The organism is Microbacterium sp. USTB-Y (assembly GCF_023703415.1).
GTDB lineage: Bacteria > Actinomycetota > Actinomycetes > Actinomycetales > Microbacteriaceae > Microbacterium.
The window spans coordinates 677685-732578 of record NZ_JAGMTU010000003.1; the positions used below are offsets into that span (position 1 = coordinate 677685).

Annotated in this window: 57 protein-coding genes (2 of these 57 running past the window's edge); 37 read left to right on the forward strand and 20 right to left on the reverse strand. The window is 72.0% G+C overall.

Annotation, left to right across the window (positions count from 1 at the left end):
- The 3 genes from J8G10_RS19395 to J8G10_RS10430 form a co-directional block, all read right to left on the reverse strand.
- Window positions 1-106: the start of a hypothetical protein gene (locus tag J8G10_RS19395; RefSeq protein WP_285814179.1), read on the reverse strand. The gene continues 800 nt to the left of window position 1, outside the view; the window shows 106 of its 906 coding nt (coding positions 1-106); the start codon lies at window positions 104-106; its stop codon lies off the left edge, out of view.
- A 284-nt stretch (window positions 107-390) separates the two neighbouring features.
- Window positions 391-735, reverse strand: a complete 345-nt coding sequence (locus tag J8G10_RS10425) for a HepT-like ribonuclease domain-containing protein (RefSeq protein WP_251444125.1) — start codon at window positions 733-735, stop codon at window positions 391-393.
- A complete protein-coding gene (locus J8G10_RS10430; RefSeq protein ID WP_251444127.1) occupies window positions 732-1190 on the reverse strand; it encodes a nucleotidyltransferase domain-containing protein in 459 nt (152 codons plus the stop codon). Before J8G10_RS10430 ends, J8G10_RS10425 begins: the two co-directional genes overlap by 4 nt.
- Window positions 1191-1379: 189 nt before the next feature.
- On the opposite strand from J8G10_RS10430, the gene J8G10_RS10435 reads away from it, so the two are divergent.
- The 14 genes from J8G10_RS10435 to J8G10_RS10500 all read left to right on the forward strand — a co-directional run bounded on the left by J8G10_RS10435 (window position 1380) and on the right by J8G10_RS10500 (window position 17146).
- Complete coding sequence (locus tag J8G10_RS10435; RefSeq protein WP_251444130.1) at window positions 1380-2666, forward strand: adenylosuccinate synthase; 1287 nt, start codon at window positions 1380-1382, stop codon at window positions 2664-2666.
- A 120-nt stretch (window positions 2667-2786) separates the two neighbouring features.
- Entirely contained in the window at window positions 2787-3914 is a 1128-nt protein-coding gene (locus J8G10_RS10440; protein WP_251444133.1) for a beta-propeller fold lactonase family protein, read from the forward strand.
- Window positions 3915-4018: 104 nt separating this feature from the next.
- Entirely contained in the window at window positions 4019-5521 is a 1503-nt protein-coding gene (locus J8G10_RS10445) for a 3' terminal RNA ribose 2'-O-methyltransferase Hen1 (protein WP_251444136.1), read from the forward strand.
- The gene (locus J8G10_RS10450; protein ID WP_251444139.1) at window positions 5518-8037 is read left to right on the forward strand and encodes a polynucleotide kinase-phosphatase; all 2520 of its coding nucleotides are present in this window, start codon (window positions 5518-5520) and stop codon (window positions 8035-8037) included. Before J8G10_RS10445 ends, J8G10_RS10450 begins: the two co-directional genes overlap by 4 nt.
- 119 nt (window positions 8038-8156) lie before the next feature.
- Window positions 8157-9449 carry a hypothetical protein gene (locus tag J8G10_RS10455; protein ID WP_251444142.1) on the forward strand — a complete coding sequence of 431 codons (1293 nt, stop codon included), beginning with the start codon at window positions 8157-8159 and terminating at the stop codon, window positions 9447-9449.
- Window positions 9450-9487: 38 nt separating this feature from the next.
- On the forward strand, window positions 9488-10105 hold the full coding sequence (locus tag J8G10_RS10460; RefSeq protein ID WP_251444145.1) for a hypothetical protein: 618 nt from the start codon (window positions 9488-9490) through the stop codon (window positions 10103-10105).
- Between the two features lie 89 nt (window positions 10106-10194).
- Window positions 10195-11613 carry an NAD(P)/FAD-dependent oxidoreductase gene (locus J8G10_RS10465; RefSeq protein ID WP_251444148.1) on the forward strand — a complete coding sequence of 473 codons (1419 nt, stop codon included), beginning with the start codon at window positions 10195-10197 and terminating at the stop codon, window positions 11611-11613.
- Window positions 11614-11751: 138 nt separating this feature from the next.
- Window positions 11752-12084, forward strand: coding sequence for a DUF427 domain-containing protein (locus J8G10_RS10470; RefSeq protein WP_251444151.1), 333 nt, complete (start codon window positions 11752-11754; stop codon window positions 12082-12084).
- 13 nt (window positions 12085-12097) lie between these two features.
- The gene (locus J8G10_RS10475) at window positions 12098-12964 is read left to right on the forward strand and encodes an ABC transporter ATP-binding protein (RefSeq protein ID WP_251444154.1); all 867 of its coding nucleotides are present in this window, start codon (window positions 12098-12100) and stop codon (window positions 12962-12964) included.
- A 1-nt stretch (window position 12965) separates the two neighbouring features.
- Complete coding sequence (locus J8G10_RS10480; RefSeq protein ID WP_251444157.1) at window positions 12966-13688, forward strand: ABC transporter permease; 723 nt, start codon at window positions 12966-12968, stop codon at window positions 13686-13688.
- Window positions 13685-14413, forward strand: coding sequence for an ABC transporter permease (locus J8G10_RS10485; RefSeq protein WP_251444160.1), 729 nt, complete (start codon window positions 13685-13687; stop codon window positions 14411-14413). The genes J8G10_RS10480 and J8G10_RS10485 overlap by 4 nt, the downstream gene beginning before the upstream one ends.
- A 52-nt stretch (window positions 14414-14465) precedes the next feature.
- Window positions 14466-15383: an ABC transporter substrate-binding protein gene (locus tag J8G10_RS10490; protein WP_251444163.1), complete on the forward strand. Its 918-nt coding sequence runs from the start codon at window positions 14466-14468 to the stop codon at window positions 15381-15383.
- A gap of 102 nt (window positions 15384-15485) precedes the next feature.
- Window positions 15486-16355 (forward strand): LysR family transcriptional regulator, encoded by an 870-nt coding sequence (locus tag J8G10_RS10495; RefSeq protein WP_251444166.1) that lies wholly within the window; start codon window positions 15486-15488, stop codon window positions 16353-16355.
- Between the two features lie 89 nt (window positions 16356-16444).
- Window positions 16445-17146 carry a type 1 glutamine amidotransferase domain-containing protein gene (locus tag J8G10_RS10500; protein WP_251444169.1) on the forward strand — a complete coding sequence of 234 codons (702 nt, stop codon included), beginning with the start codon at window positions 16445-16447 and terminating at the stop codon, window positions 17144-17146.
- Between the two features lie 97 nt (window positions 17147-17243).
- On the opposite strand, the gene J8G10_RS10505 is transcribed toward J8G10_RS10500, so the two are convergent.
- Window positions 17244-18014 (reverse strand): alpha/beta hydrolase, encoded by a 771-nt coding sequence (locus J8G10_RS10505; RefSeq protein WP_251444172.1) that lies wholly within the window; start codon window positions 18012-18014, stop codon window positions 17244-17246.
- A 244-nt stretch (window positions 18015-18258) separates the two neighbouring features.
- A complete protein-coding gene (locus tag J8G10_RS10510) occupies window positions 18259-19707 on the reverse strand; it encodes an aminobutyraldehyde dehydrogenase (RefSeq protein ID WP_251444175.1) in 1449 nt (482 codons plus the stop codon).
- Window positions 19708-19807: 100 nt separating this feature from the next.
- Between J8G10_RS10510 and J8G10_RS10515 the strand changes: the two genes are divergently transcribed.
- From J8G10_RS10515 to J8G10_RS10530, 4 genes are all read left to right on the forward strand, one after another.
- The gene (locus J8G10_RS10515; RefSeq protein WP_251444178.1) at window positions 19808-20275 is read left to right on the forward strand and encodes an Lrp/AsnC family transcriptional regulator; all 468 of its coding nucleotides are present in this window, start codon (window positions 19808-19810) and stop codon (window positions 20273-20275) included.
- Between the two features lie 108 nt (window positions 20276-20383).
- Window positions 20384-21778 carry an FAD-binding oxidoreductase gene (locus tag J8G10_RS10520; protein WP_251444181.1) on the forward strand — a complete coding sequence of 465 codons (1395 nt, stop codon included), beginning with the start codon at window positions 20384-20386 and terminating at the stop codon, window positions 21776-21778.
- Window positions 21775-22119 (forward strand): cupin domain-containing protein, encoded by a 345-nt coding sequence (locus tag J8G10_RS10525; protein ID WP_251444183.1) that lies wholly within the window; start codon window positions 21775-21777, stop codon window positions 22117-22119. Before J8G10_RS10520 ends, J8G10_RS10525 begins: the two co-directional genes overlap by 4 nt.
- Before the next feature lie 133 nt (window positions 22120-22252).
- Entirely contained in the window at window positions 22253-22678 is a 426-nt protein-coding gene (locus tag J8G10_RS10530; RefSeq protein WP_251444186.1) for a VOC family protein, read from the forward strand.
- Between the two features lie 157 nt (window positions 22679-22835).
- Here the strand turns inward: J8G10_RS10530 and J8G10_RS10535 are convergent, their stop codons facing one another.
- Window positions 22836-24599 carry a PucR family transcriptional regulator ligand-binding domain-containing protein gene (locus J8G10_RS10535; protein ID WP_251444189.1) on the reverse strand — a complete coding sequence of 588 codons (1764 nt, stop codon included), beginning with the start codon at window positions 24597-24599 and terminating at the stop codon, window positions 22836-22838.
- Window positions 24600-24689: 90 nt separating this feature from the next.
- Between J8G10_RS10535 and J8G10_RS10540 the strand changes: the two genes are divergently transcribed.
- Together J8G10_RS10540 and J8G10_RS10545 are read left to right on the forward strand one after the other, a co-directional pair.
- The gene (locus J8G10_RS10540; protein WP_251444192.1) at window positions 24690-26189 is read left to right on the forward strand and encodes a CoA-acylating methylmalonate-semialdehyde dehydrogenase; all 1500 of its coding nucleotides are present in this window, start codon (window positions 24690-24692) and stop codon (window positions 26187-26189) included.
- 18 nt (window positions 26190-26207) lie between these two features.
- A complete protein-coding gene (locus J8G10_RS10545; RefSeq protein ID WP_251444195.1) occupies window positions 26208-27611 on the forward strand; it encodes an aspartate aminotransferase family protein in 1404 nt (467 codons plus the stop codon).
- A gap of 157 nt (window positions 27612-27768) precedes the next feature.
- Here the strand turns inward: J8G10_RS10545 and J8G10_RS10550 are convergent, their stop codons facing one another.
- From J8G10_RS10550 to J8G10_RS10560, 3 genes are all read right to left on the reverse strand, one after another.
- Entirely contained in the window at window positions 27769-28392 is a 624-nt protein-coding gene (locus tag J8G10_RS10550) for a histidine phosphatase family protein (protein WP_251444199.1), read from the reverse strand.
- Window positions 28393-28578: 186 nt separating this feature from the next.
- Window positions 28579-28989, reverse strand: a complete 411-nt coding sequence (locus J8G10_RS10555) for an arsenate reductase ArsC (protein WP_251444201.1) — start codon at window positions 28987-28989, stop codon at window positions 28579-28581.
- 21 nt (window positions 28990-29010) lie between these two features.
- Window positions 29011-30309 (reverse strand): FAD-dependent oxidoreductase, encoded by a 1299-nt coding sequence (locus J8G10_RS10560; protein ID WP_251444204.1) that lies wholly within the window; start codon window positions 30307-30309, stop codon window positions 29011-29013.
- 97 nt (window positions 30310-30406) lie between these two features.
- Here J8G10_RS10560 and J8G10_RS10565 point away from each other — a divergent pair, with 97 nt between their 5' ends.
- Window positions 30407-30748, forward strand: a complete 342-nt coding sequence (locus J8G10_RS10565; protein WP_251444207.1) for a helix-turn-helix transcriptional regulator — start codon at window positions 30407-30409, stop codon at window positions 30746-30748.
- A 51-nt stretch (window positions 30749-30799) separates the two neighbouring features.
- Here J8G10_RS10565 and J8G10_RS10570 read toward each other — a convergent pair whose 3' ends face one another.
- On the reverse strand, window positions 30800-32032 hold the full coding sequence (locus tag J8G10_RS10570) for an AI-2E family transporter (RefSeq protein WP_251444211.1): 1233 nt from the start codon (window positions 32030-32032) through the stop codon (window positions 30800-30802).
- A 75-nt stretch (window positions 32033-32107) separates the two neighbouring features.
- Here J8G10_RS10570 and J8G10_RS10575 point away from each other — a divergent pair, with 75 nt between their 5' ends.
- The 6 genes from J8G10_RS10575 to J8G10_RS10600 all read left to right on the forward strand — a co-directional run bounded on the left by J8G10_RS10575 (window position 32108) and on the right by J8G10_RS10600 (window position 37222).
- The gene (locus tag J8G10_RS10575) at window positions 32108-32404 is read left to right on the forward strand and encodes a chorismate mutase (protein ID WP_251444214.1); all 297 of its coding nucleotides are present in this window, start codon (window positions 32108-32110) and stop codon (window positions 32402-32404) included.
- Between the two features lie 234 nt (window positions 32405-32638).
- Window positions 32639-33553 carry an SIS domain-containing protein gene (locus J8G10_RS10580; protein ID WP_251444217.1) on the forward strand — a complete coding sequence of 305 codons (915 nt, stop codon included), beginning with the start codon at window positions 32639-32641 and terminating at the stop codon, window positions 33551-33553.
- Between the two features lie 9 nt (window positions 33554-33562).
- Window positions 33563-34582 carry an ROK family protein gene (locus tag J8G10_RS10585; protein ID WP_251444220.1) on the forward strand — a complete coding sequence of 340 codons (1020 nt, stop codon included), beginning with the start codon at window positions 33563-33565 and terminating at the stop codon, window positions 34580-34582.
- Complete coding sequence (locus J8G10_RS10590; protein WP_251444223.1) at window positions 34579-35583, forward strand: 1-phosphofructokinase family hexose kinase; 1005 nt, start codon at window positions 34579-34581, stop codon at window positions 35581-35583. The genes J8G10_RS10585 and J8G10_RS10590 overlap by 4 nt, the downstream gene beginning before the upstream one ends.
- A complete protein-coding gene (locus tag J8G10_RS10595; protein WP_251444226.1) occupies window positions 35580-36449 on the forward strand; it encodes a class II fructose-bisphosphate aldolase in 870 nt (289 codons plus the stop codon). The genes J8G10_RS10590 and J8G10_RS10595 overlap by 4 nt, the downstream gene beginning before the upstream one ends.
- Window positions 36446-37222, forward strand: a complete 777-nt coding sequence (locus J8G10_RS10600) for a DeoR/GlpR family DNA-binding transcription regulator (protein WP_251444228.1) — start codon at window positions 36446-36448, stop codon at window positions 37220-37222. Before J8G10_RS10595 ends, J8G10_RS10600 begins: the two co-directional genes overlap by 4 nt.
- 48 nt (window positions 37223-37270) lie before the next feature.
- Here J8G10_RS10600 and J8G10_RS10605 read toward each other — a convergent pair whose 3' ends face one another.
- The gene (locus tag J8G10_RS10605; protein ID WP_251444243.1) at window positions 37271-38056 is read right to left on the reverse strand and encodes an alpha/beta fold hydrolase; all 786 of its coding nucleotides are present in this window, start codon (window positions 38054-38056) and stop codon (window positions 37271-37273) included.
- The gene (locus J8G10_RS10610) at window positions 38053-38331 is read right to left on the reverse strand and encodes a DUF1905 domain-containing protein (RefSeq protein ID WP_251444246.1); all 279 of its coding nucleotides are present in this window, start codon (window positions 38329-38331) and stop codon (window positions 38053-38055) included. The genes J8G10_RS10605 and J8G10_RS10610 overlap by 4 nt, the downstream gene beginning before the upstream one ends.
- Window positions 38332-38413: 82 nt before the next feature.
- Here J8G10_RS10610 and J8G10_RS10615 point away from each other — a divergent pair, with 82 nt between their 5' ends.
- Window positions 38414-39046 (forward strand): TetR/AcrR family transcriptional regulator, encoded by a 633-nt coding sequence (locus J8G10_RS10615; RefSeq protein ID WP_251444249.1) that lies wholly within the window; start codon window positions 38414-38416, stop codon window positions 39044-39046.
- A gap of 28 nt (window positions 39047-39074) precedes the next feature.
- Here the strand turns inward: J8G10_RS10615 and J8G10_RS10620 are convergent, their stop codons facing one another.
- The 4 genes from J8G10_RS10620 to J8G10_RS10635 form a co-directional block, all read right to left on the reverse strand.
- The gene (locus tag J8G10_RS10620; protein ID WP_251444252.1) at window positions 39075-39761 is read right to left on the reverse strand and encodes a hypothetical protein; all 687 of its coding nucleotides are present in this window, start codon (window positions 39759-39761) and stop codon (window positions 39075-39077) included.
- Window positions 39761-40717 (reverse strand): ABC transporter ATP-binding protein, encoded by a 957-nt coding sequence (locus tag J8G10_RS10625; RefSeq protein WP_251444255.1) that lies wholly within the window; start codon window positions 40715-40717, stop codon window positions 39761-39763. Before J8G10_RS10625 ends, J8G10_RS10620 begins: the two co-directional genes overlap by 1 nt.
- Complete coding sequence (locus tag J8G10_RS10630) at window positions 40714-41112, reverse strand: GntR family transcriptional regulator (protein ID WP_251444268.1); 399 nt, start codon at window positions 41110-41112, stop codon at window positions 40714-40716. The genes J8G10_RS10625 and J8G10_RS10630 overlap by 4 nt, the downstream gene beginning before the upstream one ends.
- Window positions 41113-41279: 167 nt before the next feature.
- The gene (locus J8G10_RS10635; protein ID WP_251444271.1) at window positions 41280-42041 is read right to left on the reverse strand and encodes an SDR family oxidoreductase; all 762 of its coding nucleotides are present in this window, start codon (window positions 42039-42041) and stop codon (window positions 41280-41282) included.
- Window positions 42042-42142: 101 nt separating this feature from the next.
- On the opposite strand from J8G10_RS10635, the gene J8G10_RS10640 reads away from it, so the two are divergent.
- Complete coding sequence (locus J8G10_RS10640) at window positions 42143-42997, forward strand: helix-turn-helix transcriptional regulator (protein WP_251444274.1); 855 nt, start codon at window positions 42143-42145, stop codon at window positions 42995-42997.
- Between the two features lie 9 nt (window positions 42998-43006).
- On the opposite strand, the gene J8G10_RS10645 is transcribed toward J8G10_RS10640, so the two are convergent.
- Together J8G10_RS10645 and J8G10_RS10650 are read right to left on the reverse strand one after the other, a co-directional pair.
- Window positions 43007-44140 carry a HAMP domain-containing sensor histidine kinase gene (locus J8G10_RS10645; RefSeq protein WP_251444277.1) on the reverse strand — a complete coding sequence of 378 codons (1134 nt, stop codon included), beginning with the start codon at window positions 44138-44140 and terminating at the stop codon, window positions 43007-43009.
- Entirely contained in the window at window positions 44133-44855 is a 723-nt protein-coding gene (locus tag J8G10_RS10650) for a response regulator transcription factor (protein ID WP_251444279.1), read from the reverse strand. Before J8G10_RS10650 ends, J8G10_RS10645 begins: the two co-directional genes overlap by 8 nt.
- Window positions 44856-45111: 256 nt before the next feature.
- On the opposite strand from J8G10_RS10650, the gene J8G10_RS10655 reads away from it, so the two are divergent.
- The gene (locus J8G10_RS10655) at window positions 45112-45849 is read left to right on the forward strand and encodes a M15 family metallopeptidase (RefSeq protein ID WP_251444282.1); all 738 of its coding nucleotides are present in this window, start codon (window positions 45112-45114) and stop codon (window positions 45847-45849) included.
- A gap of 64 nt (window positions 45850-45913) precedes the next feature.
- Here J8G10_RS10655 and J8G10_RS10660 read toward each other — a convergent pair whose 3' ends face one another.
- On the reverse strand, window positions 45914-46408 hold the full coding sequence (locus J8G10_RS10660; RefSeq protein WP_251444284.1) for an SRPBCC domain-containing protein: 495 nt from the start codon (window positions 46406-46408) through the stop codon (window positions 45914-45916).
- Window positions 46409-46424: 16 nt separating this feature from the next.
- On the opposite strand from J8G10_RS10660, the gene J8G10_RS10665 reads away from it, so the two are divergent.
- Window positions 46425-46748, forward strand: a complete 324-nt coding sequence (locus J8G10_RS10665; RefSeq protein ID WP_251444286.1) for a helix-turn-helix transcriptional regulator — start codon at window positions 46425-46427, stop codon at window positions 46746-46748.
- An 85-nt stretch (window positions 46749-46833) separates the two neighbouring features.
- Here J8G10_RS10665 and J8G10_RS10670 read toward each other — a convergent pair whose 3' ends face one another.
- Window positions 46834-48858 carry a DUF5107 domain-containing protein gene (locus tag J8G10_RS10670; protein ID WP_251444289.1) on the reverse strand — a complete coding sequence of 675 codons (2025 nt, stop codon included), beginning with the start codon at window positions 48856-48858 and terminating at the stop codon, window positions 46834-46836.
- A 143-nt stretch (window positions 48859-49001) separates the two neighbouring features.
- Here J8G10_RS10670 and J8G10_RS10675 point away from each other — a divergent pair, with 143 nt between their 5' ends.
- The 6 genes from J8G10_RS10675 to J8G10_RS10700 form a co-directional block, all read left to right on the forward strand.
- Window positions 49002-50153, forward strand: coding sequence for a methyltransferase (locus J8G10_RS10675; protein ID WP_251444291.1), 1152 nt, complete (start codon window positions 49002-49004; stop codon window positions 50151-50153).
- Between the two features lie 326 nt (window positions 50154-50479).
- Window positions 50480-51802 (forward strand): glycine betaine/L-proline ABC transporter ATP-binding protein, encoded by a 1323-nt coding sequence (locus J8G10_RS10680; protein ID WP_251444293.1) that lies wholly within the window; start codon window positions 50480-50482, stop codon window positions 51800-51802.
- On the forward strand, window positions 51799-52746 hold the full coding sequence (locus J8G10_RS10685) for a proline/glycine betaine ABC transporter permease (RefSeq protein WP_251444306.1): 948 nt from the start codon (window positions 51799-51801) through the stop codon (window positions 52744-52746). The genes J8G10_RS10680 and J8G10_RS10685 overlap by 4 nt, the downstream gene beginning before the upstream one ends.
- Entirely contained in the window at window positions 52739-53668 is a 930-nt protein-coding gene (locus tag J8G10_RS10690) for a glycine betaine ABC transporter substrate-binding protein (RefSeq protein WP_251444309.1), read from the forward strand. The genes J8G10_RS10685 and J8G10_RS10690 overlap by 8 nt, the downstream gene beginning before the upstream one ends.
- A gap of 119 nt (window positions 53669-53787) precedes the next feature.
- On the forward strand, window positions 53788-54276 hold the full coding sequence (locus tag J8G10_RS10695) for a hypothetical protein (RefSeq protein WP_251444312.1): 489 nt from the start codon (window positions 53788-53790) through the stop codon (window positions 54274-54276).
- 107 nt (window positions 54277-54383) lie between these two features.
- Window positions 54384-54894 carry the 5' portion of a DUF305 domain-containing protein gene (locus J8G10_RS10700; RefSeq protein ID WP_251444315.1) on the forward strand. The gene runs 98 nt beyond the window's last position, so the window shows 511 of its 609 coding nt (coding positions 1-511); its start codon is at window positions 54384-54386; the stop codon falls past the right edge of the window.

Here is a 54894-nt window from a genome sequence, read left to right on the forward strand (position 1 = left end):
ACGGCTGCGCCGTCTGCTCCTCGCGATGCAGGCGCGCTTCGCGCCGCGTGGCTGCGGCGGGCGCGGCCCGTGGGCCCGCGGGCGGCTGGTCCGTCGGCTCTGTCATCGGTGTCTCCGGCAGCGCTGCTCCCGATCGACACGGCGCGTCGCTGCGGATCTCACCCTATCGGCCGGCCGCCGTCGATGTTCCCCCGTCGCGAACTCGGTCGGATCCGCGCGCTTTGAGCGGGTTCGCCGACGAACAGGCCGAATCGACGGAGTTCGCAGCGGGATCCCGAAGCGAGGGCGAGCACTCAGCGTCAGGCGTTGCCCCGCGGTCATCCGGTGTACGCCTCGGCGAGGGAGGTGCGGCCGACGCGGCGGGCGGGCTGGTGCGTCAGAGGCGGCGCTTCAGCGAGCGGCGCGGCGCTCCTGATCGACCATCGCGGCGAGCTCGGGGAAGCCTCGGGTGACGGTCCGCCACAGCAGTGCCTCGTCGAGGCGGTCATAGTGGTGCACCACGAAGTCCCGATGCCGCGCCGCCGCTCGCCACTCCGATCGCCGGAAACGCTCCGGATCGGCGTGGATCAGCCGCTTCGCGAGATCGCCCACGCGGTTCGACAGCGCTTCGAACGCCAACGGCAACGCCGGATCCGCATGGAAGTCCTCTTCCCCGCGTTCGGCGAGGGCCGCGGCCCGGTCGAGGATCAGCGCCAGGTCTTCGAGCCAGCGGCCGATCCGCTCGTCGTCGTTCACAGCGGAACGGCCTCGGCGAGGATCCGGGCGTCGCGCGTCGCGTCGACCGAGGTGCTCGGCAGCGCGGTGACGGGCACGCCGAGCACCGTCTCCGCATCGAGCTCGAACTGCGCGATGTCGAACAGGGTGGCGTCGGCGTCGGGGGTGACGAGCAGGTCGACATCGCTCCCCGCCCGTTGCTCGCCGCGCGCGACCGAACCGAACACGCGCACCTCTCGAAGATGCGCGACGTGGGCCAACCGCTCGAGCACGGATCCGTACCGCCGCAGCTCTGCGAGGTCGATGCTGCGCGATTGCGGATCCAGATGCAGGAAGCGCTCGTAGGAAAGCAGCACCGCCTCCGGACGCCGGTGCGCGCCGATCACCACGGGATCGGCGTCGGGGTCGTCGCGGAAGGCCGCCAGGGCACGCGAGAGGCCGATGCGGGCGTCGGCCACCGAGCTGACATCCATCATTCCTCCTTGTACATCTCCCTGTACAAGTATTGGACTCCGAGGCGTTCGGATCAACAGCGGATCCGCCGCGCAACGCGGCCCGGACCCCCTCCGATAGACTGGCCCCGCCCGATCGGGCCAGCTCATCCGCCGGTGCAATCCCGGCGAAAAGCACGGCGGCCACCGGCCGCACCCAAGGGGGATGCACCCATGCCAGGAATCGTGATCGTCGGCGTCCAGTGGGGCGACGAGGGCAAGGGCAAGGCCACCGACCTGCTCGGCGAGCGCACCGACTGGGTCGTCAAGTTCAACGGCGGCAACAACGCCGGACACACGGTGGTCGTCGGCGACGAGAAGTACGCCCTGCACCTGCTGCCCTCGGGCATCCTCTCGCCCGGCGTCACCCCGGTCATCGGCAACGGCGTCGTGATCGACCTCGAGGTGCTGTTCCACGAGCTCGAGGCGCTCGGATCCCGCGGCATCGACACGTCCCGGCTGAAGGTGAGCGCCAACGCGCACATCATCACCCAGTACCACCGCACCCTCGACAAGGTCACCGAGCGCTTCCTCGGCAAGCGGATGATCGGCACCACCGGCCGCGGCATCGGCCCGGCCTACGCCGACAAGATCAACCGCGTCGGGATCCGCGTGCAGGACCTCTTCGACGAGAACATCCTGCGGCAGAAGGTCGAGGGGGCCCTCGACCAGAAGAACCACCTGCTGGTGAAGGTCTTCAACCGCCGCGCCATCGCCGTTGACGAGATCGTGGACGACCTGCTCTCCTATGCGGAGCGGCTGCGTCCGATGGTCGCCGACACCGGGCACCTGCTCGACGACGCCCTGCAGCGCGGCGAGGTCGTCGTGTTCGAGGGCGGCCAGGCCACCATGCTCGACGTCGACCACGGCACGTATCCGTTCGTGACCTCGTCGTCGGCCACCGCGGGCGGCGCCTCGACGGGATCCGGCGTCGGTCCCGGTCGCCTGGACCGGATCGTCGGCATCGTCAAGGCGTACACGACGCGGGTCGGATCCGGTCCGTTCCCCACCGAGCTCTTCGACGAGCAGGGCGACTGGCTGCGCGCGCGCGGCTTCGAGTTCGGCACCACGACCGGGCGTCCGCGCCGCGTCGGCTGGTACGACGCCCCCATCACGCGGTACGCGACGCGCGTGAACGGCATCACCGACCTCGTGCTCACCAAGCTCGACATCCTCGACGGACTCGACCAGATCCCCGTGTGCGTCGCCTACGACGTCGACGGCGTGCGCTTCGACGACGTGCCCGTGAACCAGAGCGACTTCCACCACGCGAAGCCGATCCTGGAGTACTTCCCGGGCTGGCAGGAGGACATCTCCTCCGCGCGCACGTTCGAGGAGCTGCCGAAGAACGCCCAGGACTACGTGCTCGCCCTGGAGAAGATGTCCGGCACGCGCATCTCGGTGATCGGCGTCGGCCCCGAGCGCGACCAGGTCGTCGTCCGGCACGACCTCGTCGACTGACACCCCCGGGACGGACGGCGTGCCGAGCGCACGGAAGGCTGCCGAATGCACGGGTTATCGGAGTGAACGACCCGTGCACTCGACAGCATCGGGTGCACTCGACGAGAGAGTGAGGGTGCGATGACGCGATTCTGGGTCGGCGGCTACGGCGTCGACATGGAGGGACCGGCTGACGGCATCGGGCTGCTCGCCGTCGATGAGGGACACGGTCCGACGACGCTCGCCTACCGCGGTGCGGTGGCGCCCGCCCCATCGCCGTCCTGGCTCGCACAGCATCCGACCCTCGACGTGGTCTACGCGGCGCTCGAGGGATCCGGCGAGGTCGCCGCATTCGCGCGGACCGGTGAGAGCGCCCTGCGCCCGGTCGGTCGTCCGGTGGCGGCCGGGCAGTACGTGTGCCATCTGGCGGTGGCCCCCGACGGACGGTTCCTCGTCGCGAGCTGCTACGGCGACGGCCGTGTGGTGCGGATCGGGCTCGACGCCGACGGCGGGCTGGTGCCGGCGGCGCGCGACAGGGCGGCCGAACTGCGCGCGGCCCTGTTCGGCGAGGATGCGGACGAGGCGTCCGGCGAGGGCGGTGGCGATCCGGCGGCCGCCGTCGACCCCTATGCCTCGGATCCGAACCGCCTCGACCCGAACGGCGACCCCCGGGTGTCGCACGCCCACGCCGCCGCGTTCCTCCCCGACGGGCGGGTCGCGACGACCGACCTCGGCTACGACCTCGTGCGGATCTGGCGTCCGGCGGCGTCCGGGCTGGCGCTCGACCACGAGGTCGTGCTGCCCCGGGGATCCGGCCCGCGGCACATGGTCGTGCATCCGAGCGGGCACCTGCATGTCGTCACCGAGTACTCGTGCGAGCTTTTCACGCTGGCCGCCGACCGCGAGGGTCGCTGGGGGCTGATCGCCGCGACCGCGGTCTCGGCGATCGCGACGCCCGGACATGACTATCCGTCCGAGCTCAGCCGCTCCCGCGACGGGGAGACCCTGTACGCCGGGGTGCGCGGCAGCAACACGATCGCGGCGCTCCGCGTCCGCGGATCGGGCGAGCGGGTCGAGCCCCTCGCGCTCGCCGACGCCGGCGTCGACTGGCCCCGCCACCATCTCGTGCACGACGGCGCGCTGCTCGTCGCGGGACAGCGCTCGGACGAGATCAGCGTGCTCGACCTCGACGAGCGCACCGGGGCCCCGGGCCGAATCCGGCACCGCACTCCGGCCCCGGCGCCGACGCACCTGTTGCTCGCGCGCTGAGGCCGGATCCGTCGGCCGACCCGCCGTCTTGGAGGATCGGCCGGCGGATGGCACAGTGAGTTCCCACGGCGATCCCGCGGTGATGCGGGGCAGGAGGGGAACGGATGCTGATCACGCTGACGTATGCGCCGGAGCCCGACGCGGGGGTCGATGCGACGGTCCTCGGCCACCTCCTGCACAAGCACCCCGCGAAGGTGCAGTCGTTCACGGCACCCGTCGGGGACATCCAGGTGTTCTACCCGGAGGCGACGTCCGAGCGGTGCACCGTGGCCGTCCTGCTCGAGGTGGATCCGGTCGGACTCGTGCGCAGCAAGCGGTTCCGCGGCGACGCCGGCGCTCTCGACCACTACGTCAACGATCGCCCGTACGTCGCATCGAGCATGCTCGCGGTGGCACTCGGCACGGTCTTCCGCACGGCGATGACCGGTCGCAGCGACAGTTATCCGGAGCTGGCGGCCGCGCCCCTCCCGCTCCGGGTCGAGATCCCGGTCGTCTCCACACGCGGCGATGAGGACGACCTGGTGCGCCGTGTCTTCGAGCCGTGCGGCTGGACCGTGTCCGAGCAGCGGATCCCGCTCGATGAGGAGCACCAGGACTGGGGGCCCTCGCGGTACAGCGGTGTGACGCTGACCGGTCGGGTGCGGCTCGCGGACGCACTGCGGCAGCTCTATGTGCTGCTGCCCGTGCTCGACGATGCCAAGCACTACTGGGTGGGCGACGACGAAGTCGGCAAGCTCGAGCGCGCGGGCGAGGGCTGGCTCGCGGCGCATCCGGAGCGCGACGTGATCACCCGGCGCTACCTCCTGCACCAGCGTTCGCTCGTCGCGGCGGCGGAGGGCGAAGGATCCCCGGTGCCGAGCGCTCCCTCGGATGCGGCCGCACCGCTGCGCGTGCTCCGTGCCGACGCCGTCCTCGACGCGCTGCACGACACAGGCGCCGCGCGGGTCGTGGACATGGGCTGCGGTCCTGGCGCACTGCTCGTGCGGTTGGCGAAGGACCGTTCGTTCACCCGCATCGTCGGGGTCGACGTCGACGCGCGGTCGCTGGAACGCGCGGCCAAGGCTCTGCGCCTGGACCAGGCCTCGGACGCCGAACGAGCCCGGATCGAGCTGCTGCACGGATCCGTCGTCTACCGGGACGAGCGCCTGCGCGACCACGACGCGGTGGTGCTCATGGAGGTCGTCGAACACGTCGACCCGTCCCGGCTCGGCGCACTCGAGGACGCGGTCTTCGCCGGTGCCGCCCCGCGGACCGTGGTGGTGACCACGCCGAACTCGGAGCACAACGTGCTGTTCCCCGCGCTCGCCGCGGGCTCCTTCCGCCATGACGATCACCGGTTCGAGTGGACCAGGGAGCAGTTCCGCGCGTGGGCGGACGAGGTCGCGGCGCGCCACGGCTACACGGTCGAGCTGCGCCCCGTCGGCATCGAGCACCCTGAGCACGGCGCCCCCACCCAGCTCGCCCTGTTCCGGAAGGCGGACGCATCCGTGTCTCAGACTCCGTCGGATCGGGCCGTGTCGCCCGGAACCCCGCCGACTCCGACCGGGTCGACGGGGTTCGCGCACGGACAGGACGCTCAGGCCGTGTCGGAGAGGCGGACCGCATGACCGAGCTCGACATCCCCGCGCTGTCTCTCGTCGTGCTCGTCGGCGCCTCCGGATCCGGCAAATCGACCTTCGCGCGCACGCACTTCGGGCCCTACGAGACGCTGTCGAGCGATGTGTTCCGCGGGCTGGTGTCGAACGACGAGTCCGACCAGTCCGCGACGGCGGCGGCCTTCGATGCGCTGCAGCACGTCGCGGCCAAGCGCCTGGAGCGGGGCCTGCTGACCGTGATCGACGCGACGAGCGTGCAGCCGGATGCGCGTCGCCGGCTCGTCGAGCTCGCGAAGGCGCACGACGTGCTGCCCGTCGCGATCGTGTTCGATCTGCCCGAGGCGCTGAGCGTCGCCCGCAACGCCGAGCGCCTGGATCGCTCGATCCCCGCCGGCGTGGTCAAGCGGCAGAGCGATCAGCTGCGCCGCGGCCTGCGCCACCTCGCGAAGGAGGGCTTCCGCAAGGTGCATGTGCTGCGCTCTGCGGAGGAGGTGGAGGCCGCCACGATCGTGCGCACCCGACTGCTCAACGATCGATCCGACGAGCACGGACCCTTCGACGCGATCGGCGACGTGCACGGCTGCCTCCGGGAGCTCGAGGCGTTGCTGACCCGCCTCGGCTATGAGCTGATCCGGGACGAGGACGGCCGCGCGATCGACGCTCGGCATCCGCAAGGCCGCCGGGTCGTGTTCCTCGGGGACCTCGTCGACCGCGGCCCCGACGTCGTGGGAGTGCTGCGGCTTGCGATGGGCATGGTCGGGTCGGGCCAGGCGCTCGCCGTCGCGGGCAACCACGAGGCCAAGCTCGTGCGCGCCCTGCGCGGCGACAGGGTCACGGTCTCCCATGGCCTCGAGCAGACCCTCGCTCAGCTCTCGGCGGAGCCGGAGGAGTTCCGCGAGCGGGTCGCCCGGTTCTGCTACGACCTGGTCTCGCACCTCGTGCTGGACGAGGGGCGGCTGGTGGTGGCGCACGCGGGGCTCAAGGAGCAGTATCACGGACGCGCCTCGGGGCGGGTCAGGGCGTTCGCGCTCTACGGCGACACCACGGGGGAGACCGACGAGTTCGGGCTGCCCGTGCGCCTGCCCTGGGCGAACGACTACCGCGGCACGGCGACGGTGCTCTACGGGCACACTCCGGTGCCGACCGTCGAGTGGGTCAACAACACCGCGTGCCTCGACACCGGCTGCGTGTTCGGCGGGGCGCTCACGGCGCTGCGGTACCCGGAGCGCGAGGTGGTCTCGGTGCCGGCCGAGCGCGTCTGGTACGAGCCGGTGCGTCCGCTCGTGCCCGTCGTGCCGGAGCGCTCGCCCGGAGTGCTCGACCTCGCCGATGTGCGGGGCAAGCTCATCGTCGAGACGAGCCTGCACGGGCGGGTGGGCATCCGCGAGGAGCAGACGGCCGGGGGCCTCGAGACGATGAGCCGCTGGGCGATCGACCCGCGCTGGCTGATCCATCTGCCGCCGACCATGTCGCCGCCGAACAGCTCCGCGCGCGAGGGATACCTCGAGCATCCCGACGAGGCGTTCGCGTACTTCCGCGACTACGGCGTGACCGATCTGATCTGCGAGGAGAAGCACATGGGGTCGCGGGCGATCGCGCTCGTCGCGCGCGATCCCTCTCGGTTCGGTGCGCCCGAGGGGTGGCGCGGAGCGATCCACACCCGGACCGGTCGCTCCTTCTTCGCCGCCGACGCCGAGAAGTCGACGCTCGCCCGGCTCGACACGGCGATGCAGGACGCCGGCCTCTGGGACGAGCTCGGTGCGGACTGGATCCTGCTCGATGGCGAGATCCTTCCGTGGTCGCTCAAGACCGGAGCGCTCATCCGCGAGCTGTATGCGTCGGTGGGTGCGGCCGGCGTGGCCGCGACGACCGCGGCATCCCAGGTGCTCGCGCGGGCGTACGCGTCGGGGGTGGATGTCGGTGCGCTCCGTGCCCGGATCGAGACCCGGATGGACGACGCCGGGCGGTTCCGAGACGCGTACCGCCGCTACGTCGGGGATCCGGACCGGGTGCGGTTCGCGCCGTTCCAGGTGCTGGCCGCCGGGGAGCACACCTTCGAACAGGCGGATCATGGCTGGCATCTCGGGATCGCGGACCGCCTCGCGGCGGCGGCGGAGGACCTCGTGGCGACCACGGCACGGCGGCGCGTCGATCTGAAGGACGAGGGATCCCTCGCCGCCGCGGTCGAGTGGTGGGAGCGGCTCACCGGTCGTGGGGGCGAGGGAATGGTCGTGAAGCCGTTCGGGAACGCGACGCGCACCGGCAAGGGGCTGGTGCAGCCCGGCATCAAGGTGCGCGGGCGCGAGTACCTGCGCATCATCTACGGTCCCGACTACACCGACCAGGCGAACCTCGCCCGACTGCGCGATCGGGACACCGGCCGCAAGCGCTCGCTCGCCGCACGGGAGTACGCGCTCGGCATCGAGGCCCTGCATCGGTTCACCGCGGGCGAACCGCTCTGGCGCGTGCATCAGGCGGTGTTCGGGGTGCTTGCGCTGGAGTCCGACCCGATCGACCCGCGGCTGTGACGGCCGCCGCGGCGCCGATCCCGAGGGGCGCACGGACCCGCACCCGCCAGGCCCTATCCTGAGACGCAGCGGTGCCGGACGGGTTCCGCAGTGCAGTGACGCGAGGTCAGGGGGGCGACATGGCCGAGGGACGATCGACTCCGGTGCCGGGCACCCCCGATGCCGTCGCCGGCACGCCGGACGGCGGGCATGACTTCACGACCGCGGGAGGATCCGCGGGGCCGGCCAACGCGACCGCATACGACCACGCCGCGCTCCACGCCCCCGCGCCGCAGGCACCGGCTCCCCGGCGTCGACGTCGGGCCGTGCTGGCCTGGTCGCTGTCGGTCGCCGGAGTGCTGCTGCTCGCGGGTCTCGCCACGGTGCTGCAGCTCACCGCGAACCTCGGCTACGACCAGGCGCGCACGGGGCTGGCCTCTGCGGTGTCGACGCAGAGCGACGAGGCGACGCACAACGATCGCGTCCGCGCCGTCGACGACGAGTCGGCCCGCGCCGCCGACACGCTGCTGGCGGTGACCGATCCGGCACTCGTCAGCGACGCGGACCGCGCCGCCCTCACGGCAGCGCGGGACCGGGCGCAGAAGGCGTCGGCCGCGGCCATGTCGCTCAGCGCGACACCGGTGCCGGAACCCGGCGCCAAGCCGTTCTGGTTCTGGGAGCTGTATGCGCGCACCGCGCGGCTCGACGCGGATTCGCGGGCGATGCGCACGCTGGGCTCGGCGCTCGGCCGTTCGTCCGAGGAGCTCGGATCCGCGACGAGCGCGCTCGACAAGACCGGGGTGGCGGTGGCCAACGCGGCGGGCGGCCTCGCGGCCCAGATCGAGAACGACAACCGGCCCTCGCCGAACGCGGGCGTCCTGGCGATGCGCGACCTCGCCGCGAAACTGGTCGCGACCACCTCGTTCGACGAGGAGGTGGCCCAGGGCTTCCGCGACTACGCGGCGAGCATCCAGAAGGTGCGGGACGGGCACGCCGCGACGCTCGCCGCGGAAGCCGGCCCGCTTCAGGGGGCGCGCCAGGAGATCGAGGACTTCGCGCGCGGGCTCGCGCCGGGCGTGCTGCTCGACTTCGAGTGGGCGGACCGGGTGAACGACCTCGGCGGCGACAACGGCTATCTCTCCGGTGAGACGGTCTGGCCCACCACTTGGGGGCAGTACGCGACCATCCGGCTGTCGAACTCGGTCGCCGAGGACTGGCCGGGCCCCTCGAGCCACGCGCTCGTCGCGCACGAGGTCGGGCACGCGATCACGACGAAGTGCTGGGGGATGTACGACACCACCAACTCGCAGACCGTCGAGGCCTGGGCGACCGCGTGGGCGATCAGCATGGGTTTCACCGACGAGGGCAACGGCACCCAGGCCTACGGACCCCCTCCCCAGGAGCTCATCGACAAGGCGGCCGCCTGCCGCTGAGCCGTGACGCGCGGACCCGTGCGACCTAGACTCGCGCTATGACCCCTCCGCCCTCGGCGTCCGTCGGCCAGGTCGTGGTGCTGCTCCCGCGCTGGCCGGATCCCGTCCCGCCGGCCGATCTCCCGATCCGAGGCGCGATGCGGCCGGGCGCCCGCGCGGTGTATGTGGTGCTCCTCCTGCTCGCGACCGCCGTCGGTGCGGGGACGCTCATCCCGCTCTGGACCACGCCGACCCCCGGGGTCTGGTTCTCGGTGCTGTTCACCGCGTTCATCGCCGCACTCGTCGTGGTGCTCTGGTTCGTCTTCGCCGGGGCGCTGGCGCAGAACGCACTGAGGGTGCGAGCGCTCGCCTGCTGGCGTCAAGCGTCCGGACGCATCGAACGCGTCGACGGCACGGTCGTCGCGCGCACGGTCTCGACGATCGAGGACGGCGGAGTCGACCGTTTCGAGCTCGCCGTCGAGACAGCGACGGGGGTGTCGTCGGCCGTCTGGGAGCGCCCCACCGCACGATCCCGGATGCTCCTGCAGACGGAGGTGCCGGGGGTGGGCGCGACGGTGCGCGTGTGGCGCATCCGGGGCGCAGGCCCCGAGGATCCGCTGGTCGTAGAGGCGCTGGATCCGTCGGTGGTCACCTCCGGACAGGGGGCGGGATCCTGACGATCCCGTAAGAATGCGACGCCCGTGCCACCCGGGTCTGGGAGGGTGGGACGGACCCGTCCCGACGAAGCACGACGAACGGAGCGCAGATGACCGACGAATACGACCTGATCGTGCTGGGCGGCGGCCCGGTGGGGGAGAACGTGGCAGACCGGGCCGTCCAGGCGGGACTCACCGCCGTGATCGTGGAGGGCGAGCTGGTCGGGGGCGAGTGCTCGTACTGGGCCTGCATGCCCTCCAAGGCGCTGCTGCGCTCGCCGCAGGCGCTGCGCGCGGCCCGGCACGTCGGCGGCGCGGCCGAGGCGGTCACCGGCGAGCTCGACGTGCGTGCGGTGCTCGACCGGCGCGACTCCTTCACGAGCCACTGGCAGGACGACGGCCAGGTCGCCTGGCTCGACTCGGCCGGAATCGACCTCGTCCGCGGGCACGGGCGCCTGAGCGGGGAGCGGAAGGTCGCCGTCACCGCGCCCGACGGCGGCGTGCGCACCCTCACCGCCCGTCATGCCGTGGCGGTCAGCACCGGATCCGATGCCGCGATCCCGCCGATCCCGGGACTCCACGAGGCGAATCCGTGGACCAGCCGCGAGGCCACGAGCGCCGAGGAGATCCCGGCTTCGCTCGTCGTCATCGGCGGCGGCGTGGTCGCCGTCGAGATGGCCACGGCGTATGCGTCGCTCGGCGCGGAGGTCACGGTGCTCGCCCGCAGCGGGCTGCTCGGATCCGTCGAGCCGTTCGCCGCCGGACTCGTCGCCGAGGGCCTGCGTGCGCTCGGCGTCGACGTGCGCACGGGCGTCGTGACGAAGAGCGTCGCCCGGGATGCCGACGGGGTCACGGTGAGCACGGACGGCGGCGACGTGCGCGCCGCCGAGATTCTCGTCGCCACCGGTCGCACGCCGCGCTCGGGCGACATCGGCCTGGAGACGGTGGGCCTGCCGGCGGGCCGATGGATCCGCACCGACGACACCCTGTGCGTGCCCGGCGTCGACTGGCTGTACGCGGTCGGCGACATCAACGGCCGCGTGCTGCTCACTCATCAGGGCAAGTACCAGGCGCGCGCGGCGGGCGACGTGATCGCCGCCCGCGCGAAGGGCGAGCCCGTCGACGACGCGCGCTGGGGGCGGCACGTCGCGACGGCGGACCACGCCGCGGTGCCGCAGGTCGTGTTCTCGGAGCCGGAGGTCGCGGCCGTGGGCCTCACCGCCGCGGCTGCCCGTGAGGCGGGGCACCGCGTCCGCGAGGTCGAGGTCGAGTTCTCCTCGGTCGCCGGCGCGTCGCTGCACGCCGACGGCTATCAGGGCCGAGCGCACATGGTCGTGGACGAGGACCGGCAGGTGCTGCTCGGGGTGACCCTGGCCGGATCCGATGTCGCGGAGCTCATCCACGCCGCGACGATCGCGGTCGTCGGCGAGGTTCCGCTCTCGCGGCTCTGGCATGCGGTGCCGTCGTATCCGACGATGAGCGAGGTGTGGCTGCGCCTCCTGGAGGCCTACGGCCGGGCGTCTGCCTGAGCCCCGGATCCGGCGCCGGGAATCCGGAACGCGACGTGGCTGTTCCCGATGTCGGAGGCTTGGCCTACTGTCGGAAGGGCGCCGCGGCGCCGCACGCCGAGAAGAACGTGTCGCATCGATTCCCGAGGAGGGACGAGCATGCAAGCAGTATTCGAAGGACGGATCATCGCCAACGCGGATGACTCCGACGTGGTGATCATCGAGGGCAACCGGTACTTCCCGCCCACCTCGATCACCGAGGGCGTGCTGCAGGAGAGCCCGACGCCGTACACCTGTCCGTGGAAGGGCGAGTGCCAGTACTACTCGCTGCGCGTGAACGAGCAGGAGCACAAGGATCTGGCGTGGGCGTATCCGCACCCCTACCCGACCGCGATCGAGCGGGTCGGGGTCGACTTCTCGGGCTACGTCGCGTTCGACCGCACCGTGGAGATCCGCGAGGGCGACGTGCCGCAGGAAGGATCCCTCCCCTGAGGGCGCGCGGCCGATGATCGAGTTCCGCTCCGTCACCAAGACGTTCCCCGACGGCACCCGCGCGGTCGATGACTTCAGCCTCGTCATCCCGGCCCGTCAGACGACCGTGCTCGTGGGCTCGTCGGGCTCCGGCAAGACCACCCTGCTGCGCATGATCAACCGCATGGTCGAGCCGACCTCGGGGGCCGTCGAGATCGACGGCGTGAGCGTTCTGGACGGGGATCCCGTGGCGCTGCGCCGGCGCATCGGCTACGTCATGCAGAACTCGGGACTGCTGCCGCATTTCAGCGTGATCGACAACATCGCCACGGTGCTGCGCCTGAACGGCGTCGCCCGGCGCGAGGCGCATGAGCGCGCACGCGAGCTGCTCGACACGGTCGGGCTCGATCAGGCGCTCGCGGAGCGCTACCCGAGCCAGCTCTCCGGCGGGCAGCAGCAGCGCGTCGGGGTGGCCCGAGGGCTCGCCGCCGACCCGAACATCCTGCTCATGGACGAGCCGTTCGGCGCCGTCGACCCGATCGTGCGCACCGAGCTGCAGCAGGAGCTGCTGCGTCTGCAGCGCGAGCTCGGCAAGACGGTCGTCTTCGTCACGCACGACATCGACGAGGCGCTGCTGCTCGGCGACCGGATCGTGATCCTCGACAGGGCCGCGCGCATCGTGCAGCAGGGCACCCCGGACGAGATCCTCACGGCGCCCGCGGACGAGTTCGTCGCGGCGTTCATCGGCGCGGACCGCGGTCGGCGCGCACTGCACCTCAAGCAGACGCCGCACGGCACGGTCGTCGTCGACGCCGACGGGCGGGCGCAGGGAACCCTCGTGCAGTCGCCCGCCGACCTCCTCGACGCCCATCCGCCGCGCGCGACCGACGAGGTCGACTGACATGACCTGGATCATCGACAACCTCGGGCTCATCGTGGGCCTCGCCGCCGTGCACCTGCAGCAGAGCGTGATCGCGCTCGTGCTCGGGGTCGTCGTCTCGGTGCCGCTGGGATGGATCGCCTGGCGCTACCGGCTGGTGCGCGGGCCCGTGATCGTGCTCACCGGCCTCCTCTACACGATCCCCTCCCTGGCGCTGCTCATCCTGCTGCCGGCGCTGCTGGGCTACTCCGCGATCAGTCCCACGAACCTCGTCGTCGCCCTGACGATCTACAACATCGCGATCCTGGTGCGGGCGGTCGCCGACGGGCTCGACTCGGTCGACGCCGACGTGCGCCGGGCCGCGACCGCCATGGGCTACGGCTCCGGACGGCGGTTCTGGACGGTCGATCTCCCGCTCGCGGGCCCCGTCATCCTGGCGGGCGTGCGCGTCGCCGCGGTCTCGACGATCGCGCTCGCGACCGTCGGCATCCTCGTCGGCGTGCAGAACCTCGGCTATCTCTTCACGAACGGGCTCGACCGACGCCTCATCGAAGAGGTCTTCGCCGGCGTCCTCGCCGTGATCGTCCTGGCGCTCGTCGTCGACCTGCTGCTCGTGCTGATCGGCCGGCTGGTGATGCCGTGGCAGCGGGCCGCCGCAAAGCGCCGCGGGCGCGTCGCCTCCTCCGCGCTCGGCGCCTCCGCAGGGGTCGACGGCGAGGTCGTCGCCGAGGAGGTCGCCGCATGAACCTCTTCGTGGACGCGATCCGCTGGCTGCTCGACCCCGAGCAGTGGACCGGATCCTACGCACTGCCGGTGCTGCTCGGGCAGCATCTCTTCTACACGCTCGCCTCGGTGCTGGTCGCCGCCGTGATCGCGGTGCCCGCGGGCTGGGTCATCGGGCACACCGGGCGAGGGCGCGAGATCGCCGTGGCGATCTCCGGCGCCGCGCGGGCGATCCCCTCGTTCGGACTGCTGATCCTGCTCGTGCTGCTGTTCGGCGTGCTGCAGGTGCCTGCCGCGGCTCTCGTGACCTTCGTGCTGCTCGCAATCCCCTCGCTGCTCGCCGGGGCCTACACCGGCATCGAGGCGATCGACCCGCGCGTGGTCGACGCCGCGAAGGCGATGGGGATGACGCCGTGGCAGGTGTTCTGGAGGGTCGAGTTCCCGCTCGGGCTGCCCCTGCTCATCGGCGGTCTGCGCGCCGCGACCCTGCAGGTCATCGCGACCGTGACGATCGCGGCCTGGGTGAACCTCGGCGGCCTCGGCTACCCGATCATCCAGGGCATCCCGCTCGGCCGGTTCGACCAGGTGCTCGCCGGGGCGCTCCTCGTCGCGGCGCTCGCGCTGATCGCCGACCTGTTGTTCGCCATCGCCCAGCGGGCCGCCGTGCCGGCGGGCGTCCGCGCCGGCGACGCACGCTCCGGAGACGAACCCCGCGGGCGGAGCGCCCTGCGCGCCGCCCGCACCTGACCTGCATCGACCCTCACCACAGCACGGACTCCCCACCGAAGAGAGGCACACCATGTTCACCGCCCGCATCACCCGCATCGCCGCCGCTGCGTCGGTCGCGGTCGCCGCGGCCCTGGCGCTCAGCGCCTGCGGCTCCAGCAACCCGCTCGACAAGCCCACCGAGACGAACGGATCCGGATCCTCCGACACGATCGTCATCGGGTCCCAGGCCTACTACTCCAACGAGATCATCGCCGAGATCTACGCGCAGGCCCTCGAGAAGGACGGCATGAAGGTCGATCGCAAGTTCAACATCGGCCAGCGCGACGCCTACATGCCCGACGTGAAGTCGGGGGCGATCAGCCTGTTCCCGGAGTACACCGGCAACCTGCTGGAGTACCTGGGCGGCAAGGCCGACACGAACAGCTCGGACGACGTCTACGCCGCGCTGAAGAAGGCGCTGCCGTCGGGGCTCACCGCCCTGGACTACGCCAAGGCCGCCGACCAGGACACCTACACGGTGACGAAGGCCAATGCCGACAAGTACGGTCTGGAGTCGATCGGCGACCTGTCGAAGATGCCCGCGCCGGTCACCGTCGGCGCCGCGCCGGAGTTCGAGAAGCGCCCCTACGGCCCTGCCGCGGCGAAGACCGACTACGGCGTGGATCTCGCGTTCTCCGCGACCGGCCAGACCACGCTCGAGGCACTGCAGGCCGGCACCGTGCAGGTGGCGGACATCTACTCGGCGGATCCGGCTTTCGCCAAGGGCGACCTCGTCGCGCTGAAGGATCCGAAGAACCTCATCCTGCCGTCGAACGTCGTGCCGATCGTGAGCGCGAGCGTCGCCGACAAGGTCTCGAAGGCGATCAACGCCGTCAGCGCGAAGCTCACGACGGACGAGCTGGTCAAGCTCAACGTCCAGAGCACGGCCGACAAGAAGCAGGCCACCGACATCGCCAAGGCGTGGCTCAAGGAGCAGGGCCTGAGCTGAGCTCCGGCCTCGGACGAGGACGGCCCCGGGAGCGGATCCCGGGGCCGTCCTGCGTCCGGGATCGCGGAGCGCCGCGGCCGCGTGCCGCGTACAGTGGCGGACGTGACCGCTCCGAGCCTGGACCATCTGCGTACGTTCGTCACGGTGCACCGGGTGGGATCGCTCACCCGTGCGGCGCACCTGCTCGGGCTCTCGCAGGCGACCGTCTCCGCGCATGTGCAGGCGCTCGAAGCCGTCGTGGGATTCCCCGTGTTCGAACGCGGGCGAGCCGGTGTGACGACGACGGCCAAGGGCCTCGAGCTGGCGCGACGCGTGGCCGCGCATGTCGACGCGATCGAGGATGCGTTGCTGTCGCCGGCGCTGGGCGGCGACCCGGTGCGCACGGTGCATGTCGGCGGCGCCGCGGAGATCCTCTCGGTGAAGGTCGTGCCGCGCCTCGCCGAACTGCTCGCCGCCGCGGGCGGGCCGATCCGCCTCACCTTCGGGCTCCCCCCGGACCTTCTCGACGCGCTCGTCGGCGGCGCGCTCGATCTCGTGGTGAGCGCGGTTCCGCCGGGGCGCGAGGGTGTCACGGCGGAACCGTTCTATGACGAGGAGTTCGTCCTCGTGGCCGCTCGTTCCTGGGCGGGCGGGATCCCGGAGGACGTGCCGGTCGTCGCGTACGCGGCGAACCTGCCGATCATCCGTCGGTACTGGCGCAGCGTCTTCGACCGTCCTCCCTCCGGACTGCGGGTCGCGGCGGTGATCCCCGACCTCCGCGGGATCCGTCGCGCGGTGCTCGACGGCATCGGGATGTCGGTGCTGCCCCGCTACCTCGTCGACGAGGACCTGGAGGACGGTGCGCTCATCGCGCTGTACGAGCCGCAGGTCGCTCCACTGAACACGCTGTACCTCGCCACCAGGAGCGGAGAAGCGCAGCGCATCCCGGAGGTCGCCGCGGTCGCCGCGGCCCTGCGGCGGATCATCGCCTGAGGTCCCCGGAATCCCGATCGGTGGGTTCGATCATCCGATGGGGGCGTGCCGCTGATGCGGAGGAGCATGGACGTGTCGAAAGGACCCACATGTCGAAGATCCTCATGGCCGTGACCGCGGCCGATTCCCTCACCCTCGCCGACGGAACGGCGCACCCCACCGGATTCTGGGCGGAGGAGCTCGTCGTCGCGCACCGGGAGCTCACTCGCGCCGGTCATGACGTCCTCATCGCCACGCCCGGTGGACGCCCCGCGCCGGTCGACCCCGGATCGCTGAATGCCGACGTCGTCGGCGACGCGACGCGGGTCGAGGAGTTCCGGGCCTATCTGCAGACGATCCGGGCCGACCTGGAGGCGCCCGCCGCTCTCGGCGACATCGTCGCCACCGACTTCGCCGCCGTCGTGCTTCCGGGAGGCCACGGTCCGATGGCCGACCTCGCCTTCGACGAGGATCTCGGGCGTCTCCTGGTCGCCGCCGATGCTGCGCAGCTGCTCATCGCGCCGTTCTGCCACGGGCCGGCGGGGTTGCTCAGCGCGACGGCGCCCGACGGCCGGTTCGCCTTCTCGGGTCGCACCCTCACGGTCTTCACCGACGAGGAGGAGACCACCGGCGGGCTCGGCGAGAACACCCCGTGGTTCGTGGCGACGACGCTGCGCGACCGCGGTGCGACCGTGGAGGGCGGCGCCCCCTGGAGCTCGCACGTCGTGCGGGACGGCAACCTCATCAGCGGTCAGAACCCGCAGTCCAGCCACGCGGTCGCACAGACGCTGCTCGAGGCGCTGAACGCCTGAGCCCGAGCTGCGGATCCCGCGAGACACCGCTTCTCGCATGAGATCTGGCGCCAGGCGTGGCATCTCATGCAGGATCGCGGGTCTCGCGGGACCTGGTTCAGCTCTGCAGGGCGAGGTGCCGGGCGAAGAACCTCCCGGCGTCCTCGCCGGCGTGGGCCGGGACACCGGCGTGCCCGCCGAGGTTGGCCTGCAGCGTCTTCTCGGCGGATCCGAACGCGTCGAACACGTCGAGCGAGCGCTGCCGGTCGTTGCCCTCGTCGTCCCACTGCAGCAGCACGTGCAGCGGGATCGTGACGGCGCGGGCCTCGTCGAACATGCTCAGCGGCACGTAGCTGCCGGCGAACAGGCCGGCGGCGACGATGCGCGGCTCGACCCGGGCGAGCCGAATGCCGATCGCGAGCACGCCGCCCGAGTAGGCGACCGGTCCGCCGATCTCGGGCAGGGCGAACAGCGCGTCGAGGGCCGCCTGCCATTCGGGCACGGTCCGTTCGACGAGGGGCAGCACGAGCCGGTCGATGACGTCCTCGCCGGGCCGTTCGCCGGCGTCGAGCGCCCGCATCAGGTCGGCGCGGGCGCCCTGGAGCTCGGGCAGCGCGGGCCGCGCACCGTTGCCGGGCATCTCGAGCGCGACCGAGGCGAAGCCGAGATCGGCGGAGGCGCGGGCGCGGCCGTCGAGACGCGGGCGCATCCGGTCGAGCCCGGGCCCGCTCGGGTAGCCGAGGAGGATCAGCGGGACCGGGTGCTCGGCGGAGGCGGATCCCGGCAGCCAGAGCACGCCGGGGATCCCGTCCAGCGTGAAGTCGCGCTCGACGATGTCGTCGTCGCGCTGCCGCAGGGCGGTGAAGGCCAGTTCAGAGGTGGAGTTCATGGTCGTGCCTTTCGGGAGTGCGCATGCAGGGCGCTCCCGGACGACCTATCGTCCGACCGTGACCCCGATCAGGAGCACCCACGTCGATTCGTTCATGGGGACCACCTCCTGTTCTCGTGCCAGCACGGCGTAGGCGACAGTAGCACCTCGTCCGCTGTCCGTCGAGCCCTGTCGCGCGGGATCGGATCGCGCCCGGTGGATCCGATCCGCGACTCGTACCGGCCCGAGCGGGACACCGCCGGCCTCAGTCGAGCGCGCTCATCACGTGCTTGATGCGCGTGTAGTCGTCGAAGCCGTACTGGGACAGGTCCTTGCCGTAGCCGGAGTGCTTGAAGCCGCCGTGGGGCATGTCCGACACGAACGGGATGTGCGTGTTGATCCAGACGCAGCCGAAGTCGAGGTCGCGGGAGAAGCGCAGCGATCGGGTGTGATCGGTCGTCCATACCGACGCCGCCAGTGCGTAGGGGACGTCGTTCGCGAAGGCGAGCGCCTCGTCGTCCTCCTCGAAGGACTGCACGGTGAGCACCGGTCCGAAGATCTCGTTCTGCACAGCCTCGTCGTCCTGGCGCATGCCCGAGACGATCGTCGGCTCGAAGAAATAGCCGGTGTCGCCCTGCCGCTTGCCGCCGGTCTCGATCACCGCGTGCGCGGGCAGGCGGTCGACGAAGCCCTGCACCTGCGCGAGCTGCGCCGCGCTCGACAGCGGGCCGAAGAACACGCCGTCCTCGTGCGGAGCGCCGGTGCGGGCATGCGTGCGCACCCGCTCGACGAGCGCCTTCACCAGCTCGTCGTGCACCGACGCGTGCACGATGACGCGGGTCGCGGCGGTGCAGTCCTGACCGGCGTTGAAGAAGGCGCCGGTGACGATGCCCTCCGCGGCCTTGGCGATGGAGGCATCGGCGAAGACGATGGCCGGCGCCTTGCCGCCGAGCTCGAGGTGCACGCGCTTGACGTCGGCCGCCGCCGACTCGGCGACCGCCATGCCCGCTCGCACGGATCCCGTGATCGCGACCATCTGCGGCGTCTTGTGCGCGACGAGCGCGGCCCCGGTGGTGCGATCGCCGAGCACGACGTTGAGCGTGCCGGCGGGCGTGTGCTCCGCGACGATCTCGGCGAGCAGCAGGGTGGTGAGCGGGGTCGACTCCGCGGGCTTGAGCACGACCGTGTTGCCCGCCGCCAGCGCGGGGGCGATCTTCCACACGGCCATGTTGAGCGGGTAGTTCCACGGCGTGACCTGGCCGATCACGCCGATCGGCTCGCGCCGCACGTAGGAGGTGTGCCCGGCCATGTACTCCGCGGCGGCGCGGCCCTCCAGGCTCCGCGCGGCCCCGGCGAAGAAGCGCAGCTGGTCGACGGACTGGTCGATCTCGTCGGCCACGAGGTTCGCGCGGGGCTTGCCCGTGTCCTGCGACTCCAGGTCGGCGAACTCCTCGGCGCGTGCGGCCATCGCGTCCGCGATCCGGAACAGCGCCAGCTGCCGCTGGGCCGGGGTGGTGTCGCGCCAGAGGGGGAAGGCGGCGGCCGCGGCGGCGTAGGCGGCGTCGATGTCGCTCTGATCCGAGATCGGCGCCTGGCCGTAGACCTGCTCGGTGACGGGGTCGATGAGGTCCATGCGGCCCTCACCGTGGGCGGCGACGAGGCGGCCGCCGATGAAGTTCTGCAACAGTGCGGCTTCAGACAGGGTGCTCTGCATGGTGAACAGAATAGGACAGGATCAACGAAATCGGAAGGAAAAAGGATCCCAATCTGCGAAATCAGTTGCGTTGATAGTCTGAGAGTGTCAAAATCGTCATATGAGCGAGAAGCCGAAGGTGCCGGTGCTGGACGACGTCTCGAAGCGGATCATCGAACTGCTCCAGGAGGACGGCCGTCGACCCTACGCCGAGATCGGACGTGCGGTCGGTCTCAGTGAAGCAGCTGTTCGCCAGCGCGTACAGCGACTCACCGATAGCGGCGTGGTGCAGATCGTCGCCGTCACGGATCCTCGACAGCTCGGCTTCTCCCGGATGGCGATGCTGGGCATCCGCGTCGACGGCGATCCCCGTGTCGCGGCAGAGGCGATCGCGAATATTCCGGAGATCGCATATGTCAATGTCACTCTCGGATCCTTCGACATCCTCGCCGAGGCCATCTGCGAGAGCGATGAGGATCTGCTCGAGCTGATCGCGACGCAGATCCGCACCATCGAGGGCGTCTCGCACACCGAGTGCTTCCTCTATGCAGGGCTCCACAAGGACCTCTACAACTGGGGCACGCGCTGATCCGCTGAGCCTGCCCGCTCTCCCGAACCCGGCCGCACCGCGGCATCCGGGGCGCTGCGGCGCGCCCCGGCGAAAGACCCCCCACCTCCTCCCGGACAAGGAACCATCATGGGAACGACCGTCTTCGAACGACGGCAGCCGAGCGCTTCGGTCATCGAGCGCTCCCTCGAGAACACCGCGCACGCGGCCTTCTGGCTCGACGACGTCGAGCGCACCGCCTACCCGGCCCTGTCGGGCGAGGTGCGCGCCGATCTCGCGATCGTCGGTGGCGGCTACGCCGGACTGTGGACGGCGATCCGCGCCAAGGAGCGCGACCCGCAGCGCCGCGTCGTGCTGCTCGAGGCGAACCGGGTCGGATGGGCGGCCTCGGGCCGCAACGGCGGGTTCTGCGAGGCGAGCCTCACGCACGGCGAGGAGAACGGGCACAACCGCTGGCCCGACGAGATGGAGACGCTCGAGCGGCTCGGACTCGAGAACCTCGACGGGATCCAGGAGACCGTCGAGCGCTACGGCATGGACGTCGACTGGGAGCGCACCGGGCAGCTGGCGGTGGCCGTCGAGCCGCACCAGGTCGCCTGGATGGAGGGGGACGGCTTCCTCGACCAGACGGCCGTGCAGGCCGAGGTCGCCTCGCCCACCTACCTCGCCGGATCCTGGGACCGTGAGGGGTGCGCGATGGTGCACCCCGCGAAGCTCGCCTTCGAGCTCGCCCGGGTGGCCGCCGAGCTCGGCGTGCAGATCTTCGAGCGCACCCGCGTCACCGGCCTCAGCGGAAGGGGCGTGCAGACGGTGACCGCGGAGAACGGCACCGTCGTCGCGGACCAGGTCGCCCTCGCGACCAACGTGTTCCCGTCGCTGCTCAAGCGCAACCGGCTGATGACCGTGCCCGTCTACGACTACGCGCTGATGACCGAGCCGCTGACGGCGGAGCAGTACGAGGCGATCGGCTGGAAGAACCGCCAGGGTCTCGCCGACAGCGCGAACCAGTTCCACTACTACCGGCTGAGCGCCGACAACCGGATCCTGTTCGGCGGCTACGACGCGGTCTACCACTTCGGCGGCAAGGTGCGCGAGGAGTACGAGGAGCGCCCGGAGAGCTACCGCAAGCTGGCGTCGCACTTCTTCACGACGTTCCCGCAGCTCGAGGGGCTGCGCTTCACCCACCGCTGGGCCGGCGCGATCGACTCCTGCAGCCGGTTCTGCGCCTTCTTCGGAACCGCGCGAGGCGGCCGTGTCGCCTACGCGACCGGGTTCACCGGGCTGGGCGTCGGCGCGACGCGCTTCGCGGCCGACGTGATGCTCGACCAGCTCGCCGGGCTCGACACCGAGCGCACCCGCCTCAAGATGGTGCGGGAGAAGCCGATCCCGTTCCCGCCCGAGCCGGCGGCGTCGATCGGCGTGAACCTCGTGCGCGCGGCGATGAACCAGGCCGACCACAACCAGGGGCGCCGCAACCTGTTCCTCAAGGCGCTCGACGCCGTCGGCATGGGGTTCGATTCGTGACCGCGCTGCCGGCCGCCGGAACCGCGGTCGCCGACCTCGGCCTCGCACATGCGCCGCTGCCCGCGGACGAGGTCGTGGCCGGGTCGCCGACCACGGCGATCGCCGTGCTCGATGACACGGGCGACCGCGAGATCGGGATCTGGGAGATGACCCCCGGCATCGCAACCGACACCGAGGCCGACGAGCTGTTCGTCGTGCTCTCCGGCCGGGCGACGATCGCCTTCGACGAGCCGTCTCTGCCGTCGCTGGAGGTGGGCCCCGGATCCGTCGTCCGTCTCGCCGAGGGCATGCGCACCACCTGGACCGTGATGGAGACGCTGCGCAAGGTCTACATCGCCTGACGCTCCGCGAGGCCTTCCCGGGCGACGGATCCGGGAATATGATCAGCGCAGGGAACTCATTCGCGCGCCCGAGCGGCGCGGCGTTGTGCTGGGCCGACGCGAGGATGACCACACCCCGGAGCTGGGGCTCATCATGTTCGAGAAACTCATGGCGACGGCCGTCCTTCCGGCGACGGATCTCGATCGCGCCAAGCGCTGGTGGCACGACGTGCTCGACCGGGATCCGGTCGAGGTCGATGTCGAGTCCGGGAACGTGTTCTACGACGTCGGCGGCACCGTCGTGCTGGTGTACCTCACCGGTTTCGCCGGCACCGCGCAGAACACCGCGCTCAACCTCGTGACAGACGACATCGAGCGCGACGCGGCGGCGCTGCGCGCCCGCGGGGTCGAGTTCCACGAGTACGACTTCCCCGGGCTGAAGACCGTCGACGGCATCGCCGATCTGGGGGACGAGCGCGCCGCGTGGTTCAGCGACAGCGAGGAGAACATCATCGCGCTCGGCCAGCCCTCGCCCGAGATGGTGGAGCGGGTGATGGGCGGCGGGCACCCGGCCGGCTGAAGCCGGCGCGCACAACTCAGGCTGCATGGATCCGGTGGTGCGACGTACGGCCGGAATCGGCCCGGATCGCGGGTCCTGGCCTGAATTGTGCAGGGGGCTGCCGCGCTGTTGCAGGGGTGGCCCGCGCTGGCTGCCGCGCTGGTGCCGGGGCGGCCGATCAGCGCCCGTGGGCGAGCAGCGCCAGGTGCAGCGCGGACAGGGTCTCTCCGTCGTCGAGGTCGGCGCCGAGCAGGTCGGCGATCAGGGTGAGGCGCTGGTAGAACACCGAGCGCGACAGGTGCGATGCGGCCGCGGCGGCGGTGCGGTTGCCCGGATGCGCGACGATCGCGCGCAGCACCCGGAGCAGGTCGCCGTCGGTCGCGTCGTCGTGCCGGATGAGCGGGCCGAGCAGGCGCGCGCTGTGCTCCTGCAGGCGATGGTCGCCGCTGAGCTCGGCGGCGAGGCGCGCGAGCGGCCGATCGGCGACGCGCAGCAGCTCCCCCGGCGCGGCCTGCCCGGCCAGCCGGCGCACCACGGGGATCGCCGCGAGCAGCTCGCCGGTCGAGGCGCAGGGGTCGCCGACGGCGCCGGGTCCGAGTTCCGCGAGCAGGGACTCCGGGATCCGCGATCCGGCCGCGAGTGAGACGAGCAGGATCCGCTCCTCGCCGATGTCGGCGCTCAGGGTGCGGACGTCGCCGCCGCCGGCGCGGCCGGCCGGAACCGCGCCGCGACCGCCCGGAACCGCGCCGCGACCGCCCGGAACCGCGCCGCGGCCGGTCGGATCCGCGCCGCGACCGCCCGGAACCGCGCCGCGACCGCCCGGAACCGTGCCGCGACCGCCCGGATCCGCACTGCGCCCCAACGGGTCCGTCACGATCTGCACAGACGGTGCCGATCGGCGCGGGTTCACGCCGGATCCGTGTGCCGATCGTCCCATCGTGTGCCGATCGTCGCGCGTTGCCGTGGTCGTCTCGCGGCGGACCACGGCGACGTGCAGCGCGCGCCCGCGCAGGGGGAACCCGGATGCCTCCAGCCGGGCCTCGATGTCGGCGACCGTCGTGTACCGCTCGCCGAGCACGGCCGCGATCAGTCCCTCCGCGCGCAGCCGTGACCACGCGCCCTCGCCGTCGGCGAGGCGGGACAGGGCCAGCGCGGTCGCCGCCTGCTCCAACACGGTCGCGCGACCCGCAGGATGCGGCGGCCCCGGCAGGGCCACGAGCTCGCCCCAGCGGGTGCCGCGCGCCGCGACCGGAACCCGGGTCCACTCCGCGTCGAGGCGCCGCGACCGCGAGGTCCAGCTCGCGAGCACCTCCGCCTCGGTCCGGTCCGCGGCGTCGGCGAAAACGACCTCGTGCGCCAGGTCCTCCAGCACGACGGGAGCGCCGAGCGCCCGCGCTGTCTCGCGCACCACGATCTCGACCGGAGCGCCGCGCAGGCTCAGCCCGGTGAACAGCTCGTGCAGGCGCTGCCGTTCCTGGAGCGCCTCGACCTGGCCGGCGATGATCCGGCGGTGCACCTCTTCCGTGACCGTGACGAACTTCACCTCGCGGTCCAGGGTCACCAGGGCGAGGTCGCGGGCGCGGCATGCCGCGACGAGCGCCGGGGGCACCACGGCGAACCGGGTGCCGAGCTCCAGCACGATCCCCGCCAGCCCCGCGTCGGCCAGCTCGTCGGCGAGCCGGGTCAGCGCATCCGCGCCGCCCGGCCACCCGGCGCCCGTGGTGAGCAGCAGCTCTCCGCCGTCGAGCAGCGCGGCGACGCGCTCGCTGTCGGAGACGTGCACCCAGCGCACCGGCACGTCGACGGATCCGGCCAGCACCTCCGGGATCCCCGCCTGCAGCGAGGCGACCTCGAGGGCGTCGGCGACGGTCGGGAGACCGGGCTCGAACGCCTCCGGACGATCTGTCCGATCAGCGATGAAGTCCAGACGATCTGCAGGCATGGATCCATCCTCTCCGCTGTGAGCATAGGAGGACAAGCCCGCGGACGCCGTCGATCAGAGTGTCCGAATCCCCACCCCGAGGAGCACAGCGTGACCCTGATCCGCCACTTCATCAACGGCGCAGAGGCCGGCGAGACCGAGCGCACGGGACCGGTCTACAACCCGGCCACCGGCGAGGCCCACCGCACCGTCGCCTTCGCGAGCGTCGCCGAGGTCGAGCAGGCGATCGCCGCGGCCAAGGCCGCCGGCCCCGCGTGGCGCGCAACCAGCCTCATCAAGCGCGCCGACGTGTTCTTCCGCCTGCGCCAGATCCTCGCCGAGCGCACGCCCGAGCTCGCCGCCATCGTCACGAGCGAGCACGGCAAGGTGCTCTCCGATGCCGCGGGCGAGGTCTCGCGCGGCATCGAGAACGTCGAGTTCGCCGCCGGTCTCGTGCACCTGCTCAAGGGCGAGCACTCCGAGCAGGTCGCGCGCGGCGTGGATGTTCACTCCGTCAAGCAGCCGGTCGGCGTCGTCGCCTGCATCACCCCGTTCAACTTCCCGGTCATGGTGCCGCTGTGGATGGTCGCCTCGGCGATCGCGTGCGGCAACACGGTCGTGCTCAAGCCCAGCGAGAAGGACCCGTCCGCGGCGATCTGGCTCGCCAAGGCGTTCCAGGAGGCGGGGCTTCCCGACGGCGTGCTCAACGTCGTGAACGGTGACAAGGTCGCGGTCGACACCCTGCTCGACTCGCCCGACGTCAAGGCCGTCAGCTTCGTCGGATCCACCCCGATCGCGAAGTCGATCTACGAGCGCGCCTCCGCGAACGGCAAGCGCGTGCAGGCCCTCGGCGGCGCCAAGAACCACATGGTCGTCATGCCCGACGCCGACATCGACGGCGCCGCGGCCGCCGCGGTCTCCGCCGCCTACGGATCCGCCGGCGAGCGCTGCATGGCCGTCTCGGTGCTCGTCGCCGTGGGCGATGTCGCGGAGCCCCTCATCGCGTCGATCACCGAGAAGGTGCAGAACCTGCGCATCGGCGACGGCACGGACGCGGCGAGCGAGATGGGTCCGCTGGTCACCCGCGAGCACCGCGACCGCGTGGAGGGCTACGTCACGGGAGCCGCCGCCGAGGGCGCCACCGTGCTCATCGACGGCACGCAGCGGATCGCCGCGGGCGAGCGTCTCGACGAGAACGGCTTCTTCACCGGGATCAGCCTCATCGACCAAGTCAAGCCCGGCATGAAGCTGTACGAGGACGAGATCTTCGGTCCGGTGCTCTCGGTCGTCCGCGTGGGCAGCTACGCGGAGGCGGTCGAGCTCATCAACGCGCACCAGTTCGGCAACGGCACCGCCATCTTCACCCGCGACGGCGGCACTGCCCGCGAGTTCGAGTTCGACATCGAGGTCGGCATGGTCGGCGTCAACGTGCCGATCCCCGTCCCGATCGGCGCGTTCTCGTTCGGCGGCTGGAAGGCCTCGCTGTTCGGCGATTCGCACATCTACGGACCCGAGTCGATCCACTTCTACACGCGCTCCAAGGTCGTCACCACGCGCTGGCCCGACCACACGCCGGCGCAGGTCGACCTCGGCTTCCCGAGCAACCACTGACGCGGAAGGATCCCGATCATGACCGTCACCACCGCCACCGCGCGCCTGATCGACCGTCACGGCGAGGCGCACGCGCTCCCCGCCGCCGAGGCCGAGGCGCAGGTGCGCGCCGACGACCGCGCGCACGTGTTCCACTCCTGGAGCGCGCAAGCGCTCATCGACCCGGTGCCCGTCGCCGCGGGCGAGGGATCCACGTTCTGGGACTACCAGGGCAACGCCTACCTCGACTTCTCCAGCCAGCTGGTGAACCTGAACCTGGGGCACCAGCAGCCCGACCTCGTCGCCGCGATCCAGCAGCAGGCCGGCCGGCTCGCGACGATCCAGCCGTCGATGGCGAACGACGTGCGCGGCGAACTGGCCCGGCTCATCGCCGAGGTCGCACCCGAGGGCATGGAGAAGGTGTTCTTCACCAACGGCGGCGCCGACGCCAACGAGTACGCGGTGCGCATGGCGCGCACCGTGACCGGGCGCCGCAAGGTGCTGTCGATGTACCGCAGCTATCACGGCTCCACCGCGACGGCGATCTCGATGACCGGCGATCCGCGGCGCTGGGCGAACGACACCGTCGACAACGGCACCGTGCGCTTCTTCGGTCCGTACCTGTACCGCTCGGCGTTCCACTCCGAGACCCTGGAGCAGGAGTCGCAGCGCGCGCTCGAGCACCTCGAGCAGACGATCCAGCTCGAGGGCCCGACGACGATCGCCGCGATCATCATCGAGACGGTCGTGGGCACCAACGGCGTGCTCGTGCCGCCGCCTGGTTACCTGCAGGGCGTGCGCGACCTGTGCGACCGGTACGGCATCGTCTACATCGCCGACGAGGTCATGGTCGGGTTCGGTCGCCTGGGCGAGTGGTTCGGCGTCGACGCGTTCGACGCGAAGCCCGACCTCATCACCTTCGCCAAGGGCGTGAACTCGGGCTACGTCCCGCTCGGCGGCGTCGTGATCTCCGACCGGATCGCCTCCGCGTTCGACACGGTGCCGTTCGCCGGCGGGCTCACCTACTCCGGGCACCCGCTGGCTTGCGCGGCGGGCGTCGCGACCTTCGAGGTGTTCCGCCGCGACGGGATCCTGGAGCGCGTGCGCGACCTCGGGTCCCGCATCGTGGAGCCGACCCTGCAGGGATGGCGGGAGAAGCACCCGAGCGTGGGCGAGGTGCGTGGCCAGGGCCTGTTCTGGGCGGTCGAGCTCGTGCGCTCGAAGGAGACGCGCGAGCCGCTCGTGCCGTTCAACGCGGCAGGAGCCGATGCGGCGCCGATGGGCGCCTTCGTCGCAGCCGCGAAGAAGGGCGGGGTGTGGCCGTTCGTGCACTTCAACCGCACGCACATCGCCCCGCCGCTGGTGATCACCGAGGACGAGCTCGTGCGCGGCCTCTCCGCGATCGACGCCGCTCTCGACGTCGCGGACGGGTACACCGTCTGAGGCCCGACCGGATTCAGGCCGGATCGGTCCATGCCGGAGGGGGAGCCGCGGAAATCCGCGGCTCCCCCTCCGCATTGCGGCCGTCCGGCCTGAATACGGTCGGCCTGGCGCGCGGGAGTGCTGCCCGCCGCGGCGCCCGGTTCCGGGGCGACGACGGTCAGACCGCGACGGGATCCGGCATCGCGGCCCGGTCGACGCGCCAGCCGTCGTCCACGCGCCGCACCGTCGAGACCGACAGGTTCTCGGGGCCGATCGTGAGATGCGAGAGGTCGGCGCCGAGCCCGTGCAGCAGCGTCAGGATCGTGATGCCGCTCGTCACCACGAGCACTTCGGATCCGGCTCCCGCGACGTCGTGCAGCGCCTCGGTCGCGCGCCGGGCCACGTCGGCGGGGGATTCGGCGAGCGGATCCTGCTCGGCGAGGGCGTCGAGCGTCGCGAAGAACGGATTGTCCGCTGCGACGTGCGCCTGCATGAGCCGGACGAACCTGCGGGCGCGGACCGCCTCGAGCCCGCCGAAGCACAGCTCGCGCCAGCGCGGATCCGAACTCGCCTGCAGGCCGGATCCCGCCGCGTCGAGCAGTCGCGCCGCGGTCTCGCGATGCCGGATGCCGTCGCCCGAGAAGGCCGCGTCGAACCGGATCCCGGCGGCGGCGAAGTCGAGACCCCGGGCCGCGGCCTGATCCCGGCCGAGGGGGGTGAGCGGCGCGTCGGACCAGCCCTGCATCCGCTCCGCCGCGTTCAGCATGCTCTGTCCGTGCCGGACCACCCAGATGCGCGTCATGGATCCAGCCTACGAGCGCGTGCGGGACTCAGACCGACCGCCACCACGCCGGGTCGCCCCCGTCGCCCGGTCCGTTCCGGTCGCAGAAACTGCGGCCATCCGGGCGCCACGACGACACTTTCTGCGACGGGAGCAGAGGCGTTCTGCGACGGGAGCGCGGGAGCACCCGGGCGTGCAGGGTCCGGCTCAGGCCGGGAGCAGCTCGGCGACGAGCGCCTCGATCCGGCGGCGGATCTCGTCGCGGATCGGCCGCACCGCGTCGATGCCCTGGCCGGCGGGGTCGTCGAGCTTCCAGTCCTCGTAGCGCTTGCCGGGGAAGAACGGGCAGGCGTCGCCGCAGCCCATCGTGATGACGACGTCGGAATCCTGCACGGCCTCGGTCGTGAGGACCTTCGGCTGCTCGGCGGCGATGTCGATGCCGACCTCGGCCATCGCGGCGACGGCCACGGGGTTGATCTCGTCGGCGGGCAGGGAGCCGGCGGAGCGGACCTGGATCCGGTCTCCGGCGATGGCGTGCAGGAAGCCGGCGGCCATCTGCGAACGGCCCGCGTTGTGCACGCAGACGAACAGGACGGCGGGGGCGGTTTCGGCGGTCATGCGTCTCCTCGGATTCCGGGTTCAGCCTACGGCGACCGGGCGGGCGCCGATCTGCAGGACGGGGGCGGCGCAGCAGCCGTCGGCGGTGCCGTCGAAGTCGCCGGATCCTCCGCACACGCCGGTGCTCGGGAGGACCAGCTCGTTGCGCGACGCGGCCTCGTGGTCGCCGACGAGGTGGGCGACGACGCTGCGGACCTGCTCGTAGCCGGTGAGGGCGAGGAAGGTCGGCGCGCGGCCGTAGCTCTTCGCCCCGACGATGAAGAACCCGGGCTCCGGCTGCGCGAGCTCGCGCGCACCCGTCGCGCCGACGGATCCGCAGGAGTGGATGTTCGGGTCGATCTCCGCGGCGATGCCGGAAACCGCCTCGAGCGCGGGGTCGAGGGAGATCCGCAGCTCGGACAGGAACGCGGTGTCGGGACGGAACCCGGTGAGGGCGAAGACGTGGCCGGCACCCGGGATCTCCCGACCGTCGTCCGCCACGACCGAGACTCCCTCGGGGTGAGGGCGGAGCTCGGCGACGCGGAACCCGGTGACCACCTCGACCAGGCCCTTCTCCATCGCCTGCCGCGCCCGGATCCCGAGGGCGGCGCGCTCGGGCAGGCCGTCGCCCGCGCCTCCGCCGAACACCGAGCCCGTGCTGCCGCGCCGCAGCACCCAGGTCACCCGCGTGCCCGGCGCGGTGCGGGCCAGTTCCGTCAGTCGCAGCACCGCGTGGGCGGCGGAGTTGCCCGCGCCCACGACGACCACGTGCGTCCCCGCGTGCGACGAGACGTCGTGCGGGATGCGGTACGAGACGCGGTCGCCCGCGGCGCGCTCGCCGAGTGCGGGAAGGCCGTCCGCGCCGGCCGGATTCGGCTGCGACCAGGTGCCGCTCGCGTCGATCACGGCCCGTGCGGAGAGGCGACCCTCGCCGCCGTCGGCATCGAGCGTGTGCACGAGGAACGGCGCCTCGGCGCGACCCGAGTCGACCACGAGGTCGCGTCCGGCGCGGGTGATGCCCGTCACGGTCAGGCCGGTGCGGACGCGGTCGCCCAGCGCTGCGGCGAGAGGCGCGAGGTAGCGGTCGATCCACTCGTCGCCGGTCGGGTACCCGGAGTCCGGCGCGACCCAGCCGGTGCGCTCCAGCAGGCGCTGCGCCGCGCCGTCGACGAGCTCGGGCCAGCCGGAGAAGAGCCGCACCTGACCCCATTCCGCCACTGCGGCGGCGACGGAGGCGCCGCGCTCGAGCACGACCACCTCCTGTCCGCGCTCGACGAGATGCGCGGCGGCGGCGAGCCCCTGCGGGCCGGCGCCCACGACGACGACGGGCGGTTCGGACATCGGTACTCCTCGGCTCGGCGCTTATCCATTGAAAGACTTCAATACGACTACCGTCGGACATCTATCGATGTTTGTCAATACGTGAAAGACTGCGTGCATGACGCTCCCCGTGACCATCGAGACCGACGCCTGCTGCGCCACCGCGCGTGAGCCCCGCGTCGGAGCGGAGGAGGCCGAGCGGATCGCGCGGGTGTTCAAGGCGCTGGGGGATCCGACGCGCGTCAAGCTGCTGTCGCTCATCGCGGGTGGCGAGGGGGGCGAGGCGTGCATCTGCGACCTGACCGCGCCGGTCGGGCTCTCCCAGGGGACCGTGTCGCACCACATGAAGCTGCTCGCCGAGGCCGGGCTCGTCACCCGCGAGCAGCGCGGGCGGTGGGCCTACTTCGCGATCGCCGAGGGCGCGCTGGACGGCGCTGCCGCCTCGCTGCGGGCGCTCTGAGGCGCGGCTGAGGGCGCGGTCGGGGCGAGTCTCGGCCTCGGCGGGACCCGACTAGACCCTGGCGTCCTGCCGGGGGATCCACACCTGCTTGATGATGATGAGGATCGACGCCGTCACGGGCACCGCGATGAGCGCCCCGAGCAGTCCGAGCAGAGTGCCGCCGACGAGGGCGCCGATCACCACGAGCGAGCCGGGGATCGCGATCGCCTTGCTCATCACCCGCGGGGTGATGACGTACGCCTCGACCTGCATGTAGACGACGTAGACCGCCGCGAAGATGAGCGCCATGACCGGCGAGCTGAACAGGGCGATGCCGGTGCCGATGATCCAGAAGAGCACGGATCCGACGAGCGGGATCAGCGTGATGAGGAACGCGACGGTCGCCATGAGGGGCGGGAACGGCAGCCCGAGCACGAGGTACAGCACGAACACGATCACCGCGTTGATGAAGGCGAGGCCGACCATGCCCATCACGTAGCCGCCGACCGATTCGGTGATCTGCTCGGTGATGCGGTCGACGCTGCGGCGGTCTCGCGCGGGAGCGAGACGGAGGAGCCCGGACTTCATCGAGGGCAGGGTGGCGAGGAAGTAGAGGGTCAGCACGAGCACGATCAGCCCGCCCGAGATGCCCGTCGCGATGCCGGTGGCGATGCCCGTGCCGATCTGCAGCGCGCCGCCGCCGATCTGCGCGATCCGGGTCGGGTCGCTGAGGAACTTCTGCACCTCGGTGACCAGGTCGTTCAGCCCCACCCCGAACTGATTCTCGAGCCAGCCGTAGAACTCGGTGTGCGTGAAGTTGCGGATCGTGGCGGGGATCCCGGTGACGAACGTGGCGATCTGGTCGATGACGGTCGGCAGGATCGCGAGCACGATGACGACCAGCACGAGCGCGAGCGCCGCGATCACGGCCACGACGGACCAGGCTCGGGAGAGCCCGCGCTTCTCGAGCCAGCGCACCGCGGGGTCGAGACCGAGGGCGGCGAAGAGCGCGAACGCGATGTAGATCAGCACCGTCGACAGGTTCGACAGCGCGAGGCCGAGCAGGATCGCACCGAGGCCGCCGAGGGTCACCAGGAAGCCGAAGCCGAACGGCCGGTCGATGCGGGTCCAGAACGAGGCGCGCGGCGGCGCGGCCTCGACGAACCGGCGGGGGCTGATCCCGCCGTCGTCGGCGGTCGGTGCGGCGGTCGCCGTGCCGTCCTCGGCGGTCGCCGTGCCGGTGCCGGCGGGCGTCGCGGCGGTCTCGTGCGCCGCCTCCTCGGGGGTGCGCTCTTCGCGGCTCATGGCTTTCACTGTAGGGGGCGGGGAGGCGTTATCGTCGGAGGGATCGCACGTCCGCCGTCCGGTGAGGAGCCCCCGATGACCGCCACCGATCCCCGCACCGAACTGCTGCGACTGCGCGCCAGCATCGACAACATCGACGCCGCCCTCATCTTCATGCTCGCGGAGCGTTTCCGCTGCACGCAGCAGGTCGGCGTGCTGAAGGCCGAGCACGAGATGCCGGCCTCGGATCCGGGCCGCGAGGAGCAGCAGGTCGCCCGGCTGCGGGCGCTCGCGGAGGAGGCGCATCTGGATCCGGAGTTCGCCGAGAAGTGGTTCAACTTCGTCGTCGCCGAGGTGATCCGGCACCACACGGAGGCCGCCGAGTCGCGCTGAGCGCGCCGCCCGGCGCGGCCTGGTTCCCCGTCTCACGGCGCGAGGGCCGCCCTTCGGGACGCCCTTCGGGATGCCCTTCGGGATGCGCTTCCGGGGCGGACATCGCCCCTGGGCGGGGTGATCGTGCTGCCCGGGCGGATCCGGATCCGAAATCTGTATGACGGAACATGATTGTTTTGACGTAAGATCATGCATGGTCGCGCACTCTGCGGACCGAATCGCCGAGGAGGACGCATGACCGACCCGAACGAGACCCTCGCGCCCGGTGCGCACATGCGCGCGGAGCTCGACTCGCAGCCCGACACCTGGGAGCGCGCCGTCGGCATGACCGCCGAGCAGGCGCTGCTGCCGGCGAAGGGCCAGCGGGTGGCCGTGATCGGATGCGGCACGTCGTGGTTCATGGCCCAGTCGTACGCCGCGCTGCGCGAGCGCGCCGGCTTCGGGATCACCGACGCCTACGCCGCCAGCGAGGCGTTCCTGGACCGCGGCTACGACGCCGTCGTGGCGCTGACCCGCTCCGGCACGACGACCGAGGTGCTCGAGCTCGTCGATCAGCTCAAGGCATCCGGATCCGCTCCGCGCATCGTCGGCGTGATCGGCGACGAGACCTCCCCGCTCGTGGGCATGGTCGACGACGCGATCGTGCTGCCGTTCGCCGATGAGAAGTCCGTCGTGCAGACCCGCTTCGCCACGACGGCCCTCGCGCTGTTCCGCGCCTCGCTCGGGGAGGACCTCACCGGGGCGATCGCCGACGCCCGCGTCGCCATCGCCGACGTCGACCCCTCTCTCGCCGAAGCCGAGCAGTACACCTTCCTCGGCCGGGGCTGGACGATCGGGCTCGCGCACGAGGCCGCCCTGAAGATGCGCGAGTCGTCGCAGTCGTGGACCGAGTCGTATCCGTCGATGGACTACCGCCACGGTCCGATCGCGATCGCCGCGCCCGGCCGCATCACCTGGCAGTTCGGCGCGGCGCCGGAAGGGCTCGACGCGCAGGTCGCGGCCACGGGCGGTCGCTGGGTGCAGCACCCGATCGACCCGATGGCCGATCTCGCGCGACTGCACCGGGTGGCGCTGGACCGCGCGCTCGCCAAGGGGCTCAACCCCGACGAGCCGCGCAACCTCACCCGTTCGGTCATCCTCGAGGACTGAGGGCCCGCCATGACCCTTGCCTTCGGCGACGCGGCGCACGACGCGGCCGCGGCGGCGCGTGCTGTGCCCGACGTGGTCACCGACGCGTCGGGGGATCCGCTCGCGCAGGCGGCCGAGCTCGGGGCGGGCGCACCCGTGCTCGCCTTCGACGTGGGCGGCACCGACATCAAGTCGGCGCTGTTCGATGCCGAAGGGGCGATGCTCGGCCTGCGTCGCACGCCGACGCCCGAGCCCGGAGCCGACCTGCCCGAGCGGCTCGTGGCCCGTCTCGTCGAGCTCGGCGCGCAGCTGCGCGAGGAGCATCCGGAGGTGGATCCGGTCGCCGTCGGTCTCGTCGTCCCCGGCATCGTCGACGAGGTCGCCGGGGTCGGGGTGTTCGCGAGCAACATGGGCTGGCGGAACGCCCCCATCCGGCAGATCGCGGAGAAGGCGTTCGGGCTGCCCGTCGCCTTCGACCACGACGTGCGCACGGGCGGCTGGGCGGAGCACGTACTCGGCGGCGCCCGGCCCTACCCCGACTCGATCGTGCTGATCATCGGCACCGGCATCGCCGGCGCCCTGCTGCTGGGCGGCGTGCCGTTCACCTCGGGCGGCTACGCCGGCGAGGTCGGCCACTCGCCGGTCGCGGACGCGCCGCTGTGCGCGTGCGGCGCCCGGGGGTGCCTCGAGGCGATCGCCTCGGCCGGAGCGATCGCCCGGCGTTACACCGAGCGCACCGGCGTCGCGGTCGACGGGGCGAAGGAGGTCATCGCGCTCGCCGGTGCGGGGGACGAAGCCGCCGCCGCGGTCTGGGAGGAGGCGCTCGACGCGCTGGCCCTGTCGATCGCGCAGCTCACCGCGGTCATCGCTCCCCAGGCGGTCGTGATCGGCGGCGGGCTGTCCCGCGCGGGCGGGGCGTTGTTCGACGAGCTCCGCGCGCGGCTGAAGGCGCGACTCAGCTTCCACCGGATCCCCGAGCTGGTGCCCGCGCAGCTGCTGGGCAACGCCGGGATCCTGGGGGCGGCCCTGCGAGCGAGGAGCCTCGGATGATCGTGACCGTCACGCCCAACCCGGCACTGGATCTCACCTGGCATGTCGACCGGATCGTGCCCGGCGGAACCCACCGCGCCGACACCGGTGTCGCCCGCGCGGGCGGCAAGGGCCTGAACGTCGCCCGGGTGGCGCACGCGCAGGGAGCCCCCGTGCGCGCCCTGGCCACCGCCGGCGGACCGACCGGAGACGAGTTCGCGGCCGAGCTCGCCGCCTCCGGGGTGCCGCATGAGCTGATCGCCGTGCAGGGGGCGACACGCCGCAGCATCGCCCTGGTCGACGCGCACCTCGGCGACACCACGATCGTCAACGAACGCGGGCTGAACCCCGCCCCCGCCGAGTGGGATGCGCTGAAGGAGGCGGTGCGCCGATCGCTGGACACGGCTCCGGCGCGCAGCCGGCGCCCGGTGCTGGTGCTTTCCGGCTCCCTTCCCCCCGGGGCCCCCGCCGACCTGCTGCCGGCGCTGATCGGCCTGGGCCGCGAGGCCGGGGCCGCGGTGATCGCCGACACCTCGGGGCCCGCGCTGCTCTCCGCCGCCGATGCCGGTGCGACCGTGCTCAAGCCCAACGCCGCCGAGCTCGCCGAGGCGACCGGGATCGCCGACCCCGTGGCGGGGGCGTGCGAGCTGCTGCACCGCGGGGCATCCCTGGTCCTGCTCTCCCGGGGCGCGGACGGGATGCTCGCCGTGACGAGCGATGTGATCGTGCGCGCCCGCCTCGCGGAACCGCTCGCCGGCAACCCGACCGGAGCCGGCGACGCCGCCGTCGCCGCGTGCGCCGTGCTGCTCGCCCGGGGCGAGAAGGATCCGAGCGTGCTGCTGCGCCGCGCGACCGCCTGGTCGGCAGCGGCGGTGCTCATGCCGCTCGCGGGCGAGATCCATCCGTCCTGGCCCGACCTCGAGGCCGGCGTCCTCGTCGACAGCCCGTCGCTGACCGCGCTGCACCGGGTCCCCTGGTCCGCGCGCCCCGTCCCCGTCGTCCCCGGAAAGGACCCCCGATGACCCTCGTCTCCGCCCGCGATCTCGTGCACGACGCCGCCCGCCGCGGCACCGGCGTCGGCGCGTTCAACGTGATCCACCTGGAGACGGCCGAGGCGCTCGTCTCCGCATCCGCCCAGGCCGGGCTGCCCGTCATCCTGCAGATCTCGCAGAACTGCGCCGACTACCACGGCGGCCTCGAGCCGATCGCGCTCGCCACTCTCGCCGTGGCCCGCCGGGCTGCGACTCCGGTCGCCGTCCACCTCGACCACGCCGAGCGGCCCGAGCTCGTCGACGAGGCGATCGCGCTCGGGTTCGGATCCGTGATGTTCGACGGCGGGAAGCTCGACTACGCCGAGAACGTCGCGCTCACGGCGCAGGTCGTGGAGCGCGCGCACGCCGCCGAGGTCTACGTCGAGGGCGAACTCGGCGAGGTCGGCGGCAAGGACGGCGCCCACGCGCCGGGCGTACGCACCGATCCGCAGGAGGCGCGGGCGTTCGTGGCGGAGACGGGGGTGGATGCGCTCGCGGTGGCGGTGGGCTCCTCACACGCGATGACCGATCGCACCGCCGCACTCGACCTCGACCTCATCGCCCGGCTCCGTACCGCGCTGCGCGGCGCGGGGGAAGACGGCGCCGACGTGCCCCTGGTGCTGCACGGCTCCAGCGGGGTGCCCGACGAGGCGATCGCCGCCGCCGTGCGCGCCGGCATGACGAAGATCAACGTGTCCACGCACCTGAACGGCTTCTTCACGCGCGCGATCCGGCAGCGGCTGGATGAGGACCCGCGGCTCGTCGACTCGCGCAAGTACCTCGCGCCCGCCCGGGATGCGGTCGCCGGCGAGGCCGCACGACTGCTGCGCCTGTTCGCACTCCAGGACGCCGCGTGAACCGCGCCCACCGGCTCACGGCGATCCTCGACCTGCTCGCCGCGCGCGGCGACGTGGCGGTCGAGGAGCTGGCGGAGCGCTTCGACGCCTCGGCCGCGACCATCCGCCGCGATCTGGACAGCCTGTCCGAGCGCCGCCTGCTCACCCGCACCCACGGCGGCGCCGTGGCGCAGTCCGTCGCCTACGAGCTGCCCGTCCGCTACAAGAGCCATCAGCGCACGTCGCAGAAGGAGCGCATCGCGCAGGCCGCGTCCGCACTCGTCACGCCCGGCTCGATCGTCGGCCTCTCCGGGGGCACCACCACGACGGCGATCGCGTCGGCGCTCGCCGCGCGGGAGGATCTCGCCGACCAGGGTCTCACCGTGGTGACGAACGCCGTGAACATCGCCGCCCAGCTCGCCACGCGGCCCGACATCAAGGTCGTCGTCACCGGCGGCGTGATCCACTCCCGCAGCTACGAGCTCGTGGGGCCGTTCGTAGAGCAGTTGCTCGCCGGCATCGCGCTGGACATCGCGTTCATCGGGGTGAACGCGATCTCGGCCGACGGCGTCGCCAGCACCCATGACGAGCGCGAGGCGGCGGTGAACCGGCTGATGGCGAGCCGCGCCCGTCGTGCGGTGATCGTCGCCGACTCCTCGAAGATCGGGGCGTCGGCGTTCGCCGCCGTCGGCGGATCCGAGCTGTTCCCGATGCTGCTCACCGACGACGGCGTCGCGGCCGCGGATCAGGCCGCGCTCCGCGACGCCGGCTACGAGGTCGTGCAGGCGGGCTGAGCGCCGGATCCGCCGGGCTCCACCGGACGGCGCCGGCACCCGCCGGCCTCAACGGGCGGTCTCGGCGAGCAACCGCGCCAGGCGGTCCGCCATCGCCGCGGGCTCCCACTCGTGCCACGCGCCGGGCATCTCCTCGGCGGTCCCGTTCCCGGCCGCTGCGGCGAGGGCGGCGGCCGCCTCGGGCATGCCGGGGAAGGTCTCCGTTCCGACGACGGCGAGCACCGGAGCCGGCAGGTCGGCGAGGAAGGCGCCCGGGGAGCGCGCCTCGACCTCGGCGAGGGCGGTGCCGTCCGGGATCCAGCTGTGCACGAGCGCGGGGAACTGCGGTGAGGCGCGCAGCACCTCGATCCACTCCGGCGGCATGCCGACCATGTAGCGGACGATCGCCCCTTCGAGATCGCCCTGGTCGATGGCGCGGTGCACGCCGTCCCACCATCGGGGCGCCCCCTCGGCGAACTGGCCCAGCGGGGCCTCCCACAGCACCAGACCGGCGAGCTCCGGGATCCGGCCGGCGGCGAGCATCGCCAGGGCGCACCCCGACGAGTGCCCGACCAGGACGACCGGGCCGCCCAGAGCGGCGGCGACCGCGGCGATCGCCACGAGTTCGCGCTCCCGCTCGACGGGACCGGATGCGGGCGAGTCGCCTCGCCCGAGGCGGTCGGGCACCGCGGCCCGGAATCCGCGCGCGGCGAGCAGTCGCGCCGTCTCGGACGGCACGGGGTTCTCCGCGCGATCGAGTCCGGCGCCCTGGACGAAGAGCACCGCGGGTGCGCCGTCGGGTCCGTGGAGCTCGATGCCGACGTCGTCGCCGAGGTCCGTGCGCACCCGCATCATGCGCCCGGTCCGTCCAGGTGCACGTGCACGAGGTCGCCGGCGGCCTTGCCGATGGCTGCGCGGGTGGCGGCCTTGACGGGGCCGACGTGCGCGCCGTTGCCGACCGGCATCAGGGTGATCGCGACGGCGTGGCCGTCGATGGTTCCCGTCACCCGCACCGGCTTCCCGGTGCCGAAGAACGCGCGCGACCCCGGGACGTCGAACACCGTCCAGGAGGCGGCCTCGGGGGCCACGCGAAGACGGGCGTCGAACTGAAGAGCGGAATTCTCCGCCATGGGACACCTCCACTTTCTAGACCAATGAGTCTTGTTTTGGATACTAGACTCGCGAGTATGATTTACGCAAGGAGGTGATCGGATGCGACCGAGTTCGCAGCCCAAGCGCGCCGCCGCCCTCGCCGCGGCCGAACGGCAGTTCCTCGCGACCGGATACGAGTCGGTCACGATGGACTCGATCGCGCAGGAATCCGGCGTGGCGAAGCAGACCCTCTACAGCCATTTCGGCAGCAAGCGCGACCTGTTCCTGGAGATCGTCCGGGCGCAGACCGAGGGCGCCAGCGCCTCGGTGCTCGAGCCCGCGCCACGGTTCCCGGATGCCTCGCGGGCGCGCGACGGCCTGCACGAGCTGCTCGTCGCGCAGCTCGGCGCGGTGCTCGCGCCGCGCATCCTGGCCCTGCGGCGGCTGGTGATCGGCGAGCTGCGGCGGTCACCGGAACTCGCTGCGGCCCTCTACGAACTCGGACCCCGGCGTGCGATCCTCGCGCTGACGGCGGTCGTGACGGAGCTCGACGCCGCCGGGGTGATCCGGGCGGACGATGCCGAGCAGGCCGCGACCCAGCTGAACTGGCTCGTGATGGGGGAGCCGATCAACCGCGCCATGCTGCTCGGCGATGCGGCGGCGCTCGCCCCCGAGCTCATCCCCGCGCACGTGGACGCCGCGCTCGACACGTTCTTCGCCGCCTACGGCGCAGCAGAAAGGGCCCGGCCTTGACGGCCGGGCCCTTTCCTGGACGGCAGGCTCAGGGGGTCGCGCGCCGCAGCACGAGGTAGGAGATCCCCGCGAGCGCGACGATCGCGACCAGACCCCACAGGGCCAGCCCCAGGGCGCCGAGCGACGCGATGCCCGCTCCCACCTGCCCCCAGAGGCCGAAGCGCGTGACGAGGAACACCAGCCCCACCAGCACCGCCCCGAATCCGACGCCGACCACGGTGATGGCGATGCCGCCTGCGCGCTTGTAGATCGTCGCGCCGGTGAAGCCCACCAGGAACAGGAGCAGCGCGAGCACGAAGTACGTCAGTGCGGCGGCGAGGGGGCCGTTCTCCCACACCCAGGGCAGCCGGAACATGTAGCCGTTGACGCCCCAGCCGTGCGTCACGTCCTCGATCCATCCGCCGAGCAGGAACACGACGGCGAGCAGCACGGCTCCGCCGGCCGCGGTGAGCAGCGTGCCGAGGAAGAAGTCGCGCCGCGTGACGCTCAGCGCCTGCGAGAACGGGAACGTCAGCGTCAGGGCCTGCAGCCCGAGTGCGAAGAAGTACCACAGCGGCGCCTGCCCGGCTCCGCCGTACTTCGGCGCATCGACCGGGATCATCGCGGAGATGATGATCGACATGGTCAGCGCCGCGGCGAGGATGATCAGCGGGATCCACAGCCACGTCTGCTTGTTGACCAGCTGAAGTCGGACGACCTTCAGGATCCGGGACATCAGCGCACCTCCTTCGTGAGTGCATCGGTACTCGAGCGTCGGTCCGGAACGCGCGTCGCCTCCGCGTCGGCGACGCCCTCGCCGCCTCCTGCGTGCTGGGTGAGCCGCACGACGAGCTGCTGCAGCGACACCGGCGCGAGGTCGAGCCCGGCGTCGACGATGCCCGCCTCCTCCTCCGCGGTGAGCCGCCCGAGGACGGTCGCCGAGGCCACCCGGCCGAGGGACTCCCGATGCAGGACCTCCTTGCCCGCGGTCCAGGCGTCGACCGTCGCGGCATCGCCGACCACCGTCGAGGCCCGTCCGCGCAGGGCGTCCGTCTCCTCGTCGAGGAGGATCCGGCCGTCGTCGATCACGATCACACGCTCGATCAGGTTCGCGACCTCGTCGATGAGATGGGACGACAGGATGATCGTGCGCGGGTGCTCGACGTAGTCCTCGAGCAGGCGGTCGTAGAAGATCTGCCGGGCGACGGCGTCGAGGCCGAGGTACGGTTCGTCGAAGAACGTGATCTCCGCCCGGGATGCGAGGCCGATGATGACGCCGACCGCGGAGAGCTGGCCGCGGGAGAGCTTCTTGATGCGGCGCTTCATCGGCAGCTGGAACTCGGCGACCAGGCGATCGGCGAGCTCCTGATTCCAGTTCGGGAAGAACAGGCGGGCGGCGCGGAGCGCGTGGACGGGCGCCGCGTCGTCGGGATACTTCTGGCTCTCCCGCACGAAGCAGACCCGGCTCAGCACGCGGGCGTTCTCGTAGGGCTCCTCGCCGAACACGCGCGTCTCGCCCGAGGTCGCGAAGTTCTGCGCGGTCAGGATCGACATGAGCGTGGTCTTGCCGGCGCCGTTGCGGCCGAGCAGTCCGTAGATCGTGTCGGACTCGATCGACAGCGACACGTGGTCGAGCGCGAGCTTGTCGCGGTAGCTCTTGGTGAGGTTCGACACCTCGATGACGGCGGTCATGCGCGGTTCCCTTCGGTGCGTGCGGCGAGGGGCGCGGCGTTCGCGGCGCGCTCGCTCAGCAGGGCGGACAGGTCGTCGGGTCCGAGACCGAGCGTGCGGGCCTCGGCGAGCAGCGGGTCGATGTAGCGCTCGGCGAAAGCGGTGCGGCGCTCGCCGAGGAGGATGTCGCGGGCTCCGGCGGCGACGAACATGCCGATGCCGCGGCGCTTGACGAGCACGCCCTTGTCGGTGAGCATGGCCACTCCTTTCGCAGCGGTTGCGGGGTTGATCCGGTAGAACGCGGCGAGCTCGTTCGTCGACGGAGCCTGGGTCTCCTCGGCCAGGGTGCCGTCGACGATCGAATCCTCGATCGTCTCGGCGATCTGGAGGAAGAGGGGCCTGCCTTCGTCGATCACGGACATCCTCGCTGTGGTCTATTGGTTAGTTACTCGACTAATTAACCATTGAACCGAGGGTATGTCAAGGCCGGTTCCGCGATGGGGGCGTCCTCCGGCGGCGGAGCGCCACGATTCCCGCCGAGCAGCCGGGGGCACGGCTGCTCGGCGGCCGGAGGAGAAGGCGCTCAGGCGTTGCCGTGCGGATCCAGCCGGTTCAGGGTCGCGACCGTCTGCGGGTAGTCGCCGCGCACCTCGCCGAAACGGAGGAACTTCACGTTCTCCACGAGGATCTCGTGCGCGTCGGGCTGCGCCTCGATGAGGGCCATCGTCTCGTCGACGAAGTCGTCGAGGGGCATCGCGAACGGGCTCTCGCTCTGGCCCGGCAGGAGCTCGGTCGCCACGGCTGGCGGCACGAGTTCGAGCACCGAGACGCCCGTGCCGTCGAGCTGCAGCCGGATCGACTCGGACAGCATGTGGATGGCGGCCTTCGTCGCGTTGTAGGTGGGAGTGACCCGCAGCGGGGTGTGCGCGAGTCCGCTGGACACCGTGACGATGGTGGCGGACGGACGGGTCTGCAGATGCCCGATGAGCGCCGCGATGAGCCGGATCGGACCGAGGAGGTTGGTCGTCACGATCTCCTCGGCATCGGAGAGGAAGCCGTCGCCGCGCCAGTCCTCGACCCGCATGATGCCGGCCATCGCGATGAGCACGTCGAGCTCGGGATGCGCCGTGACGACCTCGGCCGCGGCCGTGCGGATGCTCTCGGGGTCGGCGGTGTCGATGCGCACCGTGCCGAAACCGTGCTCGGCGGCGAGCCGGGCGAGGAGGTCGGTGCGGCGTCCTCCGATGATCACGGTGTTGCCCGCGGACTGCAGGCGCAGGGCGAGTGCGAGGCCGATGCCGCTCGTCGCGCCGGGGATGAAGACGGTGTTTCCGGAGATGTTCATGGATCCAGGCTCGGCGGGATCCGCTCCGGCGATAAGAGACCGGACGATCGGGGGATCCGCGATCCCTGGTTGCGGATCCGCCGCCGCCGGAGAATGGACGCATGGACCGCATCGCCCTCGCCGACTTCCTGCGCCGCCGCCGGGAGGCGCTGCGTCCGGACGACGTGGGCCTTCACGCCGGTGCGCGCCGCCGGGCGCCGGGCCTGCGCCGCGAGGAGGTCGCGCAGCTGACCGGCATGTCCGTCGACTACTACACGCGCCTGGAGCAGCGGCGCGGCCCGCAGCCGAGCGAGCAGATGCTCGCGGCCCTCGCCCGGGCCCTGCGGCTCACCGCCGACGAGCGCGACTACCTGTTCCGCACCGCGGGGCACTCGGCGCCGGACCGGCACCGCACGCTGCCGCACGTCGCGCCGGCCCTGCTCCGGGTGCTCGACCGTCTCGACGACACCCCCGCGCTCGTGCTGTCCAATCTGGGCGAGACGCTCGTCGCCAACCGGATGGCGCAGGCGCTGCTCGGCGATCCGTCGGCGCGCACCGGGCTCGCCCGCAGCGACGTCTACCGGTGGTTCACCGACCCCGGCGCCCGTGCGGTCTATCCCGAGGCCGATCACGAGCGCCACGCCCGCGCCCAGGTCGCGGGGCTGCGGGCCGCGTACGGCGCGATGGGGGCCCGGTCGCGGGCGGGCGAGCTCGTGCGCGCGCTGCAGGCGGAGAGCCCGGAGTTCGCCGCGCTCTGGGAGCGGCATGAGGTCGCCTTCCGCTTCGAGGACCACAAGACCCTGGTGCACCCCGAGCTCGGCCCGATCGAGCTCGACTGCCAGGCGCTCTTCACGGAGGACCAGTCGCAGGCGCTGCTCGTGCTCACGGCCTCGCCGCGCACGGAGGGCTGGCAGAAGCTGCAGCTGCTGTCGGTGATCGGCGCGCAGCGGTTCGAGGCCGCGGCAGAGCAGCGCTGAATCCGGATCTCAGGCCAGCGGGAAGGTCGCCTCGACGCGCAGGCCGCCGTCGGGCCTGGCGGTCAGCGCGAGGGATCCGCCCAGCACCTCGACGATCGAGCCGGCGATCGCCAGCCCCAGACCGGATCCGCCGTGCGCGCCGTCGCGGGCGCGCCCGGCGCCGCGCTGGAACGGCTCGACCAGCGTCGCGACCACGGCAGGGTCGAGCCGGTCTCCGGTGTTCTCGACGACGAGCGCGCCCTGTCCGCCGAGACGGAGCGTGCGCACGGTGGCGGATCCGCCCGAGGGCAGGTTGTGCACGAGCGCGTTCTGCACCAGGTTCAGGGCGAGCTGATCGAGGAGCGCCGCATCCCCGCGGACGATGACCGGGTCGCCCGTCGCGTCGAGCCGCACCTCGCGTGAGGCGGCGACCTCGTGCAGCAGCTCGACGGCGCCCTCCGCGGCGAGCGAGAGATCGACCGGGACGCGCGCGGGCGGCCGCGCGTCGAGCCGGGCGAGCAGCAGCAGCGCCTCGGTCAGCGCGATGGCCCGCTCGTTCGCGGCACGGAGGCGCCCGAGCAGCTGCACGACATCCGGATCCGGATCCGCTTCGGCCACGTCGAGCACCGCCCGGGTGATCGCGAGCGGGGTGCGCAGCTCGTGCGACGCGTTCGCGGCGAACCGTCGTTCCCGCTGCACGTCGTGCTGGATGCGATCGAGCATGCCGTCGAAGACGTCGGCGAGGCGACGGAACTCGTCGTCCCGGCCCGGTAGGGCGATCCGCGCGTCCAGGTCGCCGTCGCCCACGGCCTGAACGGTCTCGGCCATGAGCGCGAGCGGGCGCAGCACGCGCCCCGCGAGGAGCCAGCCGCCGAGCACGCCGATCGCGATGAGTCCGAGCAGCGCCCACGTCGCCGGCGGCACGAACGCGCGGATGATGTCGCTGCGGTTCGGCGCCCAGCTCGTGCCGTCGATCGGGTCGGTGTTGTAGACGGTGCCGTCGGGCACGTAGCGCAGCAGCCAGAGCGCGACGACGCCGAGCAGCACGGCTCCGGTCACGGCGACGAGCGCCGCATAGCTGAGCGTCAGCCGCCATCGCACCGAGAGCCCGCCGGCGCGGGCCGGGCGGGGCGGGAGCGCGGAGCTCGACGGGGCCTCAGGCATTCCCGGCACGCTCCGGCAGCGTCGTATCCTCGGCCGTCGTCGCGTCGCGGGCGCCGTCGACGTCGATGCGGTAGCCGGCGCCCGGTACGGTGAGGATCACCCAGGGCTCGCCGAGCCGCTTGCGCAGCGCCGACACGGTGATCCGCACCGCGTTCGTGAACGGGTCGGCGTTCTCGTCCCAGGCGCGCTCGAGCAGCTCCTCGGCGCTGATGACCCCGCCACCCGCCTCGACGAGCACCTGCAGCACGGCGAACTGCTTGCGGGTGAGGGCGACGTAGCGCCCGTCGCGGTACACCTCGCGACGGAACGGGTCGAGCCGGATCCCCGCCAGTTCGTGCACGGGCGGTGTCGATCGCGGGGCGCGCCGAGCCAGCGCCCTGATCCGCAGGATCAGCTCGCGCATCTCGAACGGCTTGGTGAGGTAGTCGTCGGCGCCGAGCTCGAAGCCGCTCGCCTTGTCGTCGAGGCGATCGGCCGCCGTGAGCATGAGGATGGGCAGGCCGGATCCGGAGGCGACGATCGCCTGCGCGATGTCGTCGCCGCTGGGGCCCGGGATGTCCCGGTCCAGTACCGCGACGTCGTAGGAGTTGATGTCCAGCAGCTCCAGGGCGAGGTGCCCGTCGCCCGCGGTGTCCGCCGCGATCGCCGCGAGTCGCAGCCCATCGCGCACCGCTCCCGCCAGGGCGGGTTCGTCCTCCACGATCAGCACGCGCATGCGAGAAGCCTAGGCCGGGGATGCGGTCCGGAACCGTCGTGAGCGGTGCGCGGGAGCGCCGTTCGCATAGTGGGTCGCGCGGTGAAGGCGGTCAGCGCGCCGTGGCGCGGCGACGGACGATGACGCCGCGAGGCGAGGGCAGGCCACCGCGGAGGAGAGGAGAGGGACATAGTCGCACCCTACGCATCGGCGTGTATCGGGAGCGTATGCGAAAGCGCGTACGGTGCGGCAACGTCCGCGCCGATGGAGTGGGGGCATGGACACCACGACGAGACCGAATGAGACCCTGCGTCCCGGCGCCGCGCCGGACGGGATCCTGGATCCGGCCGCGCCGGTCGGCGCCCGCCCCGCCGCGCCCCGGCATGCCGCACGCCGCCCCCGGTTGTTCCGGTTCGTCGCCACGCTGCTGGTGCTGGCGGCGATCGTCGCCGGCATCGCCGCTGCGGTGGTCACCGCGGCGGTCGCGACGCGGCCCGACTATCCGAGCGGCACCGGTGAGGCGGGATCCGTCGTCGCGCGCAGCGGAGGACAGCCCACCGCCGACGACGGCTACATCGCCGACGGGGACTCGCTCGCCCTGTCCGACACGGCGGCCCCGGCCGTCGCGCGGCTGGACCCGGCTCTCCGCGAGGCGCTCGACCGCGCGCACGCGGCCGCCGCCGAGGACGGCCTGGATCTGCGCGTCGGCGGAGGCTGGCGGTCGAAGGCGTACCAGGCCTGGCTGCTGCGCGACGCGGTGCGCACCTACGGCTCGGCGGAGGAGGCCGCGCGCTGGGTCGGCACCCCCGAGACGTCGCAGCACGTGAAGGGGGAGGCGGTCGACATCTCGCCCTACGACGCCGCCGACTGGCTGAACCGCCACGGCGCGCAGTTCGGCCTGTGCCGCACCTATGACAACGAGGCCTGGCACTTCGAGCTCAGTCCCTCTGCGGTCGACGCGGGATGCCCGCCGATGTTCCGCGATCCGACGGAGGATCCGCGCATGCGGGGGTGAGGGGCTGCGGGACGGGCGGTCGCTCGCCGGGCACGCTGCCCCGCGCGCGGCGAGGGATCCAGGGCTACTTGTAGAAGCCCTCGCGCAGATTGATGCCGTGCTCGAGGAAGACCTTGAGCGCGGCCAGCATCCCCGTCCAGCCCTCGCAGTTGCCGAACGCGCTCTTGGCGCCGCCCGCGGTCGCCCGCCAGGTCGACTCCGTGATGGTGACCAGGGTGCGGGTGCCGCCGTCGATCGGGGCGAACTCGAAGACAGTGCGCGTGGTGCCGGTGTCGTTGCTGCCGGGGGCGGCGGCCCACTCGATCACGATGCGCTCGGGGGCCGTGGCCTCCACGACCTCGACCGGGAACCGGCCCGGGAAGTCGGCGAAGTCCCACGTCACCTCGACGCCGGGTTCGAGACGGCCCTGAGCGCCGCCGGTGGTGAAGTAGCGGGAGAGCTGCGCCGGGTCGGCGACGGCCTCGTAGACCTCGGCCGGCGGGCGGGAGACGCGACCGGAGACGGAGAAGGAGAGCTCTGTGAGCGGAGCCATGTCCGCAGCGATTTCGACGTGAGACATGTTGTAAGATTACAACATGTCTCACGGGGAGGGAACGGAGGACGACGATCTCGTCTTCAAGGCGCTCGCCGCCCCGGTACGCCGGCGCATGCTCGATGTGCTGCGCGAGCGGCCGTGCACCACCGGCGAGCTGTGTGCGCGGTTCTCCGAGCTCGACCGCACGACGGTGCTTCAGCATCTGCGCGTGCTGGAGCGGGCGGAGCTGGTGATGGGCCGACGTGAGGGTCGCGAACGACACCTCACCCTCGCGCCGCTGCCGATCAAGCGGATCCACGACCGCTGGATCGGCGCCTATGCGGCCGCCGCCGTGCAGCTGCTCGACGACCTCGATCACGGGTGAAGGGCGGCGGCCGGGGCCGCTGGCCGGGCCGGGCATCCCGGGACCTCGCTCCCGCAGTATCGTTCACGGCGAGCCGCGCCGGCGATCAGCCCTCCGCGCCCTCCGGTGCCATCTCGAAGTCATACCAGGACGGCACGGGGCGGCCGGGGAACGCCTCGTGCCACAGCGCCGACATGCTCAGCTCGCCCTCGCGGAGGTTCGGCACATCGAACTGCTCCTCGAGGATCCGGCCCGCGGTCTCCGTATCCCCGAGGGCGAGGGCGGCGCGGATCTCGACGACCTTGAAGCGCCCGAGGGCGCGCAGCTCGGCCGGCAGCGTCGTGAGGAGCGTGCTTGCTTCCTCGGCCCGCCCGTCGGCGAGCAGGGCCTCGGCGAGCTCGAGCGTCAGCGGTGCGAGGTCGGGCGCGAGGTCGCGCGCCTCGGCGAGCCGGTTGATGCCCTGCGCCTGCGCGGCGGTGCCGCCGTCCGACTGGCGCAGCGCCATCCCGAGCCCGCGCAGCGCCCAGGGGCTGCGCCGATGCCGCAGCGACGCCTCGTAGTGCGAGATCGCGGTGCCGTGCTCGTCGCGGGCGTGCGCGGCGACGGCGCGGTGGTAGTGGGTCAGCCAGGTGGAGGGCGCCTCGGCGAGCAGATGATCCCACTCGTCGCCCGTGACGTAGGACGCGGGGGCCTCCAGCGGGTCGGGCTCAACGATGCTCCCGTGGCCTCCCGATCCGTCGGGCGCCGTGCCACCGGCTTCGGCCCGCGCCGCAGAGGCGTCGAGCAGCGCGGCCCAGTACGCGCCCTCCTCGCCGTCGCGTACGAAGCGCACCCCGGCGGGGGCGGCGAAGGCGGAACCGCTGCGAGCGGCGAGCTCGTGCTCGAGCGCGCCCCACGGCGACCCGACCGAGAGCAGCGCGTCCGGTGCGATGTCGGCGGCGGCCTCGAGCCGCGCGACGCCGGCGGATCCGATGGCGTCGGCGGCGCGCAGCACCTGTCCGCCCACCTCGGCGACGGACTCGTCCCAGTCGCCGTCGAGGCGCGGATCCGAGAGCTGCAGCGGCAGGAACGTCTCGGTCCACTCCCAGGTCGCGCCGCCCGGCATCCGCAGGTGCTCGTACTGCGTGGCCGCGAGCCCGGCCTGGATCTCGAAGTAGGCGCCGGTCTCGCCGCCCAGCCAGTCGCACCAGCGTCGCCCGCCCGGGGTATCGCCCCAGACGAAGAGCTTGCGCCCGATGAGGGGCGCGGTCGACACGTGCGCGAGGCCGGAGCCGTCGCCGTCGACGGCGGCGATCCAGGGGCGCGTCGCAGGGGCGTCGCCGACCTCCGCCGTCGCCAGTCCCGGCGCGAGGTCGAAGAAGTAATCCGCCGCGGCGGGCGCGGTGGCGGGGAAGCGCGGGTCGGCCGCGTTCAGGTCGACCCGCCCGAGGGTGCCGTCGTAGCCCGTCATGTACGCGTGGGCCGCGGGGGCGAACACCCGGCTCTGCGCCGTCTGGGCGACGGCGATGTTGGTCCACCAGTACATCCCGGTCTCGCGATCGCGCGGGTTGCGCACCCGCACGCGCACGTGCAGGGCCGCGCCCTCGAGGGTCGCGTCGATCTGCAGGATCAGTCCGCGCACCCGCTCGTACTCCCACAGGCGCAGGATCGGCTCGCCGTCGGCACCGGTGATCTCGGCGGCGTAGAGCGGATCGGCGGTGAGCGGCCAGTGCCCGCGCATGCCGATGTTCCACTCGGCCCCGCCCGAGAACCAGGCGTCGCGCAGGGCCAGGTTGGCGGGCTGCAGCACGGCGTTGCGATACACCAGGTCGCGGCCGGTCGTCTTGTCGAGGAGGCGCACGAGGCGGCCGCCCAGGTCGAGGGCGAACTCGGCGCGCACCTGATCGTTCTCGAGCACCGCGACGCGCATCGGCGCCGGGGAGCGGTCGCGGTCGTAGCCGTCCTGGATCAGATAGGGGTGGATCGTGGAGACATGTCCGTACCGGATGTTCGCCGCCATCTCGGCGGGCAGCCCGTCGGTGGCGGCCTCGTAGGGCGCCTGGGGCATGGCGGCGATCGCGGGGAGGGGATTGGGGGATCCGACGGGGGCGGTGGGGAGGACGACCTGGGTGACGGTCAACGTTGCGCTCATCAGGATCCAGTATCCCCGTCGGGGCTGTGCGCGGGGAAGGAATCGGATCCGGATCGCTCCGCCCCTCCGAGTCGTCTCCCTGAGCACGACCTATTGACCGTGCTCAGGGAGACGACTCGGAGGGGCCCGCGTACGCTGGGCGGGTGCCCGAGTTCCCGTTTGCGCGCCTGCGCCGGTTCCCCGACGTCGAGGCGCCGAACCTCCAGGCCTGGGACGCGACGGATGAGCTGCTCGTCGCTGCGGCCCTGGCGGACGCCGCGCACCGAGGCATCGACGGATCCGCGGTCGCCGTGATCGGCGACGGGTACGGCGCGCTCACGCTCCCGCTCGTCGCGGCCGGGCTCGACGGCGTGCGCGTGCACCAGGATCCGGTCACCGGACGCCGCGCCCTCACCCGCAACGCCGATGCGCTCGGGCTGAGCGGGTACGCGCCGCACGAGCTCGACGCGGAGCTGCTGAACGGCGCGCGGCTGGTGCTCCTGCAGCTGCCCAAGGGGCTCGCCGAGCTCGAGGAGATCGCCGACGCGGTCGCGCGCTGGGCGGCGCCCGATGCGGTGCTGCTCGCCGGCGGCCGGGTGAAGCACATGACCCTGGCGCAGAACGAGGTGCTCGCACGGTTCTTCGCGCGGGTGCAGCCGCAGCGGGGCGAGCGCAAGTCGCGCCTGATCGTCGCGTCCGAGCCGCGTCCGGTGTCGCAGGATGCGCCGTTCCCGATGTCGACGACCCACCCCGAGTTCGGGCTCACCCTGTGCGCGCACGGCGGGGCGTTCGCCGCCGACCGAGTGGACATCGGCACCCGGGTGCTGCTCGACGTGATGCGCGACCGTACGGCGGAGCTCGTCGCCCTCGACCGCGGTGACGGTTTCACGGCCGTCGATCTCGGTTGCGGCACGGGCGCGCTCGCCGCGTCGCTGGCCCTCGCGATCCCCGGGGCGCGGGTCGTCGCGACCGACCGGTCGGCGGCCGCGGTGGGCTCGGCGCGCGCCACGATGGCGGCGAACGGCGTGGCCGATCGCGTGACCGTGACGCTCGACGACGCCGGATCCGGGATCCCGGACGGCTCCGTGGATCTCGTGCTGCTGAATCCGCCGTTCCACCTGGGTGCGAGTGTGCACGAGGGGGCCGGGCATCGCCTCATCGGCGCGGCCGCGCAGATGCTGCGTCCGGGCGGGGAGGTGTGGACCGTGTTCAACTCGCATCTCGACCATCGCCGGGCGCTGTCGGCGGCGGTCGGCGAGACCGTGCAGCTCGTCCGCACCCCGAAGTTCACGGTGACGAGGTCGGTCCGGCGCTGACCGCCCTGCGGCCGTGCCCGACGGGGCATCGACGGATCCGGACGCGACCCCCGCCCCTCGGTCCTCGGCCGCGGATTTGCCTCCGGATCAGGATGTCGTTACGTTGGAATGCGGGCCTTACGGCCCCAAGACCAGTCCGCGGCTGCGTCCTTCTTTCGATTCTGCTGTGCACGAAGAGGCGTGGGCGTACGGTCGATGATCTCTGTCGAGGATCCGAAATCCTCCTCCTGCGCCGCCGGCATGGCTCCCTTCGAAACGGCCCTGTGATCATCACCCGGGCGAGACCGATGCAGGCCTCCCCACCGGGGTGAGGCCGCGGGGGAAACGTGTCCGAAACCGCTCTGGAAGCGCGTCATCTGTTCAAGGTGTTCGGGAGGAACCCGAACCAGGCCATCCGCAGGCTGAAGGCCGGGGAGAGCCGATCCGAGGTCGCCGACGCCGGCACCGCCGCCGTCATCGACGCGAGCTTCACCGTCAACCGCGGTGAGATCTTCGTCATCATGGGACTGTCCGGATCCGGCAAGTCCACCATCATCCGCATGCTCAACGGGCTGCACGAGGCGACGGACGGCTCCGTCCTCGTCGCCGGCGACCCGATCACCGGCATCCCGGCCTCGCGGCTGCGCGAGATCCGCCGCGACCGCGTGTCGATGGTGTTCCAGCACTTCGCCCTGCTGCCGCACCGCACCGTGGCCGCGAACGTCGCGTACCCGCTCGAGCTCAAGGGCGTCGGCAAGGCCGAGCGTCTCGCCAAGGCCGCGGAGATCCTCACCCTCGTCGGCCTCGACGGGCAGGGGGAGAAGCTGCCGTCCGAGCTCTCCGGCGGCATGCAGCAGCGCGTCGGCATCGCCCGTGCGCTCGCCGCCGATACCGACATCCTGCTGATGGACGAGGCCTTCAGCGCACTGGATCCGCTCATCCGCCGCGAGATGCAGGAGCAGCTGCTCGAACTGCAGCAGAAGCTGCAGAAGACCATCGTGTTCATCACGCACGATCTGAACGAGGCGATGTTCCTCGGCGACCGGATCGCGGTGATGCGCGACGGCCGCATCGTGCAGATCGGCACGCCGGAGGACATCCTCACCGATCCCGCGAACAGCTACGTCGAGCAGTTCGTGCAGGACGTCGATCGCGCCCGCGTGCTCACCGCCGCGAACGTCATGGAGCGCCCGCGTCCGGTGGTCTCCGAGAACGCCGGACCGCGCACCGCGCTCAAGCAGATGCGCGATGCGTTCATGTCCGCGACCTACGTCGTCGGCCGCGATCGCAAGCTCGTCGGCATCGTCACCGACCGCGACGTCGTCAAGCTGATCCGTCGCGGCGAGAGCAGGATCACCTCGGTGCTCAAGCCCGCGGCCCAGGTGGTCGACGAGGACGAGATCCTGATGAACCTGTTCATCCCCGCCGTGGAGTCGCCGCTGCCGCTCGCCGTGGCAGACGCGGAGGGGCGCCTCGTCGGCGTCATCCCGCGCATCACCCTGCTCGCTGCCCTCGGCCCCGGTGCCGGCGCCACGGGCGAGATCAACCTGCCGGTGCTGCCGCTGCCGCAGGCGGAGGTCGACGCCGTGCTCGACGACGGGTGGACCGCCCCCGCCGCGGGAGCCTCGCCGACCACGCCGGACGCGCCGACCGAGGAGGTCACCCGATGAACGTCCTTCCCATCGGATCCTGGGTCGCCGTCGCGGTGGACTGGATCAAGGCCAACCTCGACGGCCTGCTGCACGTCGTCTCGACCGTCGTGTCGTTCCTCGTCGACGGTCTGAGCTTCCTGCTGCTGATGCCCTGGTTCTACGTCGTCATCATCGTCGCCGCGCTCATCGCCTGGCTGGTGCGCTCGTGGAAGCTGGCGATCGGCACCGTGCTCTCGTTCGGCGTGATCGTCGCGATGGGCCTGTGGGTCCCCGCGATGCAGACGCTCGCGCTCGTGCTCGTCGCGGGTCTCGTCACCGTGCTGATCGCGATCCCGCTGGGGATCTGGTCGGCGCGCAACGCCACCGTCCGTGCGGTGCTCAAGCCCGTGCTCGACTTCATGCAGACGATGCCCGCCTTCGTCTACCTGATCCCCGCGATCGTGTTCTTCAGCATCGGCGTGGTGCCGGGCTTCGTGGCCACGGTCATCTTCGCCCTGCCCCCGGGCGTGCGCTTCACCGAGCTCGGCATCCGCGGGGTGGACTCCGAGACGGTCGAGGCCGGGCAGTCGTTCGGCGCCACACCGGCCCAGATCCTGCGCGGGATCCAGCTGCCGCTGGCGATGCCGACGATCCTCGCCGGCGTCAACCAGGTCATCATGCTCGCGCTGTCGATGGCGGTCATCGCGGGCATGGCCGGGGCCGACGGTCTCGGCAAGCTCGTGGTCGAGGCGATCTCGACGGTCAACATCGCCAAGGGCGTCGAGGCCGGTCTCGGCGTCGTGCTGATCGCGGTCTTCCTCGACCGGGTCACCGCGTCGCTCGGGTCGCTCGGCGAGCACCCCGACTCGCTGCTCGGGATGCTGGCGCGTCGTCGCGCCGCGCGTCGCCTGGCCGCATCGACGGTCGTGGTCGACCAGAGCCCGGAAGCACCCGCCGAGGAGAAGGAGCTGCAGCATGCGTAAGAGCAGGATCACCACTCTCGCGGCGCTCGGCGTCGCGGCCGTGCTCGCCCTCGCCGGATGCGCGAGCGACGGCGCCGGCGGCACGCTGGAGATGGCGGGCAAGGCCCCGGCGAACGACGCGGGCAAGGGCGACAAGGGCACGATCACCATCGGGTTCCTGCCCAGCTGGACCGACGGACTGAGCACCGCGTATCTGCTGCAGGACCAGCTCGGCAAGCTCGGCTACGCCGTGAAGATGCAGACGCTCTCCGATGCCGGCCCGCTGTACGCGGGGCTGTCGCAGGGCGATGTGGACGTCTTCCCGTCGGCCTGGCCCGAGGTCACCCAGAAGGCGTACAGGGACAAGTACCAGGGCTCGATCGACGACCTCGGCACCTACTACGACAACGCCCGTCTCACGATCGCCGTGCCGACCTACACCGACATCGACTCGATCGATCAGCTCAAGGGCGCGGGATCCCGGTTCGACGGCAAGATCATCGGCATCGAGCCCGGGGCGGGCCTGACCGGTCAGACCCAGAAGATGATGCCCGAGTACGGCCTCGACGGCGAGTACCAGCTGGTCACGTCGTCGACCGCGGCGATGCTCACCGAACTGAAATCGGCGACCGACAAGAAGCAGGACATCGCGGTCACCCTGTGGCGTCCGTTCTGGGCCAACAGCGCGTTCCCCGTGAAGGACCTCAAGGATCCGAAGGGCGCGATGGGCAAGCCCGAGGGGCTGCACTTCCTCGGCGCGAAGGGCTTCGCTGAGAAGCACCCGGACGCGGCGAAGCTGATCGGGCAGATCACGCTCGACGACGCCCAGTACGGCTCGCTCGAGGACATGGTCGTGAACCAGTTCGGCGAGGGCAAGGAGACTCAGGCGATCGACGCCTGGATCCAGAAGTACGGCGGCCAGTTCGACTGGGTGCAGAAGTGAGCCGGCACTTTCGGGGTCGTTGAGCGAGGACGGGCGCGCAGCGGCCGACCGAGGCGAAACGCCGTCGCACAGTCCGGGATCCCATACCCACGGGAGTCGAGCGGGTATGCTCTACCCCCGTGGGGTATGGGATCCAGGACCGCGGCACGTCGCCGGCGTGGTCGCTGCGGATCCTGCTGATCGTCGCCGCCGTGATCGCCGGCCTGCTCGGCATGCACGTGCTCGCCGGTCACGGGGCGCCGATGGCGGCGGGGGAGACCTCCCCGCACCACGTGCCGATGGCCGGCGCCGTCCCCGTCGGACTCGCCGCAGACGAGGCGCAGCATCCGGCGGTCGCCGCGCCCGCGCAGCCGTCGTCCGGGAGCAGCGCCGCGTCCGCGGATCACCCCGCGCTCGCCGCCCCCGCGCACGGCTGCGCGGACTGCGCCGAGCACGCCGCGATGGCGTCATCGTGCGTGCTGGCCCCGGTCGCTCCCGCCGCGGTGCCGGGGCCTCCCGCGGAGGACCTCCGGCCTGCGCCCGCCGCGCCCGTCGTCGCCTCCGCGGCGAACGACCCGGCGGATCCGCGCCCTCCGAGCATCTCCGTGCTCTGCATCAGTCGCAGATGAGTCGACGCCGGTGCGCCCCCGTGATCCCTGATCCGGCGGATGCCCCCGAACGACTCCGCGCCCGCCGTCCGGCGAGGCGCGTCATCGACGACGAAAGCAGAGAGACCATGACCATCCGCACCCTCCCCCGCGCCCTCGCGATCGGCACCATCGCCCTCGCCGGGGTCGCCCTCACCGCCTGCGCTCCCTCGACCGATCACTCCGGGATGTCCGGGATGTCGCACGGCGCGACCGCTCCCGGGGCCGGGACGACCCAGGGATCCGCGAACGACGCCGACGCGATGTTCGCGACCATGATGATCGACCACCACCAGCAGGCGATCGACATGAGCGACATGCTCCTCGCCAAGACCGGCGTCGACGCCCGCGTCACCGATCTCGCCACCAGGATCAAGGCCGCGCAGGCTCCTGAGATCGCCACCATGCGGGGCTGGCTCGCCGACTGGGGAGTGCCGTCGGCGGCGCCCGGATCCATGGGCCACGGCGACGGCATGATGAGCGAGGCCGACATGGCGGCGCTCGAGGCGGCGCCGGGCGGCGAGGCCGGGAAGCTGTTCCTGCAGCAGATGATCGTGCACCACGAGGGCGCGGTCGCCATGGCCCGCAGCGAGACGGCGG

Coding starts and splice junctions, on each gene's coding strand:
- J8G10_RS10535 (WP_251444189.1), bottom strand. CDS start 24,599: ATGCCTGCAGATCGTCTGGACTTCATCGCTGATCGGACAGATCGTCCG.
- J8G10_RS10560 (WP_251444204.1), bottom strand. CDS start 30,309: ATGTCCGAACCGCCCGTCGTCGTCGTGGGCGCCGGCCCGCAGGGGCTC.
- J8G10_RS10485 (WP_251444160.1), top strand. CDS start 13,685: ATGAACCTCTTCGTGGACGCGATCCGCTGGCTGCTCGACCCCGAGCAG.
- J8G10_RS10655 (WP_251444282.1), top strand. CDS start 45,112: ATGGACACCACGACGAGACCGAATGAGACCCTGCGTCCCGGCGCCGCG.
- J8G10_RS10445 (WP_251444136.1), top strand. CDS start 4,019: ATGCTGATCACGCTGACGTATGCGCCGGAGCCCGACGCGGGGGTCGAT.
- J8G10_RS10565 (WP_251444207.1), top strand. CDS start 30,407: ATGACGCTCCCCGTGACCATCGAGACCGACGCCTGCTGCGCCACCGCG.
- J8G10_RS10625 (WP_251444255.1), bottom strand. CDS start 40,717: ATGACCGCCGTCATCGAGGTGTCGAACCTCACCAAGAGCTACCGCGAC.
- J8G10_RS10530 (WP_251444186.1), top strand. CDS start 22,253: ATGTTCGAGAAACTCATGGCGACGGCCGTCCTTCCGGCGACGGATCTC.
- J8G10_RS10585 (WP_251444220.1), top strand. CDS start 33,563: ATGACCCTTGCCTTCGGCGACGCGGCGCACGACGCGGCCGCGGCGGCG.
- J8G10_RS10685 (WP_251444306.1), top strand. CDS start 51,799: ATGAACGTCCTTCCCATCGGATCCTGGGTCGCCGTCGCGGTGGACTGG.
- J8G10_RS10545 (WP_251444195.1), top strand. CDS start 26,208: ATGACCGTCACCACCGCCACCGCGCGCCTGATCGACCGTCACGGCGAG.
- J8G10_RS10580 (WP_251444217.1), top strand. CDS start 32,639: ATGACCGACCCGAACGAGACCCTCGCGCCCGGTGCGCACATGCGCGCG.
- J8G10_RS10620 (WP_251444252.1), bottom strand. CDS start 39,761: ATGTCCCGGATCCTGAAGGTCGTCCGACTTCAGCTGGTCAACAAGCAG.
- J8G10_RS10500 (WP_251444169.1), top strand. CDS start 16,445: ATGTCGAAGATCCTCATGGCCGTGACCGCGGCCGATTCCCTCACCCTC.
- J8G10_RS10555 (WP_251444201.1), bottom strand. CDS start 28,989: ATGACCGCCGAAACCGCCCCCGCCGTCCTGTTCGTCTGCGTGCACAAC.
- J8G10_RS10645 (WP_251444277.1), bottom strand. CDS start 44,140: ATGCCTGAGGCCCCGTCGAGCTCCGCGCTCCCGCCCCGCCCGGCCCGC.
- J8G10_RS10510 (WP_251444175.1), bottom strand. CDS start 19,707: ATGCAGAGCACCCTGTCTGAAGCCGCACTGTTGCAGAACTTCATCGGC.
- J8G10_RS10660 (WP_251444284.1), bottom strand. CDS start 46,408: ATGTCTCACGTCGAAATCGCTGCGGACATGGCTCCGCTCACAGAGCTC.
- J8G10_RS10575 (WP_251444214.1), top strand. CDS start 32,108: ATGACCGCCACCGATCCCCGCACCGAACTGCTGCGACTGCGCGCCAGC.
- J8G10_RS10595 (WP_251444226.1), top strand. CDS start 35,580: ATGACCCTCGTCTCCGCCCGCGATCTCGTGCACGACGCCGCCCGCCGC.
- J8G10_RS10505 (WP_251444172.1), bottom strand. CDS start 18,014: ATGAACTCCACCTCTGAACTGGCCTTCACCGCCCTGCGGCAGCGCGAC.
- J8G10_RS10490 (WP_251444163.1), top strand. CDS start 14,466: ATGTTCACCGCCCGCATCACCCGCATCGCCGCCGCTGCGTCGGTCGCG.
- J8G10_RS10615 (WP_251444249.1), top strand. CDS start 38,414: ATGCGACCGAGTTCGCAGCCCAAGCGCGCCGCCGCCCTCGCCGCGGCC.
- J8G10_RS10650 (WP_251444279.1), bottom strand. CDS start 44,855: ATGCGCGTGCTGATCGTGGAGGACGAACCCGCCCTGGCGGGAGCGGTG.
- J8G10_RS10440 (WP_251444133.1), top strand. CDS start 2,787: ATGACGCGATTCTGGGTCGGCGGCTACGGCGTCGACATGGAGGGACCG.
- J8G10_RS10430 (WP_251444127.1), bottom strand. CDS start 1,190: ATGATGGATGTCAGCTCGGTGGCCGACGCCCGCATCGGCCTCTCGCGT.
- J8G10_RS10640 (WP_251444274.1), top strand. CDS start 42,143: ATGGACCGCATCGCCCTCGCCGACTTCCTGCGCCGCCGCCGGGAGGCG.
- J8G10_RS10475 (WP_251444154.1), top strand. CDS start 12,098: ATGATCGAGTTCCGCTCCGTCACCAAGACGTTCCCCGACGGCACCCGC.
- J8G10_RS10435 (WP_251444130.1), top strand. CDS start 1,380: ATGCCAGGAATCGTGATCGTCGGCGTCCAGTGGGGCGACGAGGGCAAG.
- J8G10_RS10515 (WP_251444178.1), top strand. CDS start 19,808: ATGAGCGAGAAGCCGAAGGTGCCGGTGCTGGACGACGTCTCGAAGCGG.
- J8G10_RS10520 (WP_251444181.1), top strand. CDS start 20,384: ATGGGAACGACCGTCTTCGAACGACGGCAGCCGAGCGCTTCGGTCATC.
- J8G10_RS10455 (WP_251444142.1), top strand. CDS start 8,157: ATGGCCGAGGGACGATCGACTCCGGTGCCGGGCACCCCCGATGCCGTC.
- J8G10_RS10670 (WP_251444289.1), bottom strand. CDS start 48,858: ATGAGCGCAACGTTGACCGTCACCCAGGTCGTCCTCCCCACCGCCCCC.
- J8G10_RS10570 (WP_251444211.1), bottom strand. CDS start 32,032: ATGAGCCGCGAAGAGCGCACCCCCGAGGAGGCGGCGCACGAGACCGCC.
- J8G10_RS10480 (WP_251444157.1), top strand. CDS start 12,966: ATGACCTGGATCATCGACAACCTCGGGCTCATCGTGGGCCTCGCCGCC.
- J8G10_RS10690 (WP_251444309.1), top strand. CDS start 52,739: ATGCGTAAGAGCAGGATCACCACTCTCGCGGCGCTCGGCGTCGCGGCC.
- J8G10_RS10470 (WP_251444151.1), top strand. CDS start 11,752: ATGCAAGCAGTATTCGAAGGACGGATCATCGCCAACGCGGATGACTCC.
- J8G10_RS10605 (WP_251444243.1), bottom strand. CDS start 38,056: ATGATGCGGGTGCGCACGGACCTCGGCGACGACGTCGGCATCGAGCTC.
- J8G10_RS10665 (WP_251444286.1), top strand. CDS start 46,425: ATGTCTCACGGGGAGGGAACGGAGGACGACGATCTCGTCTTCAAGGCG.
- J8G10_RS10610 (WP_251444246.1), bottom strand. CDS start 38,331: ATGGCGGAGAATTCCGCTCTTCAGTTCGACGCCCGTCTTCGCGTGGCC.
- J8G10_RS10450 (WP_251444139.1), top strand. CDS start 5,518: ATGACCGAGCTCGACATCCCCGCGCTGTCTCTCGTCGTGCTCGTCGGC.
- J8G10_RS10465 (WP_251444148.1), top strand. CDS start 10,195: ATGACCGACGAATACGACCTGATCGTGCTGGGCGGCGGCCCGGTGGGG.
- J8G10_RS10635 (WP_251444271.1), bottom strand. CDS start 42,041: ATGAACATCTCCGGAAACACCGTCTTCATCCCCGGCGCGACGAGCGGC.
- J8G10_RS10460 (WP_251444145.1), top strand. CDS start 9,488: ATGACCCCTCCGCCCTCGGCGTCCGTCGGCCAGGTCGTGGTGCTGCTC.
- J8G10_RS10550 (WP_251444199.1), bottom strand. CDS start 28,392: ATGACGCGCATCTGGGTGGTCCGGCACGGACAGAGCATGCTGAACGCG.
- J8G10_RS10590 (WP_251444223.1), top strand. CDS start 34,579: ATGATCGTGACCGTCACGCCCAACCCGGCACTGGATCTCACCTGGCAT.